This window comes from Comamonas antarctica (assembly GCF_013363755.1).
Lineage (GTDB): Bacteria > Pseudomonadota > Gammaproteobacteria > Burkholderiales > Burkholderiaceae_C > Comamonas > Comamonas antarctica.
In genome coordinates this window covers 929998-986574 of record NZ_CP054840.1, presented here as the reverse complement: position 1 = coordinate 986574, position 56577 = coordinate 929998, and the positions used below count along the sequence as shown (strand labels likewise).

Annotated in this window: 52 protein-coding genes and 1 riboswitch (2 of these 53 cut by a window edge); of the genes, 27 read left to right on the top strand and 25 right to left on the bottom strand. The window is 67.4% G+C overall.

The features are described 5' to 3' along the window. The 4 genes in view from istB to HUK68_RS04575 are tightly spaced (at most 31 nt apart) and all read right to left on the bottom strand, a layout consistent with a single transcriptional unit that may run on beyond the window. Positions 1-396 carry the 5' portion of an IS21-like element helper ATPase IstB gene (istB, locus tag HUK68_RS04590; protein WP_175503139.1) on the bottom strand. Its footprint begins 387 nt before the window's first position, so 396 of the gene's 783 nt are visible here — the first part of the coding sequence; it begins with the start codon at positions 394-396; the stop codon falls past the left edge of the window. After that, positions 396-1406, bottom strand: coding sequence for an IS21 family transposase (gene istA / locus HUK68_RS04585; protein ID WP_175505734.1), 1011 nt, complete (start codon positions 1404-1406; stop codon positions 396-398). The genes istB and istA overlap by 1 nt, the downstream gene beginning before the upstream one ends. Before the next feature lie 26 nt (positions 1407-1432). Further along, positions 1433-3973, bottom strand: a complete 2541-nt coding sequence (locus HUK68_RS04580; protein ID WP_175503138.1) for a UvrD-helicase domain-containing protein — start codon at positions 3971-3973, stop codon at positions 1433-1435. A 31-nt stretch (positions 3974-4004) separates the two neighbouring features. After that, a complete protein-coding gene (locus HUK68_RS04575) occupies positions 4005-4889 on the bottom strand; it encodes a restriction endonuclease (protein ID WP_244146251.1) in 885 nt (294 codons plus the stop codon). A 220-nt stretch (positions 4890-5109) separates the two neighbouring features. Here HUK68_RS04575 and hisD point away from each other — a divergent pair, with 220 nt between their 5' ends. From hisD to HUK68_RS04510, 13 genes are all read left to right on the top strand, one after another. Beyond that, the gene (hisD, locus tag HUK68_RS04570; RefSeq protein ID WP_175503136.1) at positions 5110-6444 is read left to right on the top strand and encodes a histidinol dehydrogenase; all 1335 of its coding nucleotides are present in this window, start codon (positions 5110-5112) and stop codon (positions 6442-6444) included. A 2-nt stretch (positions 6445-6446) separates the two neighbouring features. Then, the gene (locus tag HUK68_RS04565; RefSeq protein ID WP_175503135.1) at positions 6447-7208 is read left to right on the top strand and encodes an SDR family NAD(P)-dependent oxidoreductase; all 762 of its coding nucleotides are present in this window, start codon (positions 6447-6449) and stop codon (positions 7206-7208) included. Then, entirely contained in the window at positions 7205-8218 is a 1014-nt protein-coding gene (locus HUK68_RS04560; protein WP_175503134.1) for a LacI family DNA-binding transcriptional regulator, read from the top strand. Before HUK68_RS04565 ends, HUK68_RS04560 begins: the two co-directional genes overlap by 4 nt. Before the next feature lie 42 nt (positions 8219-8260). Beyond that, positions 8261-9265 (top strand): Bug family tripartite tricarboxylate transporter substrate binding protein, encoded by a 1005-nt coding sequence (locus tag HUK68_RS04555; RefSeq protein WP_175503133.1) that lies wholly within the window; start codon positions 8261-8263, stop codon positions 9263-9265. Positions 9266-9275: 10 nt separating this feature from the next. Beyond that, on the top strand, positions 9276-10064 hold the full coding sequence (locus HUK68_RS04550) for an HpcH/HpaI aldolase family protein (protein WP_175503132.1): 789 nt from the start codon (positions 9276-9278) through the stop codon (positions 10062-10064). Between the two features lie 211 nt (positions 10065-10275). Then, complete coding sequence (locus tag HUK68_RS04545) at positions 10276-11166, top strand: NAD(P)-dependent oxidoreductase (protein ID WP_175503131.1); 891 nt, start codon at positions 10276-10278, stop codon at positions 11164-11166. A gap of 37 nt (positions 11167-11203) precedes the next feature. Further along, a complete protein-coding gene (locus HUK68_RS04540) occupies positions 11204-12169 on the top strand; it encodes a Bug family tripartite tricarboxylate transporter substrate binding protein (protein ID WP_175503130.1) in 966 nt (321 codons plus the stop codon). A 17-nt stretch (positions 12170-12186) separates the two neighbouring features. Then, complete coding sequence (locus HUK68_RS04535) at positions 12187-13620, top strand: NAD-dependent succinate-semialdehyde dehydrogenase (RefSeq protein ID WP_175503129.1); 1434 nt, start codon at positions 12187-12189, stop codon at positions 13618-13620. Continuing rightward, complete coding sequence (locus HUK68_RS04530) at positions 13617-14507, top strand: NAD(P)-dependent oxidoreductase (protein WP_175503128.1); 891 nt, start codon at positions 13617-13619, stop codon at positions 14505-14507. The genes HUK68_RS04535 and HUK68_RS04530 overlap by 4 nt, the downstream gene beginning before the upstream one ends. Beyond that, positions 14504-14857, top strand: a complete 354-nt coding sequence (locus HUK68_RS04525; RefSeq protein WP_175503127.1) for a hypothetical protein — start codon at positions 14504-14506, stop codon at positions 14855-14857. Before HUK68_RS04530 ends, HUK68_RS04525 begins: the two co-directional genes overlap by 4 nt. Further along, on the top strand, positions 14854-15702 hold the full coding sequence (locus HUK68_RS04520; protein WP_175503126.1) for an alpha/beta fold hydrolase: 849 nt from the start codon (positions 14854-14856) through the stop codon (positions 15700-15702). The genes HUK68_RS04525 and HUK68_RS04520 overlap by 4 nt, the downstream gene beginning before the upstream one ends. A gap of 23 nt (positions 15703-15725) precedes the next feature. Continuing rightward, on the top strand, positions 15726-16949 hold the full coding sequence (locus HUK68_RS04515; RefSeq protein ID WP_175503125.1) for an ABC transporter substrate-binding protein: 1224 nt from the start codon (positions 15726-15728) through the stop codon (positions 16947-16949). A 9-nt stretch (positions 16950-16958) separates the two neighbouring features. Beyond that, entirely contained in the window at positions 16959-17762 is an 804-nt protein-coding gene (locus HUK68_RS04510) for an N-acyl homoserine lactonase family protein (protein WP_175503124.1), read from the top strand. A gap of 3 nt (positions 17763-17765) precedes the next feature. Here the strand turns inward: HUK68_RS04510 and HUK68_RS04505 are convergent, their stop codons facing one another. Genes HUK68_RS04505 through HUK68_RS04485 form a run of 5 tightly spaced genes read right to left on the bottom strand, consistent with a single transcriptional unit; the run spans position 17766 to position 23662 of the window. Continuing rightward, on the bottom strand, positions 17766-18680 hold the full coding sequence (locus tag HUK68_RS04505) for a LysR substrate-binding domain-containing protein (RefSeq protein ID WP_175503123.1): 915 nt from the start codon (positions 18678-18680) through the stop codon (positions 17766-17768). 54 nt (positions 18681-18734) lie between these two features. Continuing rightward, positions 18735-19412: an alpha/beta fold hydrolase gene (locus HUK68_RS04500; RefSeq protein WP_175503122.1), complete on the bottom strand. Its 678-nt coding sequence runs from the start codon at positions 19410-19412 to the stop codon at positions 18735-18737. Next, positions 19409-21496, bottom strand: coding sequence for an acetate--CoA ligase family protein (locus HUK68_RS04495; RefSeq protein WP_175503121.1), 2088 nt, complete (start codon positions 21494-21496; stop codon positions 19409-19411). The genes HUK68_RS04500 and HUK68_RS04495 overlap by 4 nt, the downstream gene beginning before the upstream one ends. A 3-nt stretch (positions 21497-21499) precedes the next feature. Further along, entirely contained in the window at positions 21500-22471 is a 972-nt protein-coding gene (locus HUK68_RS04490; protein WP_175503120.1) for a Bug family tripartite tricarboxylate transporter substrate binding protein, read from the bottom strand. 39 nt (positions 22472-22510) lie between these two features. Next, positions 22511-23662, bottom strand: a complete 1152-nt coding sequence (locus HUK68_RS04485; RefSeq protein WP_175503119.1) for an acyl-CoA dehydrogenase family protein — start codon at positions 23660-23662, stop codon at positions 22511-22513. A gap of 196 nt (positions 23663-23858) precedes the next feature. Here HUK68_RS04485 and HUK68_RS04480 point away from each other — a divergent pair, with 196 nt between their 5' ends. The 6 genes from HUK68_RS04480 (at position 23859) to HUK68_RS04455 (ending at position 31285) form a co-directional block, all read left to right on the top strand. Next, the gene (locus tag HUK68_RS04480) at positions 23859-25190 is read left to right on the top strand and encodes an MmgE/PrpD family protein (protein ID WP_175503118.1); all 1332 of its coding nucleotides are present in this window, start codon (positions 23859-23861) and stop codon (positions 25188-25190) included. Between the two features lie 4 nt (positions 25191-25194). Beyond that, positions 25195-26136: an acyl-CoA thioesterase domain-containing protein gene (locus tag HUK68_RS04475; protein WP_175503117.1), complete on the top strand. Its 942-nt coding sequence runs from the start codon at positions 25195-25197 to the stop codon at positions 26134-26136. Positions 26137-26257: 121 nt separating this feature from the next. Then, positions 26258-26758 (top strand): sigma-70 family RNA polymerase sigma factor, encoded by a 501-nt coding sequence (locus HUK68_RS04470; protein WP_175503116.1) that lies wholly within the window; start codon positions 26258-26260, stop codon positions 26756-26758. After that, the gene (locus tag HUK68_RS04465; RefSeq protein WP_175503115.1) at positions 26755-27720 is read left to right on the top strand and encodes a FecR domain-containing protein; all 966 of its coding nucleotides are present in this window, start codon (positions 26755-26757) and stop codon (positions 27718-27720) included. Before HUK68_RS04470 ends, HUK68_RS04465 begins: the two co-directional genes overlap by 4 nt. A gap of 169 nt (positions 27721-27889) precedes the next feature. Continuing rightward, a complete protein-coding gene (locus HUK68_RS04460; protein ID WP_175503114.1) occupies positions 27890-30370 on the top strand; it encodes a TonB-dependent siderophore receptor in 2481 nt (826 codons plus the stop codon). 6 nt (positions 30371-30376) lie between these two features. Next, positions 30377-31285 (top strand): alpha/beta hydrolase, encoded by a 909-nt coding sequence (locus HUK68_RS04455; RefSeq protein ID WP_175503113.1) that lies wholly within the window; start codon positions 30377-30379, stop codon positions 31283-31285. A 53-nt stretch (positions 31286-31338) separates the two neighbouring features. Here the strand turns inward: HUK68_RS04455 and HUK68_RS04450 are convergent, their stop codons facing one another. Then, positions 31339-33756 (bottom strand): hybrid sensor histidine kinase/response regulator, encoded by a 2418-nt coding sequence (locus tag HUK68_RS04450; RefSeq protein ID WP_175503112.1) that lies wholly within the window; start codon positions 33754-33756, stop codon positions 31339-31341. A gap of 124 nt (positions 33757-33880) precedes the next feature. Between HUK68_RS04450 and HUK68_RS04445 the strand changes: the two genes are divergently transcribed. Beyond that, the gene (locus HUK68_RS04445; RefSeq protein ID WP_175503111.1) at positions 33881-34171 is read left to right on the top strand and encodes a hypothetical protein; all 291 of its coding nucleotides are present in this window, start codon (positions 33881-33883) and stop codon (positions 34169-34171) included. A gap of 27 nt (positions 34172-34198) precedes the next feature. On the opposite strand, the gene cobF is transcribed toward HUK68_RS04445, so the two are convergent. Genes cobF through cbiE form a run of 4 tightly spaced genes read right to left on the bottom strand, consistent with a single transcriptional unit; the run spans position 34199 to position 37396 of the window. Beyond that, positions 34199-34960 carry a precorrin-6A synthase (deacetylating) gene (gene cobF / locus HUK68_RS04440; RefSeq protein WP_175503110.1) on the bottom strand — a complete coding sequence of 254 codons (762 nt, stop codon included), beginning with the start codon at positions 34958-34960 and terminating at the stop codon, positions 34199-34201. Beyond that, entirely contained in the window at positions 34960-35754 is a 795-nt protein-coding gene (gene cobM, locus HUK68_RS04435) for a precorrin-4 C(11)-methyltransferase (protein WP_175503109.1), read from the bottom strand. Before cobM ends, cobF begins: the two co-directional genes overlap by 1 nt. Further along, entirely contained in the window at positions 35751-36206 is a 456-nt protein-coding gene (locus HUK68_RS04430) for a cobalamin biosynthesis protein (protein WP_175503108.1), read from the bottom strand. Before HUK68_RS04430 ends, cobM begins: the two co-directional genes overlap by 4 nt. Continuing rightward, entirely contained in the window at positions 36203-37396 is a 1194-nt protein-coding gene (cbiE, locus tag HUK68_RS04425) for a precorrin-6y C5,15-methyltransferase (decarboxylating) subunit CbiE (RefSeq protein WP_175503107.1), read from the bottom strand. Before cbiE ends, HUK68_RS04430 begins: the two co-directional genes overlap by 4 nt. Here cbiE and HUK68_RS04420 point away from each other — a divergent pair. Beyond that, on the top strand, positions 37395-38141 hold the full coding sequence (locus tag HUK68_RS04420; protein ID WP_175503106.1) for a cobalt-precorrin-6A reductase: 747 nt from the start codon (positions 37395-37397) through the stop codon (positions 38139-38141). The two genes, cbiE and HUK68_RS04420, sit on opposite strands and share 2 nt — an antisense overlap. 4 nt (positions 38142-38145) lie before the next feature. Here the strand turns inward: HUK68_RS04420 and cobJ are convergent, their stop codons facing one another. The 10 genes from cobJ to HUK68_RS04370 form a co-directional block, all read right to left on the bottom strand. Further along, complete coding sequence (gene cobJ, locus HUK68_RS04415; protein WP_244146250.1) at positions 38146-38919, bottom strand: precorrin-3B C(17)-methyltransferase; 774 nt, start codon at positions 38917-38919, stop codon at positions 38146-38148. A 10-nt stretch (positions 38920-38929) separates the two neighbouring features. After that, on the bottom strand, positions 38930-39670 hold the full coding sequence (gene cobI / locus HUK68_RS04410) for a precorrin-2 C(20)-methyltransferase (protein ID WP_175503105.1): 741 nt from the start codon (positions 39668-39670) through the stop codon (positions 38930-38932). Between the two features lie 10 nt (positions 39671-39680). Further along, a complete protein-coding gene (locus HUK68_RS04405) occupies positions 39681-40310 on the bottom strand; it encodes a precorrin-8X methylmutase (RefSeq protein ID WP_175503104.1) in 630 nt (209 codons plus the stop codon). Beyond that, positions 40294-41514 carry a ferredoxin-like domain-containing protein gene (locus tag HUK68_RS04400; protein WP_175503103.1) on the bottom strand — a complete coding sequence of 407 codons (1221 nt, stop codon included), beginning with the start codon at positions 41512-41514 and terminating at the stop codon, positions 40294-40296. Before HUK68_RS04400 ends, HUK68_RS04405 begins: the two co-directional genes overlap by 17 nt. A 216-nt stretch (positions 41515-41730) precedes the next feature. Then, positions 41731-41971: riboswitch (cobalamin riboswitch) on the bottom strand. A gap of 48 nt (positions 41972-42019) precedes the next feature. After that, positions 42020-43219: a PepSY-associated TM helix domain-containing protein gene (locus HUK68_RS04395; protein ID WP_175503102.1), complete on the bottom strand. Its 1200-nt coding sequence runs from the start codon at positions 43217-43219 to the stop codon at positions 42020-42022. A gap of 11 nt (positions 43220-43230) precedes the next feature. Then, positions 43231-45756: a TonB-dependent siderophore receptor gene (locus tag HUK68_RS04390; RefSeq protein ID WP_175503101.1), complete on the bottom strand. Its 2526-nt coding sequence runs from the start codon at positions 45754-45756 to the stop codon at positions 43231-43233. Positions 45757-45851: 95 nt separating this feature from the next. Beyond that, on the bottom strand, positions 45852-46877 hold the full coding sequence (locus tag HUK68_RS04385) for a FecR domain-containing protein (protein WP_175503100.1): 1026 nt from the start codon (positions 46875-46877) through the stop codon (positions 45852-45854). Between the two features lie 4 nt (positions 46878-46881). Continuing rightward, entirely contained in the window at positions 46882-47394 is a 513-nt protein-coding gene (locus tag HUK68_RS04380; RefSeq protein ID WP_175503099.1) for a sigma-70 family RNA polymerase sigma factor, read from the bottom strand. A gap of 186 nt (positions 47395-47580) precedes the next feature. Then, positions 47581-48780, bottom strand: coding sequence for a M20 aminoacylase family protein (locus tag HUK68_RS04375; RefSeq protein WP_175503098.1), 1200 nt, complete (start codon positions 48778-48780; stop codon positions 47581-47583). Further along, positions 48777-49760: a Bug family tripartite tricarboxylate transporter substrate binding protein gene (locus HUK68_RS04370; RefSeq protein WP_175503097.1), complete on the bottom strand. Its 984-nt coding sequence runs from the start codon at positions 49758-49760 to the stop codon at positions 48777-48779. The genes HUK68_RS04375 and HUK68_RS04370 overlap by 4 nt, the downstream gene beginning before the upstream one ends. A 98-nt stretch (positions 49761-49858) precedes the next feature. Here HUK68_RS04370 and HUK68_RS04365 point away from each other — a divergent pair, with 98 nt between their 5' ends. Then, on the top strand, positions 49859-50755 hold the full coding sequence (locus HUK68_RS04365) for a LysR substrate-binding domain-containing protein (RefSeq protein ID WP_175503096.1): 897 nt from the start codon (positions 49859-49861) through the stop codon (positions 50753-50755). 38 nt (positions 50756-50793) lie between these two features. Here the strand turns inward: HUK68_RS04365 and HUK68_RS04360 are convergent, their stop codons facing one another. Further along, complete coding sequence (locus tag HUK68_RS04360; RefSeq protein ID WP_175503095.1) at positions 50794-51477, bottom strand: GntR family transcriptional regulator; 684 nt, start codon at positions 51475-51477, stop codon at positions 50794-50796. 232 nt (positions 51478-51709) lie between these two features. On the opposite strand from HUK68_RS04360, the gene HUK68_RS04355 reads away from it, so the two are divergent. The 5 genes in view from HUK68_RS04355 to HUK68_RS04335 are tightly spaced (at most 50 nt apart) and all read left to right on the top strand, a layout consistent with a single transcriptional unit that may run on beyond the window. Beyond that, complete coding sequence (locus HUK68_RS04355) at positions 51710-52753, top strand: TRAP transporter substrate-binding protein (RefSeq protein WP_175503094.1); 1044 nt, start codon at positions 51710-51712, stop codon at positions 52751-52753. A gap of 50 nt (positions 52754-52803) precedes the next feature. Further along, the gene (locus HUK68_RS04350; protein ID WP_175503093.1) at positions 52804-53430 is read left to right on the top strand and encodes a TRAP transporter small permease subunit; all 627 of its coding nucleotides are present in this window, start codon (positions 52804-52806) and stop codon (positions 53428-53430) included. Next, positions 53427-54710 carry a TRAP transporter large permease gene (locus HUK68_RS04345; RefSeq protein WP_175503092.1) on the top strand — a complete coding sequence of 428 codons (1284 nt, stop codon included), beginning with the start codon at positions 53427-53429 and terminating at the stop codon, positions 54708-54710. The genes HUK68_RS04350 and HUK68_RS04345 overlap by 4 nt, the downstream gene beginning before the upstream one ends. A 28-nt stretch (positions 54711-54738) precedes the next feature. Beyond that, positions 54739-55431 (top strand): DUF2848 domain-containing protein, encoded by a 693-nt coding sequence (locus HUK68_RS04340; protein WP_175503091.1) that lies wholly within the window; start codon positions 54739-54741, stop codon positions 55429-55431. 14 nt (positions 55432-55445) lie between these two features. After that, on the top strand, positions 55446-56577 hold the 5' portion of the coding sequence (locus HUK68_RS04335; protein ID WP_175503090.1) for an amidase. Its footprint extends 179 nt past the window's final position; 1132 of the gene's 1311 nt are visible here — the first part of the coding sequence; its start codon is at positions 55446-55448; its stop codon lies beyond the right edge, outside the window.

Below are 56577 nucleotides of genomic sequence, written 5' to 3'. Positions count from 1 at the left end.
CGCCTTGTGGCCCGCCATCACGGCGCGCTGGCATAGCGCCAAGGCAATGTGGGTCTTGCCCACGCCGGAAGGGCCCAGCATGACCACGTTCTCCGCGCGCTCGACGAAGGCGAGATGCCCGAGTTCGACGATCTGCGCTTTGGGTGTGCCGCCCGCCTGGCTCCAGTCGAATCCCTCCAGCGTCTTGATGGCCGGCATTGTGGCCAACCGCATCAGCACCGTGCGCTTGCGTTCCTCGCGCCACTGCTGCTCGCTGGCAAGTACCTTCTCCAGGAAGTCGGCGAAGCTGGCGCCATCGCGCGCCGCATCCTGTGCCAGAGCAGGCCAGTCACTGCCCAGTCGCACGAACTTCAGCTGTTCGCACAGCTCGGCAATACGGTCATGCTGCAAGCTCATCACACGACCTCCAGAAGCGCGTCATAGACGGCCAGCGGATGCTGCAGGCTCTGCAGTGGCAAGACCACGCGTTGATGCACAGGCACCGGTGCCTTCAGGGCCGGCGCCGCCAGCATGACGGCGCGCTCCTCGGCCAGCCGTACCGCTGGAACTGCCTTGGTCGTGGCATGAATGCGCACGTTCGCCACCTCATCGAGCCAACGGCGCACGTACAGGTTGGCCAGATGAGCATCCAATCGCAAGCCGTTGGCCCCGAGGGTTGCGGCCAGTGGCACCAGGAAGCTGCCTTTCAGATAGCCATTGAAGCGTTCGACCTTGCCCTTGGTCTTAGCGCGATAGGGCCGGCAAAGCCTGGGCGTGAAGCCGCAGCTTTGTGCGCACTCACGCAGTTCGCTATTCCAGCGATGCAGCCCTTCGCCGTAGGCATCGCGCTCGATGACGACCGCCTTGGTGTTATCGAACAGAACATGTTCTGGTACGCCGCCGAAGTAGTCGAACGCTTCGCGCAGACCGGCGCACAGGGTGGCCACATCCTCACCCGAGCAAGCAACGAACTTCACGTAAGTGGCGCGGCTGTAGCCCATCGTCGCCACCAGTGCGATCAACGGGTCACGTCCTCTACGAACATAGGTGAAGTCGGCTTGCATCTGCTTGCCTGGCGGCGTCTCGAACCGCACCAGCGGCTCCGGCTCATGCTTCTTTAGGGGCACCAGCCACGCCTTGAGCTGGCTAATACCACCCATGTAGCCGCGCTCCCGGATCTCGCGCAGCAGCACCGTCGCCGGGATCCAGCGCGGCCGGGCCTGATCGACGCGCTCTTGTAGATACTGCTTGTAGTTGTCGAGCTTGCTCGTGCGCGGCTCGCGCGGACCATACCGCTGCGCGGTCTGGTCGCGCAAGTACCTGCGAACCGTATTACGAGAACAATCCAGTTGCCTGGCAATCTCCCTGACGCTGTCGCCCCTTCGGGCCATTACTCTTATCTCCACTGCTTGCTCCTGAGTCAACATCAGCAGCCTCACAAAGGCTGCCATGATCACCCAGGTGGGTCAGATTTACCTCGGCGCAGTGGGTTAGTTTTACATCGGCGCTGACACAATGGAAAGCTGTCGCCATCCGGCATTGCCAAGGCGAGAACGGGATCGTCGGCACGGGTGTTGGGGAAGCTGCGTCCCTTCAGGACGCTGAGCATTTCCGGCAAGATGACGTAGTCAGCCTCGCTGCCTTTCGACCGATGGATGGTGAGAAACGACACTTCGATCCATTGGTTAAAACGGCGCGGGTTTGATGGAACGTATTGCTTATCGGCGTTGTAGCGCCCAAGGATATAGACAGACACTTTGCCGTCCCTGCCCGGCGAAATCGAGCCTTCGCGCATGCCCTCAGCGAGCCCCAGCACGAATTGATCGATCGCGTCAGCCAGCTTTTCCTTGTGGTCTACCTGGAATGCTTGGAGTACAGGGCCTTGCGCTGGCGTCATTGAACGTACGTTCTTGGGAATCTGGCCCGGATTTTGGGAAACGAAGGCGCTGGAAACATCACACAAGGCTTGTGGGCAGCGGAAGGTCTGTTCTAGCTTGAATACTTGGCCATGACCAAACCACTCCCGAAAGCCCGTCATAACTGACACGTCTGCCCCAGCAAAACGGTTGATCGATTGCCAGTCGTCACCCACGGCAAACAAGAAACGGCCCGGCCGATCAACCAGAGCACGACACAAGCGGGCACGGGCGCGCGATGCGTCTTGGAATTCGTCGGCCATCACCAAATCGTAGGTGGACTCAACACGGCCGCTCTCCAAGTACTCCGCAGCCTGGTTGAGCATGTCCTCGAAGTCAATCCCGTTCTCAGCAGCCAGCGCCGAGTCCCAGGCAGCCATGATGGGCGCAGCAATATCCAGGAACATTTGATGCCGATGCTTGAAGCTATCCCTTGGCATTGCGTCCAATCGACTCCGCAAGGCATCAATCCTCAAACTATTGCTCTTCGCGTGGCTCATGAAGGTGCGCACTAACCCAATGAGCTCGATCGACTCCATGGGCTTTTGTCCGTTCTTGGGTATTTCGCGATCGGGATTGAGATCAGGCACCAGACCACGACCAATCAGCTCGTTCTCTAAACGGGTGAAGTCTTTGCCGCTTCGCAGGCCGTAGGAGGTGGTCTCAAACAGTTCAGTACCTTTCTCCGCATGCAACTTCCGCTTCCAGTGCACTCCCTGCAAATAATCCTTGAAGTGCGTTGGAGGAACACCTTCAGCATCAAGAGCGAAGTGCTCATGGTAGAGGTCGAGATCAGGATAATAGAAATCTGGCCGGTACTGACGATGGTCCTCGTCAGCTGTCCGATGTGCATAGGGAGTCTCGTATTTGTAATCTATCCCATTCAAGAAGAGATAATTCGCAACCATCACTTCTTCCAGGCTCTTAACTTTCTCCCCACGGCTCGTAATCAGCGCGCCTTTACCTCGGGAATCCCAGACATCTGCTGGTTCAGCGCCGCCAAAGGACGGCAGATCTCTTCCAAAGACAAAGCGAAACAAATCCCACTGCCGGCGAAACGCTGGGGAGCTATCCTTCAACTGATCGACGATTTCGGCAAGCTTTCTAACTCCGCCGGCTGCGTCGGTAGCCCAATTCGGAATATCGGGCTTTTCTTTGGTTGCCTTGCCGATGATGCGCAGGCCCAGCGCATGAAAAGTTGAAGCCTCGACAGCTACATTCGCCATACCCAAACGTTCAAATGCTCTGTCAGCACGTTCTTTGAGTTCCTCGGCTGCTTGCCTGTTGAACGCCAGCATCACAATGCGCTCGGGCTTCACAAACCCCCGGTGGATCGCATAGGCGGCTTTGGCCACCATCGTGGATGTCTTTCCTGAACCGGCAGATGCGATGACCTGCACACGATTGTCAAAACATACCACCGACCTTGCCTGTTCTTCGGTCAAAGGCTTGCTTTCCACCCGATCAAGCAACTCTTTGCAGACAATCAGCTCGCGCTTCATATGGACTGCGTTAAGCAAAGTCCAGGCAGCGCCATGGTCCAACTGAAAAGCATCGAGTGACGCCTTCACCAAATTCGTGATAGTCCCCAGATGGGCCGCGACATCAGAGTTGCTGAGTCGTTTTCGAAGATCGGCAACGTTCACATTGGGCCGTGCAGCCAACACCTCTTGCTGTTGTTCATGAGTGAACCACCGTCGGTCTTTTGCACATTTACGCTCCTGACCAGCCTTGTGATCCAACCAATGCTGAATTTTCTGATGTTCCCGCTGAAGAAATTTCGCCTCATCACGCAGACGCTTCTCTTTCAAGCCCGCGTTCAATGCTTGGATGAGAGTGGCACCTTGATCATTAGGGAGCCCATCAGCTTTCACCTCATTCTCTTGTCCTGGGTGGAACGTGATGTCTGTCCAGAACGTGCCAGCGTTTATCCAGTAACTGTTTTCCTCTTCCACGTTGACATGATGTGCACTGCCTGCCAACGTCATCGCGAGCTTCAAACCATCCATCCGCAGGCACCAATTAGACGATTTCGTCAGCCTTCGCCCCCACCACGAAGGACTCCACTCTTTTTTCATATTTAGTTGAATTCAGTGCACCACTGCCAGATCACATATCTTCGAAATAATCCGAGTCAATTCTCTTGACCACATAGGCTGCCGATGCCGCAACACCGACATCAAAGTCCATCATCAAGGCGGCCAACTGCTTGCCATCAATGAGTACCACTTTGGTGTCGATCCGCGACGCATAGTCAGTCGCATCCACCGTGTAAAAAGAGGTGGTGATGAAGACGCCTTTCCTGGCTCTCTGGCCTTGAAGCGCTCCGACAAACTTCTGGATTTCAGGCCTACCTACCGAACCCTGCCAACGCTTGGCCTGAATGAAAATCGCATCCAGTCCAAGGCGATCTTCTTTGATGATTCCATCGATACCGCCATCGCCCGTCTGACCGATTCGCTCTCCAGCATCTTTGCGTGAGCCGCCGTACCCCATCTTGACCAGCAACTCCACAACGAGCTGCTCAAAAAAAATCGGCGAACACGACAGGATCTTGGCCAGCAGCTCCTGAGCAAGCTGCTCTCTCAAGCCTTGGTATGCCTGCTCAATTGCTTCCTCAGGCGTGCTGAAAGTTTGCGCTGGCTGTGGCAACTTTGATGACGCCGCACCATCTTTTGAGAAGTCACGAAACTCTATGAATTCGGGCCACTGCTCCAAATACTTCGAATCGATACGCGTGGGCTTGGAAGACAGCACATCCTGGCCACGAGCTGTAATTTTGAAAATAGCTCGCTTCGGAGCTTCAATCAGCCCAGCCTTCTTCAGGTATGTTCTGGCCCAGCCAATCCGATTTTTGAATATACCTTGCTGTCCACTTGGCAGTAGCTCTGCCCTTTCAGCCGGTGTGAGGCCAAATTTCTCAGCAAGCGCCTCTTCTGTTTCTCGCAACGAGTGTTCGTTTCCGTCCGTCAAATGCGACAGGAACGGAAGCATGCAGGTTTGATAGTCTGGGATTGCCATGCTCCGAGCATACATGCAACAAAAACTTACAAGCCTCATCATCCTGGGAGTTTTTCTCGTATCAAGGCAAGGCAGGAGCAAAAAACTCTCCTCACTAGGGATAACCCTGTTTGCATACGTATGCAATTCATCAAAAGTGGTCTTGCATACCTATGCAAATAGGCAAATCCATTTTTCTTGAACGGCACCCACCATGATCAAATATCTCAAGCGCGGCAAGGACATCGAGGTCCGGGCCGAGGACGACAGCAAGGTGCGCAGCACCGTCGAAGGCATCATCCAGGCCGTGGAAAGCCGGGGCGATGCCGCGGTGCGCGAGTACAGCCGCCAGTTCGACCAATGGGATCCGGCCGACTTCCGCCTCTCGGCAGCCGAGATCGAGAAGGCGCGCAAGAGCCTGTCGGCGCGCGAGATCGAAGACATTGCGTTTGCGCAGACCCAGGTGCGCAACTTCGCGCAGATCCAGCGCGACTCGATGCGCGATGTGGAAGTGGAAACCTATCCCGGCGTGGTGCTGGGCCACAGGCACATCCCGGTCAATGCCGTGGGCTGCTACATCCCCGGCGGCAAGTACCCGCTGCTGGCTTCGGCCCACATGAGCGTGCTGACGGCCAAGGTGGCGGGCGTGAAGCGCATCGTTGCCACCGCCCCGCCCTACCAGGGCGCGCCGCACCCGGCCATCGTGACGGCGATGGCCATGGCCGGCGCCGACGAGATCCTGGTGCTCGGCGGCGTGCAGGCCGTGGTGGCGATGGCGGTGGGCACGCCCAGCATCGCGCCGGTCGACATGCTGGTGGGCCCGGGCAACATGTATGTCGCCGAAGCCAAGCGCCAGCTGTTCGGCCGCGTGGGCATCGACCTGTTCGCGGGTCCGACCGAGACCCTGGTGATTGCCGACGACAGCGCCGATGCCGAGATGTGCGCGGTCGACCTGCTGGGCCAGGCCGAGCACGGCCCCACCTCGCCCGCCATCCTGCTCACCACCAGCGAGCAGCTGGCGCACGACACGCTGGCCGAGATCCAGCGCCAGCTGACCATCCTTCCCACGGCGGCCATCGCGTCGGTGAGCTGGGCCGAATATGGCGAGGTGATCGTCTGCGATACGCGCGAGGAGATGCTGCGCAAAGCCGACGAGCTGGCCTTCGAGCACGTGCAGGTGCTGACCCGCGACCCGGACTGGTTCCTCGAGCACCTGAGCAACTACGGCGGCCTGTTCCTGGGCGCGCGCACCAACGTGGCCTTTGGCGACAAGGTGATCGGCACCAACCACACCCTGCCGACCAACCGCGCGGCGCGCTACACCGGCGGCCTGTGGGTCGGCAAGTTCCTCAAGACCTGCACCTACCAGCGCGTGCTGACCGACGAGGCCAGCGCCCTCATGGGCGAGTACTGCTCGCGCCTGTGCCACATGGAGAATTTCGCCGGCCATGGCGAGCAGGCCAACCTGCGCGTGCGCCGCTATGGCGATCGCGCCGAGGTGCCGTGGTACGCGCCGGTGCCGGCGGCCAAAACGGTGCTGGAGCGGTGAACGTGCTGCCTTCCACTCCCAGCTTCCGTGTCGACGGCCGCCGGGCCCTGGTGACGGGCGCGGGCCGCGGCATCGGCCTGGCCGCGGCCTGCGCGCTGGCCCAGGCAGGGGCCTCGGTGACGCTCACTGCGCGCTCGGAAGGCGAACTGCAGCAGGCCTGCGAGCGCATACGCGCCGAAGGCGGCCAAGCCGACTATCTGGTGCTCGATGTCACGGACTCGCAGGCCGTGACCGGGCAGCTGACGGCGGCCGGCCCGTTCCAGATCCTGGTCAACAACGCCGGGCTCAACCGGCCGCGGCCGCTGGTCGAGGTGCAGGACGAGGACATCGACGCGGTGTTCGATCTCAATGTCAAGGCCACGCTCTATGTGACACGCACCGTCAGCCGCGGCCTGCTGGATGCGGGCCTGCCCGGCTCCATCGTGACAATCTCCTCGCAGATGGGCGTGGTGGGCAGCCCGCGCCGCACCCTGTACTGCGCCAGCAAGCATGCGGTCGAAGGCATGACCAAGGCGCTGGCCTGGGAGCTGGGCGGCGCGGGCATCCGCGTCAACACGATCTGCCCCACGTTCGTCGAGACCTCCATGACCGCGGGCATGTTTGCCGACCCGGCGTTTCGCGCGTGGGTCACCGAGCGCATCGCGCTGGGCCGGCTGGGCCAGTTGGAGGAGATCATGGGCGCAGTCGTGTTCCTGGCCAGCGATGCCTCCAGCCTGATGACCGGCAGCGCGCTGATGCTAGACGGCGGATGGAGCGCCGCATGAAGTCCAATGCCACGGCGCAGGCCGTCGCCGAACTGGCCAAGGTATCGCAGTCGGCCGTGAGCCGCAGCTTCACGCCCGGCGCCAGCGTGTCGGAGGACACGCGCGCGCGGGTGCTGAGCGCGGCCAAGGCGCTGGGCTACCGCCCCAACGCGCTGGCACGCAGCCTGATCACGCGGCGCAGCCACATCATTGCGCTGGTGATGGGCTATCTGGAGAACCAGTTCTATCCGCTGGTGATCCAGGAGCTGTCGCAGAAGCTGCAGCGCCAGGGCTACCACGTGCTGATGTTCATCACCGAGGCCGGCGAGCCGACCGACGGCGTGCTGGCCGAGATCCTGCAGTACCAGGTCGATGCGGTGGTAATGGCGTCGGCCATGCTGTCGCCAGGCCTCGCGCGCCAGTGCGCCGACACCGGCGTGCCGGTGGTGATGTTCAACCGCGTGCCGCAGATGTCGTCGTTTGCCGGCAGCAGCACCAGTTCGGTGACCTCGGACAACCGCCGCGGCGGGCGCATGGTGGCCGAGCTGCTGCTGGCGCGTGGCTATCGGCGCATTGCCTTTCTGGGCGGGCTGGAGAACTCCTCGACGCACCGCGAGCGTGAGCGCGGCTTCAACGAGGCGCTGGCCGAAGCCGGCACGGCCGCGGTGGGCCGCGCGCTGGGCCACTACGACTTCGAGCGCGCGCGCGAAGCCACGCGCGAGCTGTTCTCCGGCGCGGACAAGCCCGACGCGTTGTTCGTTGCCAACGACCACATGGCCATTGCCGCCATGGATGTGCTGCGCCAGGAACTCCAGCTGCGCGTGCCGCAGGACGTGGGCGTGGTCGGCTTCGACGACGTGCCGCAGGCCGCCTGGGGCGCGTACCAGCTGACCACCGTCGTGCAGAGCGTCGAGCAGATGGTGGATGCCACCGTCGACGTGCTGCACGAGCAGATGCGCGACGGCAGCCAGCCGCGCAACGTGGTGATTCCCTGCCGCATCGTCGAGCGGGCCACCGTGCGCAGCGCCTGAAGCGCCTTGAAGAAGACAACACACCACAGAGGAGACATCGCCATGCAGAACCCATTCCTTTCCCGTCGCGGTTTCACGGCCCTGGCCTGTGCCGTGGCCGTCAGCGCGCCCGCGCTCTCTTTCGCACAGGCCAAGGCGCCGGCAGGCTATCCGGCCGGCGGCCGGGTGACCATCGTCGTGCCCTTCGCGCCCGGCGGCGCCACCGACATCGTGGCGCGCATGGTGGCCGATGAACTCGGCAAGCGCTGGGGCACGCCGGTCATCGTCGAGAACCGTGCGGGTGCGGGCGGCGGCATCGGCACCGAATACGTGGCGCGCGCCAAGCCGGATGGCACGACGCTGCTGCTGGGCACGCAAACGGCGCTCGCGGTCAATCCCACGCTGCTGAAAAAGATCGGCTACAACGTCGACAAGGACTTCGCGCCCATCACCGAACTCGCCGACACGCCGCTGGTGCTGCTGGCCAGCAACAAGTCCGGCGCGAAATCGGTGCCGGAGCTGATCGCCGCACTCAAGGCCAAGCCCGACGCGCTGAGCTACGGCACCAGCGGCAACGGCACCTCCCAGCACCTCACCACGCTGATGCTGCTCAACCGCATCGGCGCGCGTGCGGTGCATGTGCCCTACAAGGGCAGCAGCCAGTCGCTGGTCGACCTCGCCGGCAACCAGATCGACCTGCAGTTCGACAATATGACCACCGCGCTGGCCTTTGCCAAGAACGGCCAGGCCCATGCCCTCGCCGTCACCAGCCAGAGCCGCACGCCGCTGCAGCCCGACTTGCCGACACTGGCGGAATCCGGCGTGCCGGGCTTCGAAGCCGTCACCTGGCTGGGCCTGCTGGCGCCGGCCGGCACGCCCGCCGCCGTGATTTCCTGGCTCAACACCGAGGTGGTGGCGGTACTGGGCACGCCGTCGGTCACTTCCCGGCTCGCGGCCCAGGGCTTCACGCCCCGGCCAATGGCGCCGCATGCCTTCCGCAAGTTCATCCAGGACGAGACCGGCAAGTTCGCCGAGCTGATCAAGTCCAACAACATCAGCATCGACTGAAAGTCATTCCATGGATATCCGCCACCCCCTGGACGACCGCCTTCCCGCCATGCTGCGCAGCGGGCGCACCCTGCGCGCCATCTTCAATTCGCTGCCCAGTCCGGCCATCGTGGAGATGTGCGCCTATGCCGGTTTCGACTTCATCCTGATCGACAACGAACACGGCAGCGCAGGCCTCGACACCACGGAACACATGCTGCGCGCCGCGCGCGCCAGCGGCATCCCGCCCGTGGTCCGTTGCCTGCGGCCCGACATCGCGCGCGTGCTGGACATGGGCGCCAGCGGCGTGCAGATTCCCATGGTGCAAAACGCCGAAGAAGCACGGGATCTGGTGCAGCAGGTGCGCTATCCGGGCATCGGCCGCAGGGGCAGCGCCTTCAGCCCGCGCGCGGCCGGCTACGGCGCGTTTCCCGGCGCCGAGCATACGCGGCGCAGCAACGAAGGCATTGCGCTGATCGTCATGATCGAGACCGAGGAGGCCGCGGCCCAGGCCGCCGAAATCGCCTCTGTCGAGGGGGTGGATGCGGTGTTCATCGGTCCCAACGATCTCTCGCATTCGATGGGCTTCGGCAGCGACTGGAAAGCCCCCGAGGTCGACCGCGTGATCGCCCGGGCCCTGCGCGACATCGCTGCGGCGGGCACTTGCGCCGGCATCGTCGGCCTGACGGCAGAAGACGAGGCGCGCTACGGCGCGCATGGCGCACGCTTTTTCGCCACGGTGGCGTCGAGCGTCATCACGCGCGCTCTGCGCGAGGCCGCGCAACCCGGCACACCCACGGGCGGCCGACCGGTCTATTGAGCGCGTGTCGGGCCGCGGAAACAGGCCCGACCACCCGCCCCGGGCCCACGCCTCCACACTCTTCGGTGTTTTCCCGTAGCCCGGCAAATGGCGGCACTGCGATGCGCCTGACCGGCGCATCTGGAAATACAAAAGCTCATGACTGGCGGACCAAATATCCCGCTGCCCGCCATGCGCGGCAGATAAATTCATTCCATCCATAGGGGGGTGTATGAATATTGGGTTTATCGGCCTGGGCCGCATGGGCTTCTCGCTCGTGCGTTCGCTTCTCAAGCATCAGCAGCGCGTGACGGTCTTCGACCTCGATGGCGAGGCCATGCGCAAGCTGGCCGCCGAGGGCGCGACCGCGGCCGAGGACGTGGCCGGCGCCTGCCGCGATGCGGATCTGGTCTTCACCATGCTGCCCGGCCCGCGGCAGGTCGCGCAGGTGGCGCTGGGCGATGGCGGCGTGCTGCGCAGCCTCAAGCCCGGCGCCATCTACATCGACATGAGCACGGTCGACGTCGAGACCGTCGACCGGCTCAACGCAGAGTTCTCCAAGGCCGGCTTTGCATTCGGCGACGCGCCCGTCGGCCGGCTCGCCATGCACGCCGACCGCGGCGAGTCGCTGTTCATGCTGGGCATCGACGCCGCGCATCTGCCGGTCGTCGAACCCGTGCTCTACCGCATGGGCACCACCATCCACCACTGCGGCAATGCCGGCAGCGGCACGCGCACCAAGATCATCAACAACATGATGGTGCTGTGCTACTGCCAGATCAACTCCGAGGCGCTGGTGCTGGCCAAGTCCCTGGGCCTGGACGTGGCCAAGACCTTCGACGTGCTGGTCAACACCACCGCCAGCAACGGCCAGCTCAAGGAGAAGTGGCCGAAGAAGGTGCTGGCTGGCGACCTGACGCCGGGCTTCGACATCGTACTGGGCTACAAGGACATCTCGCTGGCCGCGAGCGCCGGCGCCGCGACGCAGGTCGCGCTGCCGGTCTGCGACACGGCGAAGAACGTGTTCCGCCTGGCGCTGGCCGCGGGCAAGGCCGGCCAGGACACCTCGTGCCTCACCGACTACTGGGCCGAGGCCAACGGCGTCGAGAAGATCCGGCTCTGAACCGGACCCGGCGATGACAACACGCAAGGAGACAAAAATGCATATCACGCGACGCACGCTGCTGGCCGCCGGGCTGGCCTGCTCCACACTGGCCTCGGCTGCGGGCTATCCCGAAAAGCCGGTGAACATCACCGTCGGCTTCTCCGCGGGCGGACCTACCGACATCGTGGCCCGGCTGCTCGCCGAGAGGCTCACGCAGAAGTTCGGGCAGAGCTTCATCATCGAAAACAAAGCCGGCGCGAGCGGCGCGGTGGCGGCGAATCTGGTGAAGAAAGCCGCGCCCGACGGCTACACGCTGATGATCGGCAGCAGCAGCACGCTGTCGATCATTCCCTATGTGCAAAAAGGCGTGCAGTTCGACCCGATCAAGGACTTCACCCCGATTGCGCTGGTGGCGAGCTATCCCTACTACCTCACGGTGCCGCCCGACTCGCGCTTCAAGAGCTATGACGAGCTGGTGAACTTCGCCAGACAAAAGGGCAACCAGTTGAGCTATGCGTCGGCCGGCAATGGCGCGATCAACCACCTCGCGGGCGAATGGTTCAAGAGCGACGCCGGCATCAACGCGCTGCACGTGCCCTACAAGGGCGACTCGGCGGCCGTGATCGACCTGTCCGCGGGCCGCGTCGACTTCGCCTTTCTCGCGGGCGTGGTGGCGATCCCGCAGGCCCAGGCCGGCAAGCTGCGCATCCTGGCCTCGGCCAGTTCCGCGCCGGACAAGGGGCTCAAGGACACGCTGGTGATCGGCCAGCAGAAGCTGCCGGGCTTTGCCGCCGAGCCCTGGAACGGCCTGATGGGCCCGGCCGGGCTGCCCGCGGAGGTGGTGGTCAGGCTCAATGCCGCGGTCAACGAGATCATGTCCACGCCCGAAGTGAAGGCCAGGCTGCTGGCGCTCGACCAGTATCCGTTCACCAGCTCGCCCGCCCAGTTCAAGAACTACATCCAGAAGCAGTCGACGCACTGGGCCGGCGTGATCAAGAAGTCCAACATCGTGCTCGATTGATGCGCCGCGGAGACCAGATGCAATATTCCCAATTCATTGGCGGCGAGTTCTGCGCCGGTTCGTCGCAGGAGCGCTTCGAGGTGATCTCGCCCTCGACGGCCCAGGCGCTGGGCAGCTACGCCATGGCCGCGCCGGCCGACGTGGCGCGCGCGATCGACAGCGCGAAGAACGCGCAGGCGCGCTGGAAGCACAGCGGCGCCACCGAGCGCAGCGAACTGCTGCGCCGCATCGCGGGCGAGATGCGCGGCGAGCGCGAGCGCCTTGCCGCGCAGATTGCCAGCGAACTCGGCAAGCCCTTTGGCGAGGCGCAAAAGGAAGTCGATGTCGCGGCCGAGATGTTCGAATGGTCGGCGGAAGAGGCGCGCCGCCTCTACGGCCGCGTGATTCCCGCGCGCGCGCCCGGCATCCGGCAGATCGCCCAGTTCGAGCCGGTGGGCGTGGTGGCCGCGTTCTCGGGCTGGAATGCGCCCGCGATCACGCCGTCGCGCAAGATCAGCGCGGCATTGGCCGCGGGCTGCGCCATCGTCATCAAGCCGTCCGAGGAGGCCGCGGGCGTCGCGCTGCTGATCGCCCAGGCCTGCGAGCGCGCGGGCACACCCGCGGGCCTGGTCAACATGGTGTTCGGCGACCCGGCCGCGATTGCCGACCAGCTGTGCACCGCGCCGGAAGTGGCGATGATCACCTTCACCGGCGGCACCGAAGTCGGCCGGCAGCTCGGCGCCAAGGCCGCGGCCCACATGAAGAAGGCCACGCTGGAGCTGGGCGGCCACGCGCCGGTGATCGTCTGGCGCGATGTCGACATCGACAAGGTGGCGGCCGCGACCGTGGCCACCAAATACCGCAATGCGGGCCAGGTCTGCACCTCGCCCACGCGCTTTCTGATCCATGAAAGCATCTACGCCGCGTTCTGCGAGAAGTTCGTGCAGCACGCGCGCCAGTTGCGCGTGCGCGATCCCTTCGACGCCCAGGCGCAGATGGGGCCGCTGAAGAACCGGCGCCGGCTGCAGGCCGTGGACCAGCTGGTGCGCAACGCGCGCGAGTCTGGCGCCGAAGTGCTCACCGGCGGCCATCCCATGGACGGGCAGCCCGGCTATTTCTACGAGCCCACGGTGATCGCGCTGCGCGACAAGGCGGCCGACGCGGCGCTGATCGAGCCGTTCGGCCCGGTGGCGCTGATGCTTGCCGTCAAGGATGCCGACGAGGCCCTGCGCGAAGCCAACAGCCTGCCCTTCGGGCTGGCGGCCTATGCCTTCACCAACGACATGCAGCTCGCGCACCGCTTCGCCAACGAGATCGAGAGCGGCGTGGTCTGCATCAACGAACTGCAGGCCTCGCTGCCCGAGACGCCGTTTGGCGGCTACAAGGACAGCGGCCTGGGATCGGAAGGCGGCATCGAGGGCCTGCGCGAGTTCCTCAAGGTGAAATGCGTCCGGCAAGGAGGCCTGGCATGAGCAAACCCATCCTGGGATTCATTGGCGTCGGCGTGATGGGCACGGGCATGTGCCGCAACCTGGCGCGCAAATCGGGCTGCACCGTGCTGGCCGCCGATCTGGACATGGACCATGTGCGCAGCCTGGCGCCGGACGGCGTGGTGGCCGCGAGCATCGCGCAGATCGCCGAGCGCGCCAGCATCGTCTTCCTGTCGCTGCCCTCGATCCAGCAGGTCGAGGCGGTCTGCACCGGCGCCGGCGGGCTGCTGGCCCATGCCAGTGCGCTCGAGACCATCGTCGATATGAGCACCAGCGATGTGGAGCGCACGCGCCAGCTTGCCGCCACGCTGCAGGAAAAGGGCCTGGCGCTGATCGACGCGCCCGTGGCGCGCAGCCGCGAGGCCGCCCACAACGGCACGCTGCTGATCACCGTGGGCGCGGACGCCGAGCAGTTCGCCGCCGTCAAGCCCCATCTCGACTGCATGGGCAGCGACGTGCTGCATTGCGGGCCCACGGGCGCGGGCCAGGTGGTGAAGATCATGAACAACATGGTGCTGCTCAACACCGTGCACACGCTGGCGCAGGCGTTCGCGCTGGCCGAGCAGTCCGGCGTCTCCAAGGACCTGCTGGCGCAGGCGCTGGGCCTGGGCTCGGCGGCCTCGTTCGCGCTCCAGTTGACCGGCGCCAACTACCTCGCCAAGGATGTGTTCCCGCAAAAGATGTTCTCGGCCGCCTATGCGCTCAAGGACCTGAAGCTGGCGCTGGCGCTGTCCAGCGCCGTGGGGCTCGACAACCCGATCACCGCGCTCACCGCGCAGCAGCTGCAGAAGTCCATCGACGCGGGATTTGCCGACAGCTACTACCCGGTGATGTACCGCGTCATCGCCAAGGCCGAGGAACCCGCATGAGCCGCGCCAGCGTCCCCCTCGACGACTGGCTCGTGCACCGCGGCCGCTTCGTCAATGTCAGCTTCCTGCTGCAAAGCGGCGACAAGGAATGGCTGATCCGCATCCATGACGGCGCGATTGAAAGCATTCAGCCCGGCCCATTCGTGATGCCGCGCTGGACCTTCCGCCTGGCCGCAGGCAGCGACGCCTGGAGCCGCTACTACGCCAGCACGCCCACGCCGGGCTTCCACGATCTGATGGCCATGATCAAGTTCAAGCACCTGCGCCTCGAAGGCGACCAGCATCCCTTCATGGCCAACCTGCTGTATTTCAAGGACCTGGTCAAGTCGCTGGGAGGAGTCGTGCAATGAACCGGCAAGGCATCGAACCCATCCGCGGCGGCTATGTCAACGTCGACATCCAGGGCCGCCGCAACCGCATCTACTTCGAGACCGCGGGCCAGGGCCAGCCGCTGCTGTGCCTGCACACCGCGGGCAGCGACTCGCGCCAGTACCGCGGCATCATGAACTGCGCGCAGATCACCGAGCGCTTCGAGGTGATCTGCTTCGATCTGCCCTACCACGGCAAATCATCGCCGCCCGAAGGCTGGGAAAAGCACGAATACCAGCTGAGCTCGCAGCTGTATCTGGACTCGATCCTGGGCGTCATGGACGCGCTCGAGATCCGCAATCCCGTGGCCATGGGCTGCTCGATCGGCGGGCGCGTGGTGCTGCACCTGGCGCTGCGCGCGCCCGAGCGCTTCAAGGCGCTGATCGGGCTGCAGTCCGGCGCGCATGTCGCGCCCTACTACAACCTCGAGTGGCTGCACCGGCCCGATGTGCATGGCGGCGAAGTCTGCGCCGGCATCGTGTCGGGCCTGATCGGCCCGCACGCGAAGGACGCGGACCGCTGGGAAACGCTGTGGCATTACATGCAGAGCGGCCCGGGCGTGTTCAAGGGCGACCTGCATTTCTACAAGGCCGAGGGCGACCTGCGCGAACTGGCCAGCCGCATCGACACCGCGCGCTGCCCGCTCCATCTGCTGACCGGCGAATACGACTACTCGTGCACGCCCGACGACTCGCGCGCGCTGGCGCGCGACATCGCCGGCGCGCAACTGGCCATCATGCCCGGCCTGGGCCACTTCCCGATGAGCGAGGCACCGGCCGATTTCATTGCCCACCTGCTGCCGGTGCTGGCACAGATTCAGGCCTAGACCGATAAAACCAGGAGACAGACATGAAGTTTGCCCTTTCCCCCGCGGCCTTGCTTTGCGCCATTGCCCTGTCCGCCGCTGCCCACGCGCAGACGCCCGCGCCGGCGATTTCCGACGGCATCGTCAAGATCGGCGTGCTCACCGACATTGCCGGGCCGTTCATGGACAACGTCGGCAAGGGCTCGATTGCCGCCACCGAGATTGCCGTGGAGGAATTCGGCGGCAAGGTGCTGGGCAAGCCCATCGAGATCGTCACCGCCGACCACCAGAACAAGGCCGACATTGCCTCGACCAAGACGCGCGAATGGCTCGACCGCGACAAGGTCGATGCGGTGACCGAGCTGGGCAACAGCGCCGTGGCACTGGCCGCCATGCGCATCGCCCAGGAAAAGGGCCGCATGTCCATCGTCACCGGCGCGGGCGCGCAGCGCATCAGCAACGAGGACTGCTCGCCCAACAACGTGCACTGGGTCTATGACTCGTACGCGCTGGCCAACGTGGGCACGAAGTCGCTGGTGAAGAACGGCTTCAAGACCTGGTACTACGTCACGGCCGACTACGCGTTCGGCCATTCGCTGGAAAACGACGGCCGGAAATTCATCGAGGAGGCCGGCGGCAAGGTCGTGGGCACCTCGCGCTACCCCTTCCCGGGCAACGACTTCGCCTCCTACATCCTCAAGGCCAACGGCAGCAAGGCCAACGCGGTGGCCATTGCCACGGCCGGCCTGGACCTGCAGAACGCGATCAAGCAGGGCCGCGAATTCGGCCTGGGCAGCGGCGGGCAAGCCAGCGTGGCGATGCTCATGAGCCTGATGGACGTGCATGGCCTGGGCCTGAAGACCGCCGGCGGCATGATGTTCGCCGAGTCGTTCTACTGGGACCACGACGCCGAATCGCGCAAGTTCGCCGAGAAGTTCATGCAGAAGATGAAGCGCATGCCCACCGCGCTGCAGGCCGGCCAGTACTCGGCCATCCGCACCTATCTGAAAGCCGTCGAGCAAGCCAAGACCGACGAGGTCGGCGCGGTCATCAAGGCCATGAAAGCCATGCCCATCAACGACGCATTCGCCAAGAACGGCAAGCTGCGCGACGACGGCAAGATGGTGCATGACATGTTCCTGGTGAAGGTGAAGACGCCCGCCGAATCGAAGAAGCCCTGGGACTACTACCAGATCGTCGAGACGGTGCCGGGCAGCGAAGCCTTTGAAAGCCTGGCGCAAAGCAAGTGCGCGCTGGTGAAGAAATAAGGCCACGGCATGATCGCCACGCCCCAGACCCACGTTCCCGCGCACGAGGTGTACGCCATCAAGTACGCGAGCGTCGGGCGCGCGCGCCAGAGCAACTTCCTGGAGCCGGTCGATGGCGACCCGCAGGCGGTGATGCCGCTGGATTTCTTTGTCTGGCTGGTGCGCGGCGCCGGCCAGCTGCTGCTGGTCGACACCGGCTTCAGCCAGGTCTCGGCGATTGCGCGCCAGCGCGCGTTCCTGCAGGAGCCGCTGGCCGCGCTCGCGGCGCTGGGCATTGGCGCGCACGACGTGCGCGATGTCGCCATCACCCACCTGCACTACGACCATGCGGGCAACGTGCACCAGTTCCCGGGCGCCAGGATCTGGCTGCAGGAGCGCGAGCTGGCCTATGCCACCGGACGCTGCATGTGCGATCCGGCGCAAAACCATTTCTTTGCGCTCGACGACATCGGCGTGGTGCTCAGGCGCCTGTACCAGGGCCAGGTCCGGCTGGTCGATGGCATGCAGGCGTTCGCGCCGGGCATCGAGTTCCACCGCGTCGGCGGCCATACCGCCGGCCTGCAGGTGGTGCGCGTGATGACGGCCCGCGGCTGGGTGGTGCTGGCCTCGGACGCGGCGCATTACTACGAGAACCTGGAGAAGGAAAATCCGTTTCCGGCGATCCACGACAAGGCCGAGATGCTGGCCGGCTATGCGCTGATCCGCGCGCTCGCGGACAGCGCGCAGCACATCATTCCCGGGCACGACCCCGAGGTCTGTGCGCGCTTCGCGGCGCTGGACCTTCCCGGCGCGCACATCCACCGCATCGCGTGAGGCTCAGGACGGCGTCGGCTCCTGCAACAGTTCCAGCTGGCCCGCGATCCAGCTTCTGAAGATCTCCACCTTGCGCGAATGCCGCTGCAGCTGGGGCCGCACCAGGTAGTACGACAGGCCGGTCTTGACGGGCAGATTGAAGGGCGCGACCAGCTTGTGCTTTTTCAGGTCATCGCCCAGCAGCGCGGTCTGGCCGATGGCGATGCCCAGGTTGTCCGCGGCCGCCTGCCAGGTGAGGATCGAACTGCTGAAGCGCATCTGCTCGGTCTGCGCGATCTCGTCGCCGTAGCGGCACAGCCGCGCCCAGGTGCTCCAGTCATGGCGGCGGAAATGCGACACCAGCAGCCGCACCCGCAGCAAGGCCTGCGGATAGCGCGCATCGGGCGCGTGCTGGCGCAGGAATTCGGGGCCGCAGACCGGCTCGATGATGTCCTCGAACAAAAAGTCGCTGTCTTGCCGCGCCCAGGCGCCATTGCCCATCTGTATGGCCAGGTCGACGTCATCGCGGTCGAAGTCGACATTGGCGACCGAATTGGTGATCTTGACGGTGATCTCGGGGTGCCGGCTGTTGAAGTCGGACAGCCGCGGAATGAGCCACTTGGCGGCAAAGGTGGTGTAGGTCTGGATGCGCAGCGTGTTGTCGGAGCCCGCACGCATCAAATCCTCGGTGGCCTGCGACAGCCGCTCGAAGGCCGGCGTCACCGCCTCGGCATAGCGCTGGCCCGCATGCGTGAGGCTGATGCCGTGGCGCTCGCGGCGAAACAGCTCCACGCCCAGATAGGTCTGCAGGACGTTGAGCTGCTTGCTGACCGCCGACTGGCTGATGCGCAGCTCCTGCGCCGCCTTGGTCAGGTTCTGGGTGCGCACCACGGCGTCGAAGACCTTCAGCGGATTCAGCGGCGGCAGCTTTTTGCTCATGCCCGAATTCTAGAGAGCTTGCGCGCCGCGCGGCGCGTTGCCGCAACGCCAGCGTCAGCCATGGGACAGCAGCCAGTGGGCCAGCACCGCGTTGAGGGCTGCTTCGTGGCCGTGCTGCGGGCAATCGCCGGCCGCGGGCAGCACCATCCATTCGCGTTCTTCATGCGCCGCGGCCAGCGCCAGCGCGGTCTGGACGGGAAACGGCTTGTCGCCCGTCTCGCTCCAGACCATGAGCATCGGCAGGTTCACTTGCGGCCAGTGCGGCAGCAATTGCGCGGCGGGATCGGCGTATTCCGCGGCGCGTGGGCCTGCGGTCCAAAGCAGCACCAGTGCGCACGGCTGCGGCATGGCCGGCGCCAGCAGGCCGGCCACGCTGCTGCCCCAGCCCTGGCCCACCAGGCGCCAGCGTTGACCGGGACCCAGCAGCAGCAGGTCCTGGCGCAGGGCGTCGGCCCAGGCCTGGGAGTGTTGCGCCTGCGCCGCCAGCGCGTGCGCGGACAGCGGCAGGTCCGCCACATGCACCTCGAAGCGCGCTGCCAGGTGCGCGATAGTGCCCCGCCAGTCATTCCACGAACCGTGCCGGTCATGCAGCAGCAAGACCGGCGCGCCCTGCCCCCAGCTGCGCCAGACGATGCCGCTGCCCGTCGGCAGCACGCGCGGGCCGGCCAGTGGCGGCGCCAGGCTTGCCGCGGGCGCGGCCGCGTCCACCGGTGACAGCACAACGGTGGTCACAAGGGCTTGAGCACCAGGGCATCGACGGCCAGCACGCCCTCGCCTTCGGGCAGCACCATCAGCGGATTGACCTCGGCCTCGGCCACGCCCAGATCCGGGCGCAGCGCCAGTTGCGACAGGTTGACGATGGCCTGCGCCAGCGCCTCCAGATCGCCCCGGGCCTTGCCGCGCAGGCCGGCGACGGTCTGCAGCATCTTGACCTCGGCCACCATGTCGCGCGCGGTCTCGAGGCCCACCGGCGCCAGGCGGATGCTGCGGTCGCGCAGCACCTCGGCCCAGATGCCGCCCGCGGCCAGCATGATGATCGGGCCGGCATCGGGGTCGATGCGGTAACCCACCAGCACCTCGGTCAGGCCCTTGCGCATCGGCTGCACCAGCACCTGGCTGCAGGGCACGCCCGGCGCGCGCTGCGCGAGGTTGCTGCGCAGCGTTGAAAACGCCGTGGCCAGTTCCTGCGCGTTCTGGATTCCCAGCACCACGCCGCCGACTTCGGTCTTGTGCGGGATGTGCTCGGAACAGACCTTGGCCACGACCGGGAAAGCAAACGGCAAGGCGCCGGGCTGTTGTGTCTGCAGCTCGAACACCGCCGCGGGCGCATGCGGCACCTGCAAGGCGTCGAGCAGTTCATAGGCCTGGGCTTCGCTCAACGCACGCGTCGCACCCGCGGCGGGCATGTGGGCCGTGGCCGGCACACCGGGCTCGCGCCGCGCAAACACCGCGGCAATCGCGTCGGCGCAGCTTTCGGGCGTGCGGAAGCAGGGAATGCCGGCTTGCGTGAGCTGCGCCAGCGCCTGGGGCGCATCGGGCACCAGCATCGTGACCAGCGGCTTGGCGTGGCCGGCGCTGTCGAGGATGGGCTTGACGGCCAAGTCCGGGTTGAAGCGCGCGGACGAGCCCACGACGGCAATCACCATGTCGAACTCGGCCGCGTCCAGCAGGATCTCCAGCGCCTTCATCATGACTTCGTATTTGGTGCCCGCCAGCGTCAGGTCCAGCACGCGGCCGGCGCTGCCGGGAATCTGCGCGGCCTGCAGCCTGGCGATGGTGGCTTCGGACGGCACCTGCACCGTGATGCCGCGCACGCCCAGCTGGTCGACCACCATCGCCGCGCCGCCGCCCGTGGTCGTGACCACGGCCACGCGCCGGGCTTTCGACTGCCGCGCGGGGATCTTCTGCGCCAGCGGAAACACCTCGAACAGCGTCTCCAGCATCTCGACCCGGGCCACGCCCAGGTCCTTGAGGAAGGCATCGGCGATGTCGTCTTCGCCGGCCAGCGCGCCGGTGTGGGTCGCGGCCATTTCCGCGGCCGCGCTGGAGCGGCCGAGCTTGTAGGCGATGACCGGCTTGCCGCGGCGCGCGGCCTCGCGCGCGAAAGCCTGCAGCTGGTCGCCATGGCGCAGGCTTTCAAGGAACAGGATGTAGCCTTGGATCGCCGGGTCGTCGAGCGTCGCGGCGCAGATCTCGCCCACGCTCAGGTCGACCTCGCTGCCCACGGACACCAGGCCTGCGAAGCCCACGCCGCGCGCCTTGCCGCGCGAGACCAGCGCGCCGATCATGCTGCCGCTGTGCGAAGCCACGAACACCTTGCCCTGGGGCATGTCCGGCTCGGCAAACGCCGCGTTGGCGGTCAGCACCAGGCCGTTGCGCGGATTGACCACGCCCAGGCTGCTGGGGCCCAGGATGCGGATACCGCTGTCGCGCGCAATGGCCTGCAGTTGGCGTTCGCGTTCGACGCCTTCGGCGCCCGACTCGGAGAAGCCGCTGGCCAGGATGGTGACCAGCTTCACGCCCAGCCGCGCGCACTCGCGCACGGTGTCGACGACGGTGTCGGTGGGCGACAGCACGAACACATGCTCGGGCACTTCGGGCAGCGCCGCCAGGCTGGGCCAGGCCGGCTCGCCCTGCACTTCGGCGCGGCGCGGGTTGATCGGATAGACCTTGCCCGCGTAGCCCGAGCGGCGCAGGAACAGCTGCGGGCGGCCGCCGGTCTTCTTCGCATCGTCCGATGCGCCCACCAGCGCGATGCTGCGCGGATACAGCAGGGCCTGGCACACCTCGGGCAGGGATGTCTTCGTCAACGGCATGTCTTACTTCTCGATGTTGAATTTCTTGAATTGTTCGGTCCAGTGCGCGACTTCGGCATGCAGTTCGGACTTGAACTCGACCGGGGAGTTGCCGATCAGCACCGCGCCCTGCGGAATCAGCGTCTTCTTGAAGTCCTCGCTGCGCGCGGCCTTGGCCACGGCCGCGGCCAGCCGCTCGACGATATCGCGCGGCGTGCCGGCCGGCGCGAGCAACGCATTCCACGAATCCGACACCATGCCCGGCAGGCCCAGTTCGGCGAATGTCGGCACATTGGGCAGGCCCGGCAGGCGCTGCGGGCCGGCCACGGCCAGCGGACGCACCTTGCCGGCCTCGAGATTGGGCATCGCGCCGGTCGAGGTCATGAAGGCCGAGTCGGTCACGCCCGCGATCAGGTCGTTCAACGCGCCCGAGCCGCCCGAATAGGGCACGTGCAGCATCTGGATGTCGGCCAGTTGCTCCAGGCGCAGCGTCGCCATGTGCTGGGTGCCGCCCGCGCCCGTGGTCGCATAGGTGAGCTTGCCCGGGTTTTGCTTGGCATAGGCCTGGAACTCCTTGAAGCTCTTGGCCGGCACCTTGAGGCTTACCGCGAAGACGCCGGGCGCCGAGGATATCTTGGAGATCGGCTCGAAGCTGGTGAGCGGATCGAACTTCTGCTTGGGGAACACGAACTTGTTCATGGCCAGCGGCGCGGCCGCCAGCAGCAGCGTGTAGCCATCGGGCTTGGCCGCCGCGACCATTTCCGAGGCGATGTTGCTGGTCGCGCCGGGGCGGTTCTCGACGATGAACGCGCCCTTGAGTTCATCTTGCAGCGCCTTGGCCACCAGCCGCGCCACCACGTCGGTCGGGCCGCCGGCCTGGAAGCCGACGATGATCTTCACGGGCTTGTTGCCGGGATAGGTTTCCGCCCATGCGCCCGTGCAGGCAGCGGCCAGGGCCGCGGCGGCCAAAAGGTTCAAACCGGTACGTCGTTGCATTCTTGTCTCCTTGGAAGGCTTCTCGGGCCCGTATCGTTGTTATTTGCCGGCGCGCTGCGAAAAGCTGCGCTCGAACACGCCTTCGGCAATGCGGTTCTTGAGGATCTCTATCGAGCCGCCCGCGATCATCCAGCCGCGCGTGCGGCGCACGCAGTATTCGACCAGCGCCTCCTGGCTGAAGCCCATGCCGCCCATGACCTGCATGGCCTCGTTGGAAACCTCCCAGCCCGCGAGATTGCAGGCCAGCTTGGCCATGGCCGTGCTCTGCGCGCTGGGCAGGCCGTGCTCGCCTTCGAGCGCCGCCTTGTAGAGCAGCAGCTGGGCCTGTTCGAGTTTCATCCACATGTCGGCAAACTTCCACTGCAGGCCCTGGAACTCGCACAGTTCGCGGCCGAACTGCTTGCGCACCAGCGCATGCTCGCGCGCCTGCTGGAAGGCGTAGCGGCCCAGCGCCAGCGCACGCGAGGCATTGCCCAGGCGCTCGACGTTGAAGCCCGAGATCTGCTTCTTGAACCCGCCCTCGCCGAGCAGCAGATTGGCCTTGGGAATGCGGCAATTCTCGAAGTACAGCTGCGACCACTGCTCGCCGTTCATGAAAGCCGAGGGCTGGCCCACGCTGAAGCCCGGCGCGCCGCGCTCCACCAGCACCGAGCCGATGCCGCCCACGCCCGGGCCGAAGCGCACATAGACCAGGAACAGCTCGGCCTCAGGGCTGTGCGTCGAGAACACCTTGCTGCCGTTGATGACGATCTCGTCGCCCTCGATCACGGCGCTGGTCTTGAGCTCGGTCACGGCCGAGCCCGCATCCGGTTCGCTCATTCCCAAAGAAATGAGTTTTTTTCCCGCCAGCAGATCGGGCAGGAAGCGTTGCTTCTGTTCGGCGCTGGCGTACTCCACAAACGTTCGGATGGGGCCGAAGTTGCCCGCCTGCACCAGGTCGGCGCTCTTCGGGCAGGCCAGCGCGACCTGCTGGATGGCCAGCACCGCGTGCATCAGCGAGCCGCCCTGCCCGCCGTCCTCTTCGGCAAACGCGATGCCCATCAGGCCCTGCTCCGAAATCATGCGCGCCGCATCCCAGGGGCAGGTCGGCTGGTGGGCGCGTTCGAGCGCTCCGGGCGCGAGCTTGTCCTGGGCAAAGCGCGCCACGCTGTCGGCAAATGCCTGGTGTTCTTCGGAGAGTTGGAAGTCCATGGGTGTCCTGTGCAAGAAAACGTCTAGTGGCCAGATCATGGCGTTTTCCAGCCCGCGACAGATGTTCCTGTTTTGCGTCCAGATATGAATTTTTATCCCGCAATTTGAACTCTTGCTCTTTTCCACGCGGCGCGCGCGCAGGCATCATTGCCGCCATGGCATGACGCCTCCCTTCTCCTTTTCTCCTCTCCGACCTATGTACATCAGCGAGCAACTCGGCCAGTTCGGCTCCCAATTCCACCGCGCGGAGGTAGCCCCCGAGGTGCTTCACCACGCCAAGCGGGCCATCGTCGACTGGTATGCGGCGCTGGTGCCGGGCTCCGTGATGGAGCCCACGCCGCTGCTGGAGCAGGCCTATGCCGACGACCTGGGCCGCGGCAAGGCGCGGCTGGCGCTGGGCCGCATGGCGACCACGCGCACCGCCGCGCTGATCAACGGCACGGCCGCGCACACGGCCGAAGTCGACGACATCTTCAAGGAAGCGATCTACCACCCGGGCGCGCCGACGATTTCCGCCGCGCTGGCCGTCGCGCAGCAGCAAGGCGCCTCGGGCCTGGAGTTGATCAAGGCGGTCATCGTCGGCTATGAGGTCAGCACCCGCATCGGCAAGGTGCTGGGCCGCGCGCACTACCAGTACTGGCACAACACCGGCACCGTGGGCGCGTTTGGCGCGGCCGCCGCCGCGGCTTATCTGCTGCAACTCGATGCGCTGCGCTTCACGCATGCGCTGTGCACCGTGGCCACCTTTGCCGCGGGCCTGCAGCAGGCGTTCAAGATGGATTCGATGTCCAAGCCGCTGCATTCGGGGCGCGCCGCCGAGGCCGGCGTGGCGGCCGCGGAAATGGCACGCCAGGGCGTGACCGGATCGCTCGATGTGTTCGAAGGCGGCAGCGGCCTGGGCGTGGCCATGAGCAACGGGCCCGAGTGGCAGGCGGTGATGGATGATCTGGGCCAGCGCTTCAACATCTGCGCGATGACGTTCAAGAACCACGCCTGCTGCGGCCACACCTTTGCCCCCATCGATGGCGCGCTGGTGCTGCAGCAGCGCCATGGCATCGACTGGCAGGACATCGAACGCGTCTGCGTCGAAACCTATGCGCCGGCGCTGGCGGTGGCCGGCAACCCGGCGCCGCTCACGGCGGCGCAGGCGCGCTTCAGCATTCCCTTCGTCGTGGCCACCGCGCTGCGCCACGGCAGCGTGCGCCTCGCGGCCTTCGCGCCCGAGCGCCTGCAGGATGCCGAACTGCGCGCGCTCATGGGCCGCGTCGAACTCAAGGTGCATCCCGAACTCGATGCGCAGTTTCCCGGCCAGCGCGCCGCGCGGGTCACGCTGCACACGCGCGGCGGCCAGGCGCATGCGTACCTGCAGCCCACGCGCAAGGGCGACCCCGACATGGCCCTGACCGATGCCGAACTGCAGGGCAAGTACGATGAACTCGTGGTGCCGGTGCTGGGCGCGCAGAAATCCGCGGACATCGCGCGCGTGCTGTGGGCGCTGGAGCAGCAAGCCGCTGTGGACATGCTCTGACACCATGCAGGACCCCATCGACGCCTGCACCCGCCGCGTGCTGGAAGCCCTGCACGCCGCGAGGACCCCGGGATGGATGTTTCCCGCGCATTTCCTGGACATCTTCTTCGAGCCAGCCGGGGCCGAGCGCGGCGCGTGCGCGCTGATGCAGGCGGGCCCCCATTGCCTCGACGCCACGGGCCGCGTGAGCCACGCCGCGCTGGCGGTGCTGGCCGACGTCTGCATGGCGGCGGCGGTGCGCGCGCACGCGGGGCGCGAAGTCCGCATCGCGACCCTCACGCTGCGGCTGTCGTTCGGCGCCCTGCCCGCAGCCGGACGGCTGCGCGCCGCGGCGCACGTGCGGATGATGCCCGCGCAGCTGGCGATGAACAGCGCCATTGTCGGCGTGGAAATCCGCGACGCGGGTGGCGCCATGGTCTGCAGCGGCGAAGCCACGTTCGCGGCTTTGGAAAACCGCCAGCAGACCGCCAGCCACCCGCTGCCCACCGCGAGCACGCTCACCGGCGGCCTGCGGCCCGCGGCGCTGGCACCCGATGAACAGCCGGTGTGGGAATGGGCGCGCACCGCGGCCAACGAGGCCGATGGCGCGGCCAGCTTTCTCGACCGGTTCTGGTCTTTGCATTCACCGATGCCGCCCCGCAGCGAGGGCGGCGTGGCGTGGAGCGTGGGGCTGGGCCGGCACAACAGCAATCGCGTGGGCCACCTGCAGGGCGGCGTGCTGCTGGGCCTGCTGGCCAGTGCCTGCCGGCAGGCCGCCGCGCCGCAGTTCGCCCTGGTCGACATTGCCGTGCAGTATCTCGAAGCCGCAAGCGAACAACAGCTGGCCGTGCACGCCCATCTGGTGCGCAGCGGCGGCAGCGCCGCCGCAAGCCATGCCAGCCTGCGCGGCGCCGATGGCAAGCTGCTCGCCTGTGCCCAGGCCCATCTGGCGCGGCTGCGTTCCTAGCCGCACCGGTCTTGTCCCCATTCGCGGCCGGGACTCCAGCTTCATGCTTCTTTACAATTGAATATAATTGAGACTGATTCTCAATTATTAAGCCTTCACCGGATGAGGGTGCGACATCAGCATGGCCTTCCCCGGCGCCGCTTCCCCGATCGAAGCGCTGTACACCGATCACCACCCCTGGCTCTTGTCCTGGCTGCGGCGCCGCCTTGGCGATGCCGGCGATGCGGCCGATCTCGCGCATGACACCTTCGTGCGCCTCATGGCGTCTGCGCGCGGCGCCGCCGTGGGCGACGAACCGCGCGCGTTCCTGACGCATGTGGCCAAGGGCCTGGTGATCGATCTCTGGCGCCGGCGCGATCTCGAGCGCGCCTATCTGGAGGCGCTGGCCCATCTGCCCGAAGCGCATGCGCCCTCGCCCGAAGCGCAATGGCAGGTGATCGAGGCGCTGCTGCAGATCGACCGCCTGCTCGCGGGCCTGGCGCCAGCCACGCGCCAGGTGTTCCTGCTGGCGCAGCTCGACGGGCTGACGCTGGCACAGATCTCCGCGCAGATGGCGATGCCGGTGATCACCGTGCGCCGCCATATCCACAAGGCGCTGGTCGCCTGCATGGGCGTGCTGTGAAGGCCGGCGCTGCGTCCGACCAGATCCTGCTGGATGAGGCAGCGGACTGGCTGATCACCCTGCACTACGACGACCGCAAGCCTTCGGCCGAGGACCGGGCCGCGTTCGACCGCTGGCGCGCGCAAAGCGCAGCACACTGCGCGGCCTGGGGCCGCGCCGAGTCCATGCTGGGCACGTTTGCGCAGGTGCCGCCTGAAATCTGCAAACAGACGCTGGCGGCGGCGCCGCGCCTGCACCGGCGCCGCAGCCTGGGCGCCCTGGCCGCGTTGCTGGTGGCCGCACCCACCAGCTGGCTTGCCTGGCGCGAGCTGTCGTGGCGCGAATGGATGGCCGACGAAGCCACGGCCCTGGGCGAGCAGCGCAGCATCGCGCTGCCGGACGGGTCGCGGCTGACGCTGAACACGGCCAGCGCGGTGGCCATCCGTTTCACCGCCGAGGAGCGGCGCGTGCGGCTGCTGGCGGGCGAGATCCTGGTCACGACGCATGCCGACCCGTCGCCCCGCTACCGGCCGTTCCTGGTGCAGACCCGCGAGGGCACGGCGCAGGCGCTGGGCACGCGCTTCAGTGTGCGCCGTGTCGACGCGGCCACCACGCGGGTTGCGGTGTTCGAACATGCGGTCGGCCTGCAGACCGTCCAGGGCGCGATGCTGCGGCTCGAGCAAGGCGGTTTCGTCGATTTCAGCGCGCAGGCCATCGGCGTGCCGTCGGCCGTGGAGCGCAGCGCCGCACTGTGGGAGCGCGGCATGCTGCTGGCCCGGGACATGCGCCTGGCCGATGTGCTGGCCGAGATGGCACGCTTTCGCAGCGGTGCGCTGCGCTGCGATCCCGCGGTGGCCGAACTGCGGGTCTCGGGTGCGCTGTCGCTGAAGGACACGCAGGCCAGCCTGCAGCTGCTGGCCCAGTCGCTGCCGGTGCGCATCGCGCCGCAGGCCGGCGGCGCCATCAGCGTGGGGCCGCCTTAGGTGGGGCCGCCTTAGGTGGGGCCGCGCTAGCTTGAGGCCGCGCTGGCAACGACGGATCCGGAAAATATTTTGCGGCGCAGGTGATCACTTTTCGGGTTTCGTCCGGTGTACAGGTCAATGGCACTTTGAGAGGCAAAGGCCGGCACCTGGAACACAAGGACGAGATTCAATGCAACCCCGACAACGACAACGCAGCCGCTGGCCCAACGAAAACTTTGCGCTGGCCCTCATGACCGGCGCCATCCGCGCCGCCCTGGGCGGTGCCGCCATCGGCATGGCGGTGGCCACGCCGCTGGCCATGGCTGCCGAACCCGCCGCCGGCGCCACGGCGCATCAGATTCCCGCCGGCCCGCTGTCCGACGTGCTGGCACAATACGCCGCCGCCAGCGGCGTGCAGCTGGTCTATGAGCAGGCCACGCTGGCCGGCATGCGCAGTGCCGGGCTGCAGGGCCGCTACACCGAGAGCGAAGGCTTTGCGCAGCTGCTGCGCGGCAGCGGCTACGAGGTGGCCAAGCAAGGCCAGGCCACCTACGTGCTGCGCAAGTCCCCCGCCGCCGCGCCGGTGCCCGGCGCCGCCGGCACCACGCTGGCCACGGTCACCGTCAGCGCCGCCGCCATGCCGGGCGGCACCACCGAGGGCAGCGGCAGCTACGCGGCGCGCAGCTCCAGCGCCAGCACCAAGCTCAACCTGTCGCCGCGCGAAACGCCGCAGACGCTCACCGTGATCACGCGCGAGCAGATGGACGACGCCGGCGTGACCTCGGTGGACGATGCGCTGCGCGCCGTGAGCGGCGTGACGGCGCTGGCCGGCGGCAGCATCGGCAGCAACTTCTACAGCCGCGGCTTCAGCATGCAGGCCCAGGTCGACGGCATGACCACGCCCGCCGGCATCGACAGCGGCAACCGCTCGCCGCTGTATGACAGCGCCTTCATCGACCGCGTGGAAGTGCTGCAGGGTGCTTCGGGGCTGCTGGCCGGCGCGGGCACGCCCGGCGGCACCGTGAACATGGTGCTCAAGCGCCCGACGCGCGACTTCCAGGCGCACGCCGAGGCACAGGTCGGCTCGTGGAACGAGCGCCGCGTGGTCGGCGACGTGTCGGGTTCGCTGGTCGATTCGGGCAGCGTGCGCGGCCGCGTGGTGGCACTGGCTGACACCGGCGATTCATTCACCGACTATGTCTACCGCGACCACCAGGCCGTCTATGGCATCGTCGAGGCGGACCTCACGCCGTCCACCACCGTCAGCGCCAGCGTGCTGACGCAAAAGGACAAGAGCCGCGGCCATTTCGGCGTGCCTTTCGCGGCCAACGGCAGCGATGCGGGCCTGCCGCGCTCGTCGTTCTGGGGCGATGTCGACAACCGCACCATCCGCGACTACACCATCTACACCCTGGGCCTGACGCAGCAGCTGGCAAACGACTGGAGCCTCAAGGCCAGCTACGCCTGGCAAAAGACCGACAACGACATCCGCAACTTCGCCAGCCTGTCGGGCAGCCTGGACCCCGTGACCGGCAACGGCCTGTCGATCGGCAGCCGCCAGGTCAACTACGTCTCCGCCCTGCACAGCAACGTGGTGGATATCTATGCCTCCGGGCCGTTCGAACTGCTGGGACGCACGCATGAACTGGCGCTGGGCATCAACGGCACCAACACCCGCGACGAAAACGCCGGCACCGGCTACTCCGGCAACACCCCGATCAATGTCTACACCTTCGATCCCGCAGCGTTGGGCCCGGTGCCCGCGGGCCGCCCGGGCACCTCGGCCCACACCAAGACCAGCAACTTCGGCGCGTATGGCGTGGCACGCTGGAGCGTCACCGATGCACTCAAGTTGATCACCGGCGTGCGCGTGAGCGACTACGAACGCCGCAATCTCGTCACCGGCGCCGTGGCCCCGCGCGAAACCGGCGTGGTCACGCCGTATGCGGGCCTGGTCTACGACATCGACACGCAATACTCCGCCTATGCCAGCTATTCGGACATCTTCAGCCCGCAGACCAGCCGCAGCCAGGATGGCAATGTGCTCGACCCCATCGTCGGCAAGAACTACGAGCTGGGCGTCAAGGGCGAACTGCTGAACAAGCGCCTGAACGTCTCGGCGGCCGTTTTCCATCTGGCGCAGACCAATATGGCGGCGGTGGACAGTTCGGTGCCGGTCAACCCCAGCAATGCCTGCGGCGGAACCTGCTATACGGCCACCGGCAAGGTGGTGAGCCGCGGCCTCGACCTGGGCGCCAACGGGCAGATCACCCGGGGTCTCAATATCGCGGCCGGCTACACCTATACCGACGTGCAATTCGTCGAAGGTCCGCAAAAGGGCCAGCGCTTTCGTACCGAACAGCCGCGGCACAGCCTGCGCGTGGCGGCCAATTACCAGTTCCCGGGCTCGCAGTGGTCGCTGGGCGGCGACGTTGCGGCCACCAGCCAGACCTACAAGTCCGGCGGCACGGGCGCCGCGGCCTGGACCATCGGACAGGGCGCGCTGGTGCTGGTCGGATTGCACGCGAAATACCGCATCACGCCGCAGACCCAGGTCAACCTGGCCGTGAGCAACCTGACGGACCGCAGCTATCGCCATGTCTACGGCCGCGAGTACGCCCTGTATGGCGACCCGCGCAAGTACACGCTCAACCTGCGCCACGACTTCTGAGGCCGCATGAAGACGACACCGCAGGCCGCGCTGGCGGCACTTCTGGCCGGTATTCTTGCCTGCGGCGCCTGGGCACAGCCGGCGCCGGTGCCGGCTGCGCCCACGCCTGCCGCCGGCTACGTGCTGCCCTCGACCCAGGTCTGGGACATGGCGTCGGAGACTGGCGAGAGCTACCGCATCTTCGTGTCCGCGCCGCAAGGCGGAAGTCCGCCGCGCGGCGGACCACCGCCCGGCGGCTATCCCGTGCTGTACGTGCTCGACGGCAACGCCTACTTCGGCTCGTTCGCGCAGGCGCGCTGGGTGCAGGAATACCTGCCCGTGGGCAAATCCATCGTGGTCGGTGTCGGCTACCCCGGCGACAAGGCCTGGGACGTGCGCCGCATGAACGACTACACCGCCGCGCTGCGCGACCCGCCGCCGCCCGAAACCCGCGCGTATGCGAAGTACAAAAGCGGCGCGCGCAAGGAATTCCTGGATTTCATGACCGGCAGGCTGCGCGCCGAGATCGCGCAGCGCTTTCCCGTCAACCTGGAGCGGCAGTCGCTGTTCGGCCACTCGTTTGGCGGGCTGTTCGCGCTGTATGCGTTCTACGAACGCCCGCAGGCCTTCCAGGCCATTGTCGCGGCCAGTCCGTCCATGGAATGGAATGCGCAGAGCATTCTCGACGACGAGCGCGCGTTCGGCGCGAGGGTCGCCGCGGGACAGCAGCGCGCGTCAAGCCGCCTGCTGCTGATCGCCGGCGACCGCGACACCGATGGCGATCCGGAATCGGTGCGCCTGCTCGCCGACCGGCTCGAGCGCCTGTCGGCCTGGGGCCTGCGCGTGCGCCTGCAGCGCTATCCCGACGAAGTGCATGCCAGCGTGCCGGCGCAGTCGGTGAACGACGTGCTGCGGTTCGCGTTCCAGTTGCGCTGAGGCGCAGCCCTGGCACGCCCGGGGCCGATGCAGCGCGCCCGCGCGTGCGCGGCTCACCCGCCCTGCACGTTCCTGAGCACTTCCTGCAACTGCTCCAGGCCCACGGGCTTGACCAGATGCGCATCGATGCCCGCCTCCAGCGAGCGCTGGCGGTCGTCGGGCTGGCCCCAGCCGCTCACCACCACCAGCGTCGGGCATTGCGCGCCATGCGCGGCGCGCAGGCGGCGCGCCAGTTCGTAGCCGTCCATGTCGGGCATGCCGATGTCCAGCAGCACCAGCTCGGGCGCGAATTCGGCTGCCGCGGCCAGGCCCGAGGCGCCGTCATGCGCCGTGCGCACCTCCATGCCCAGCAGGCCCAGCAACAGGCGCAGGCCTTCGGCCGCATCGAGGTTGTCGTCCACCACCAGCACGCGCATGCCGACCATGCCCGCAGGCAGCGCGGGCTCGGGGGCCTCCCGCGTGGCCTGGCGCGCCTGCAGCAGCGGCAGCCGCACCGTGAACACGGCACCCTGCCCCGGGCCTGCGCTGTGCGCCTCGACCCGGCCGCCCTGCATCTCCACCAGGCTGCGCACCAGCGTCAAGCCGATGCCGATGCCGCCCTGGGCCATGCCCGAGGTCTGCGGCGACTGGGCGAACAGATCGAAGATGCGCGGCAGCATGTCGGCCGCAATGCCGCGGCCGTTGTCCTGCACCACGATCAGGGCATCGTTGCCGTCGCGTTCGGCGCGCAGTTCGATGCGCCCGCCCTCGTCGGTATATTTCGCGGAGTTGTTGAGCAGGTTGGCGATGATCTGCGACAGCCGCACCGGATCGGCATTCACCGTGAGCGTCTCGCCCGGCAGGCTCAGCAGCAGGCGGTGGTGTCCGGCGTCGATCAGCGGCCGGCTGGTCTCGACCGCACTGCGCAAGGCCGTCGAGACATCGACCGGCTCGAGCCGCAGTTCGACCTTGCCGCCGGAGACGCGCGAGACTTCGAGCAGGTCATCGACAAGGCGGACCATATGGTCCACCTGGCGCTGCAGCAGCGGCAGCATCTTCGCCGTGGTGGCGGGGTCGCCCTTGGCCAGCTGCAGCACGCTCAGCCCGGTGCGCACCGGCGCCAGCGGGTTGCGCAACTCGTGCGCCAGCACGGCCAGGAACTCGTCCTTGCGCTGGCTGGCCTCGCGCATCGACTGCTCGAAGCGCTTGCGCTCGGTGATGTCGCTGAACAGCACCGCCACCTGCGCGTCCTCGGGCGGGCCGATGCGAAACGCATAGACGTCGTAATGGCGTCCCATGGCGTCGGCGGGCATGTCGAAGCGGCGCGACTCGCCGGTCTTGGCGATCTCGCCGTAGATCTGGAACCAGTGCTCGTCATGGCCGGGCACCATCGCGCGCACGGAACGGCCCAGGGGATCGCTGAGGCCGGTGTGGCGTTCGAAAGCCTGGTTGACTTCCAGGAAAAAATAGTCGCGGCCGTTGCCCTGCGCGTCGAACACCATGCGGATCACGCAGTAGCCTTCATCGATGGAATCGAACAGCGTGTGGTAGCGCTGCTGGCTGAGCCGCAGCGCATGTTCGGCGGTTTTGCGCGAGGTGATATCGCTGGCCACGCCAAACCATTCGAGCAGCTTGCCGTTGTCGTCCAATACCGGGATGGCGCGCGTATGCGTCCAGCCTATGCTGCCATCGATGCGGATCACCCGGTGTTCGAGTTCCAGCACGTCCTTTTGCGCCACGGCCCGCTCCACCGCCGCCAGAACCCGTGGCTGGTCTTCCTTCGGAACATAGGACGCGAGCCAGCGGTCCGTCGGCGCATGCGTGTCGGCGACGAAATTGCGGCCCTGCAGGTAGCGCATCTCGGTCCAGTCCGCATTCATGCGATAAACCAGATCCGAGGTCGCATCCATGAAGCGCCGGAAACGCTCCTCGCTGGCGTCGACCGCGTGCTGGATCGCATAGCGCTCCAGATAGTCGCCCGTCTGGCGCGCCAGCAGGCCGAGAATGTGGAACTCCGGCACCGACGGCTGGTGGTCGCGCTGGTAGAACACCGCCAGCAGGCCCAGCAGCGTGCCATTGCTGTCGCGCAAGGGCAGTGCGACTACCGCCTGCATGTGCGCGTCGCGCAGCGCATCGAACCAGGGCAGCTGCGCGGGCGTGTCGTCCGGCACGCCGTCGGCGTTGCGGATGAACAGGTGGGAATCGCGCAAGGACTGCGCCACGAGCGCGGCGGCTGCGGCCGCCGGCGGTGCCGACAGCAGCGCGGCGCCGGCCGCATCCAACTGGCCAGCCATGAAAGCCGGGTCGCCGGGCGTCGCATCGAACACATACAGCGCGCTGGCATCCGCATGCACCAGCGCGCTCGCGGTTTCCAGCAGCCGCTCGAGGCACTGCGCGCGGTGGCTGGAATGGCGTGCACAGAAGGTCGCGACCTCATAGAAACGGGTGATCACTTCAAGATCGCGTTCGGTGGCGCGCAAGCGGTCGGGCATGCAGTTTCCTGAAAGGCGGGTAACGGACGGGAGTGGCAACGCAGCGAATTATCCACGGATGGTAGCGGCTGCCGCAACGCTTTCGCGTAGGTCGGGACCTGTCCGTCCCCCTAGAATCGAGCCCATGCTGATCTACTGGATACTTTGGGCGGGTGCGCTGGCCGTGGTCATGGCCACCGCCACCTGGATGGAATACAACGCCATCGAACGCCGTATCAACGGGGCCAATGGCTTCGTCCTGTTGATGGCCGGCATTGCCTGCGCCGCGAGCCTGCCGCTGGGCGGGGCCATTGCGTGGTACGCCCTGGGTTTCGCGCCCGCACTGAAGGTGACGCTCGTGACCGCGGCAGGACTCGGCACGGTTTTCTGCCTGGCGCTTTATGGGCTCAGCGCGTACGCCGGGCGCCGGGGTTGAAGCAAGGCTGCGTGGAGGCGCAAGCGTTCAGGCCGACATGCCAGGCCGGCGCAGCAGATAGATATCCATGATCCAGCCATGCGCCTGGCGCGCCTCGGCGCGGCGCGCGCTGATCTCGGCGGCGACATCGGCCAGCCGGCCATGCAGCAATAGCTGCTGCGGCATGCCCAGGTAGGCGCCCCAGAAGATCTCCGCATCCGGCTCGCTGACCTGTTCATAGCTGCGCTGGCCATCGAGCATCACCACCAGCGTATCGACGCCCGCGGGCCAGCCCTGCTCGCGCAGCTGGCGGCCGGTGGTCACCAGGAACGGCGCGCCGATGTCGTTGAGCGCAATGCCATGTGCGCTGCACAGCACCTGGAGCGAGGTGATGCCGGGCACCACGCGCACCTGCTGCGGCGCCAGGCCCAGGCGCGCGGCAATGCGCAGCGTGCTGTCGTAGAGCGCCGGATCGCCCCAGACCAGCAGCGCCACGCGGCCGCTGCCGGACGGCAGATGCGTGGCCAGGCTGGCCTGCCAGCGCTGCGCAATCGCGTCGTGCCACTCATCGACCTGCCGGCCGTAATCGTCGCCCTGCTGGCGCCGCTGCGGCATGTCGAAATGCGCAATGCGCTCGTCGCCCACCGCCAGCTGCTCCAGCAGCGCCAGCCGCACCTGCGCCAGCTCGGCCTTGTCGCCCTCCTTGTGCGGCAGCAGCACCAGATCGGCGCCGCGGATCGCGTGCTCGGCTTCGCGCGTGAGGTGGTCGGGGTTGCCGGTGCCTATGCCAACCAGAAACAGTTCCAGCATCAGCCGCCTTCCTGCCCAGCGGGAAAGCGCGGCTCGTCGCCGCGCGGACGGTAGCGCCGGTCGTAGTCGTTGGCATAGAGCCGGCTCAGCCCGAAGTCCTGCTGGCTCAGCGTGCGCCCGACCAGGATCAAGGCGCTGCGCTGCAGCGCATTGGCCTGCGCGGCCGCGGCAATGCCGCCCACGCGCGTGCGCACCACCAGTTCATCGGGCCAGGAGGCGCGCCACACGATGGCCGCGGGGCAGTCGGCGCCGTAATGCGCGAGCAGCTCGGCTTGCACCTGCTCGGCCACATGCACGGACAGATGGATGGCCAGCACCGCGCCCGTGGCCGCGAACGCGGCCAGGGTCTCGCCGCTGGGCATGCTTGACGCCCGGCCCGAGGTGCGCGTGAGCACCACCGACTGGCACGAGCCGGGCAGCGTGAGTTCGGCTTCGAGCGCCGCCGCGGCCGCGCTGAACGCGGGCACGCCAGGCGTCACGCTGTAGGGAATGCCCAGTTCGCGCAGGCAGCGCAGCTGCTCGCCCATTGCCGACCAGATGCTCAGGTCGCCCGAATGCAGCCGCGCCACATCCTGGCCCTGCGCGTGCGCGGCGCGCATCTCGGCGACGATGTCTTCGAGCGACAGCGGCGCGGTGTTGACCAGATGCACGCCCGGCGGACAATGCGCGAGCAGCTCGGTGGGTACCAGCGAACCCGCATAGAGGCAGACCGGGCTCGCAGCCAGCAGATCGCGGCCGCGCACGGTGATGAGGTCGGCAGCGCCCGGGCCGGCGCCAATGAAGTGAACTGTCACGGAAGATCTCCTGTTTCCAAAGATTGCGCCCGCGTGGCGGCGACCGCCGCCGCGACGGCCAGCGTCGCCTGCCGGTCGGCGGAGACGATGCGCTGCAGCAGCAGGCTGGCTCGCGCGCCGCCTTGCGCGCGTGCCGCATGCAGGGCCAGCGCCTCGCAGACGCTGCCGGTGGCAAAGCGCGCCACCAGCCGGGGCGACGACGACGCCGTATCGATGCGTGCAATGGCGCTTTCGGGCCAGGCCTGGCATGGGGCCTGCGGCATCGCCGCGCGCGACCAGGCCTGGAAGGCTTCCCAGGCCGGGGTCTGCAGTCGCGACGCCAGCACGGCAAAGCGCCACTCGCCGGGCGCGAGCTGTGCACAGGCCTGTTCCCAGCAACTGGCAAACGATTGCGGCTGCGCAGCAGCGCGAAAGCCCCAGCCGGCAAAGAACGGCCCTGTGCCCACGGTCATGCCTGCCACACCCACTGCACCACGGGCCGCGCCGCGTGCCATGACTGCATGCGGCCCAGCGGCTGGGCTTCGCTCCACTGCAGCTGCAGCAGTTGCCCGCCCCGTTCACGGTGCAATTCCATCAGCAGTGCCTGCGTCTCGAGCGCCACGGCATTGACCACCAGGCGCCAGGGTGCCCGCAGGCGCATGCGCAGCGCATCGAACAGGCGGCGATCGAAGCCGCCGCCGACGAAAACCGCCTGCGGCGCGGGCGCCAGCGTCTCGAGCAGCGCCAGCGAATCGCCTTGCAGCACCTGCAGGTCGAGCGCATGGCGCGCGGCATTCTCGGCAATGTGGGCGGCGCGCGCCGCATGCTGCTCCACGCAGACCGCCGTGCCGCCTGCAAGACACCATTCGACGGCCACCGAACCCGAGCCTGCGCCCAGGTCCCACAAGCGTTCGCCGGTGCGCGGTGCGAGCGCGGCCAGCGTCATCGCACGCACCGGGCCCTTGGTGATCTGGCCGTCATGCACGAAGCTGTCGATGCCGCGGCCCGGCACCTGCACGAAGCCCGTGCCGCCACGCGCCTCGAAGGCGGCAGCCACGGGTGCCGGGGCGGGCGCGTCGATCAGGCCCGCGGCGAGTGCCTCGGCCGTACCCGCGCGCATCGCCTGGTCCTCGCTGCCGGCGTGCGACACCAGCCACATCGGGCTCACGCCCCAGCCCTGCTGCTGCAGCCAGGCGGCAATGTGCTGCGCCGCGGCGCCATCGCGCAGCAGGCAGATGAAGCGCTGGCCGTCGGCCAGCAGCGGCGTCAGCGTGTGGAAGCTGCGCGCATGCAGCCCGAGGCAATGGATTTGCTCCTGCGGCCAGCCCAGCGTGCCCGCAATCCACGAGAATGTCGACGGCTGCGGATGGTTGCGCCATTCGCCGGCCTGCAGATGCCGCGCCAGCGAGGAGCCCGCGCCAAAATGAAACGGATCGCCCGACACCAGCACCGCGACACGCGCCTGATGGCGCAGCGCCAGCACCGGCGCGACGCTGAACGGCACGGGCCACAATTGGCCGCGCGCGCCGACCTGCGCGAGTTCGAGGTGGCGCGGGCTGCCGAACACCACGCCGGCCTCCTGCAGATCGCGCCTGGCCGCCGCGCTCAGCGCGTCCAGGCCCGACGGATGGATGCCAATGATTGAAAGCCACGGATTGGCCATGACCCAGGTTCTCCTTTTAGGCGGCACGCTCGATGCCCATGTTCTCGCCAGCGCGCTGCACGCCGCAGCCGTGCCAGCGACCTACTCGTACGCGGGCGTGACGCAGACGCGGCGCGTCTCGCCGCTGCCCACGCGCGTCGGCGGCTTTGGCGGCGTCGCGGGCCTGATGCAATACCTGCGCGAGCAGCGCGTCACCCAGGTGATCGACGCCACCCATCCCTTTGCCGCGCAGATGAGCCGCAACGCGATCAGTGCCTGCGCCGCGCTGGACATCCCCCTGCTGGCCATGGAGCGCCCGGCCTGGCAGGCCCGGCCCGGCGACCAATGGCGGCATGTGGCCGACATGGCCGCAGCCGCCGAGGCGCTGACCCCAAACTGGCAGCGTGTGTTCCTGGCCATCGGCCGCAAGCAGCTCGCGGCATTTGCGCCGCAGGCTGCCCGGCACCACTTCGTGCTGCGCGTCATCGATCAGACCGGTGAGCCCCTGCCGCTGCCGGCGACGCGCTGCGAGCTGCTGATTGCGCGCGGCCCGTTTGCGCTGGCCGATGAACGCACGCTGCTGCAGCGCCACGCCATCGACTGCATCGTGAGCAAGAACGCCGGCGGTGCGGACACCTACGCCAAGATCGAGGCCGCGCGCGAACTGGGCATTCCGGTGCTCATGGTGGACCGTCCGCAGCTGCCCCCGCGCCGGCGCTGCGAAACGCCGCAGCAGGCCGTGGAGTGGCTCGCCAGCCAGCATTGAGGGCTCATGCATGGGGATAGCTGCGCGGCGTGTAGACATGCCGGCCCACCTGGCGCGTGAGCCGGTTGCCGACAATGACCAGGGTGCGCATGTCGGCCATGTCCGCCGTGGCCTCGGCCAGCGCCACGACCCGCAGCGTCTCGTCGGGGCGGCTCACATTGCGCGCCAGGCAGATCAATCGCGCGGGCTCGCATTCCTCCCTCAAGACCCGCAGCGCGCGCGCGAAGCCTTCGGGCCGCGATGTCGAACACGGGTTGTAGAACGCCATGGCGAAATCCGCCTGCGCCGCCAGCCGGATGCGGCGCTCGATCACGGCCGCGGGCTTGAGATTGTCGGACAGGTTGATGCAGCAGAAGTCATGGCCCAGCGGCGCGCCCAGGCGCGCGGCCGCGGCGAGCATGGCGGTGATGCCGGGCTGCACCTCGACGTCCACCGCGGCCCAGCGCTGCGCCTGCTCGGGCGTGGCCCCGTCGAGCGCCTCGAACACCGCGCTGGCCATCGCGAACACGCCCGGGTCGCCCGACGACAGCATCAGCACCTGGCGCCCCTGCGCGGCCAGCTCCAGCGCCTGGCGCGCGCGCGCCAGTTCCTCGCGGTTGTCGCTGGCATGCAGCTGCAGATGGCCCAGGCCCTGCAGCCGCTCGATGTACGGGAAATAGCCAAACGCATCGCTGGCCGCGGCAATCGTGGCGCGCACCTGGTCGGTCACGAGCGCATCGCTGCCCGGGCCCAGGCCGACCACCGACAGGCGGCCCGGCAGTGGAGTGGAGGCGTTCATGCGCTGCCCCTCACATGTCATTGGCCGGGCGGCGGCCCTGGCCGTGCACGATCACGATGGAAAAATACGGGCAGCGCTCGGGCGCGTCGCGCAAGGGCATGACCTGCTGGTCGGCCATGGTGCCGTTGATCACCAGCCAGCCCTGGTCGAGCTTGCCCTGCTGCGCCAGCAGCGCGCGGATGCGGCCCAGGTGCCGGCCCACCTTCATGATGACCAGCGCATCGGAGCGCGCCATGTGCTCGCGCAGCGGCGCATCGGGCAGCGTCGCGGGCAGCACGCTCAGCACATCGTCGCCCCAGGTGATGGGAATGCCCGTCGCATGCCAGCAGCCGACCATGCCGGGAATGCCGGCCAGCACCTCGACCGGCACCTGGCCCGCCTGGCGCAGGCGCACGTAGAGGTGCATGAACGAGCCGTAGAGAAACGGATCGCCCTCGCACAGCACGATCACGTCCTCGCTGCGCGTGAGCTCGGTCAGGCGCGCCTGCCAGTCGAGATAGAAATCCGACAGCTGCGCGATGTAGCGCGGGTCGTCGTGCGCAATCTCGGTCGTGAGCGGGTACTCCATCGGGTACTCGGTCACCTCGGCATGCAGCATGCCATTGACCAGCGAGCGCGCCTTGCCCGGGTGGCCGCGCTTGCGGAAATACGCCACATGGCGCGCGCTGCGCAGCAGGCGGTCGGCCTTCACGCTCATCAGTTCCGGATCGCCCGGGCCCAGCCCGACGCAGATGATCTTCCCGCGGTTCATTGGCGGCCCTTCATTCGACCGGCGTGGCCAGCGCGTTGACCGCGGCCACGGTGATGGCCGAGCCGCCCAGCCGGCCCTGCACGATGGCAAACGGAATCCTCCCCCAGGCACGCAGCGCGTCCTTGGACTCGGCCGCGCCGACGAAACCTACCGGGCAGCCGATGATGGCCGCGGGGCGCGGGCAGGCCGGATCCTCGAGCATGTTCAGCAGATGGAACAAGGCCGTGGGCGCGTTGCCGATGGCCACTACCGCGCCATCGAGATGCGCGCGCCACAGCTCCAGCGCCGCGGCGCTGCGCGTGTTGCCCATTTCCGCTGCGAGTGCCGGTACCCGCGCGTCGTTCAGGGTGCAGACGATGGCGTTGTCGGCCGGCAGGCGCTTGCGCGTGATGCCTTCGCTGACCATGCGCGCATCGCACAGGATGGGCGCGCCGCGCTGCAGCGCGGCTTCGGCGGCCTGGGCGAAGTCGGGCGAGAAATGGATGTGCGCGGCGAGCTCCACCATGCCCGCGGCATGGATCATGCGGCAGGCAACGCGCTCCTCGAGCGGCGTGAAACGCGCCAGATCGGCCTCGCGGCGGATGATGCTGAAGGATTGCCGGTAGATCTCGTCCCCGTGCTTTTCATAGGTATAGGTCATGTAGCCGTCTTGTTATCTGTGCTGGCGCCTCGGTTGCAGCCAGGGAGTGAATCGGGGTGCCGGGGGCATCGGCGCGGCAGATATGCAGCAGCGGCTGGCCCGTGGCGCCGCGGCTTGCCACCACCACCGCGGCGGCATCGGCCGACAGCGCACAGCACTTGGCGCAGCCGCTCACATGCAGATGCCGGTGCGGCGGCACTGCGCCGGCCAGCGCCAGCGCCAGCGTCTGCGCCGGCACATGGCCCTGGGCGCAGCGCGGCGCGCCGGTGCAGGCGGACACCCGCAGGCGCGCGTCGGCGGGTTCGATGATCCAGTGCACGGCGTCGAGCGCGGGCGGCGCTTCGCCTTCAAGCAGCAGCGAGCGCCAGGGCGTGACGCGGATCTCGGCAGCCGGCGACAACTGCGTTGCCAGTGCCAGCAAAGCCGCGGCATCGATGCGGCCCAGCGGCGCGCCGATCAGCGTGCCATGGCCTGGCAGCGGGCCGGGGCCAAGCGGCTCGGCCGGGCGGATGGACCATGGCTGCGCGGGCGGCAATGGCGGCGCGCGATGCGCGGGCAGGCCGCGCAGGCGCGTGGGCGCGGGCGCCAAGCCCGCCCGTTCACGCGCAAACCAGAGCGCGATCCCCATCGCGGCGTCCACGGCCGCATCGGCAGACGCAAAACCATGCCAATGCGCCGCATCGGCCAGCGCCAGTCCATAGCCACCGTCGGCCACCCACAGCTGCAGGTCCGCACCGATGGCGCGCATGCGCCGCGCCGGGTCATCGACCAGCAGGCCGAACTTGCTGGGCAGCGCCGCCAGGCGCTGGCGCGCCAGCGCCTGCGGGTTCAGGCAGGCGAGGACCGCTGCGGACAACTGCCGCGCCAAGGCGTGGGTCGCATCGCCCGCCTGGTACAGCGGCGTGCAATGCACCGCAGGCGCGAGATCCGCATCGGCATCGGCCGGCACCAGTGCGGCCTCGATCAGATGCCGGCGCAAGGCATGCACCTGCGCCTCGTCCACGCCGCGCAGCTGCACATTGCCCAGCCGCGTCAGTTCGATTGCGGGATGGGCATGCGCCAGCGCCAGCTGCGCCAGCACGCGCCACTGCGCCGCGCTGATCGCCGCGCAATGCGGGCGCACGCGCAATATCCAGCCGTCCTGCGCGCGCATCGGCTGCCATGCGGTCGGGCACCAGCCCTGCACCTGGATCGGATCAGCCATGGGAGCGTGCCCGCGATGGCTGCGCCAAGCCATGCGGCAGCCCGCCGCGGGTGCGGCTTTCCCCTGCCCTCGCGGACAGATAGCGCGTTGCTTGCTGCATGCCAATCCATGGTCAGTCCGGCCGATTCCCGGGCCGGATGAATGCGTCGTGCAGAGGGGTGGGACAGGCCGGGCGGCTGCGGGCGCAGCCATCCACCAGGCCGCTGCACTCCCGCTGCGCCTTGTTCACACCAGGCCGGTCTCCGGACTCGCAGAGCTCGCCATTCCAGGGGCGAAGCCCGGATACGCCTTCCCGCTTGCGCAGTGGCCGCCGCTTCCGTGTGGAAGGGCTTGCATCCGGACTCTCTGATTACCGTTGCGGGTGCAGTGCAGGACTGGTGGCGGAGCCACGCACCTGCTTCCCGTTTCATTCCAGGCGCGAAGCGCCAGGGAACACCTGTGATCGGGGCGGATTTTACGCCATGGCGCCAGCGCGCCATGCCTGCGGCGCGAGGCGCCCTGCAGGCTACGCCTGCAAGCGCAACTGGCGCACCCTGCGGGCGCGGCGCTTGCGCACCCAGATCACCAGCCCGGTCACACTCAAAGCGGCGACGAAGACGCCCATGAACGACATCAGTACCCGCCCCGGCGTGCCCAGTATCCGGCCCGAGTGCAGCGGCAGCTGGAGCTGCATGAAGACATCGCCCATGGAGCCCTGGCCCGGCACCTTGTCGCCGACCACGGCACCGGTGTCGCCGTCGAGGTAAAGGACCTCGTTGCCGATGCCGTCGTCATCCCGGTCGTTTTGCGGCGTGAAGAACGCCACGCCGTAGATGCCGAAGCGCTGTGCATAGAAAATGGACCCAGCCGGAGCGCTCCAGCCGCGGCGCCGGCCCTCGGCCTCGGCCAGCGCAATGGCCTGGCTTCGGTCCAGCCGCGGATCGGCCAGCTCCCGCGCGCGGCTGCCCTCGCGCAACTGGAATGGCGAGGGAGCAAGCGGCGAAAGCGCCGACACCAGGGGCCGCATCACCTGGGTTGCCAGGTTCAGCGACACCGAGGTCACGGCCAGCATCAGCAGCAGGCCCCATACCCACGCGCCGCCCGAACGGTGGATGTCGAAATTGAGCTTGGCGCCGCCCTGGCGCAGCCTGAAGCTCAGCGACTTGCGCCAGCTGCGCGCGCTGGGAAACGCAATCCACAGCGCCACAAAGCAGTCGACGATCCACACCGCCGAGACCACGCCCATCAGCCACACGCCGAAGTCGATGCCCCAGCCCTTGGGAATGTGCATGGTGTAGTGCAGCTTGTAGAGAAAGGGCAGCAGGTTTTCGCGCGAAAGGGAGATATCTCCCCACTGCCGGCGCCCCTGCACCTCGCCGGTGGCCGGGTCGATTGCCAGCTGGTTGAAGCCGAGCGCGTAGGGCGCGCCGGTGGCCGGGTCGATGCGCGCGGCAACGCCCAGCATCGCCGTATGGCCTGTCTCCAGCGCCAGCGGCACGAAACTGACCCGCAGCCGCGGATCGGCCGCCTCGGCGCGGCGCGCCAGTTCCAAGGGCGCCAGCGCGCCCTGCGCCGCACCGGAGTCGGCCTTGAAGAGCCGGGGATTGGCCCATTCGTCAAGCTCGTGGTTCCAGGCGATCACCGCGCCGGTCAAGCCGGCAACGATCAGGAATCCAGCGATGAACAGGCCGCACCAGCGGTGCAGCACGACCAGTGCGCCACGCATGCCGCCGCGCCTCAGAACCGGTAGCGCGCCGACAGCATCACATTGCGCGGCTCGCCATAGACGTTGCTGGGAAAGCCCACGGTGCCGGACAAGGCGTTGTAGTACTTCCTGTCGAACAGGTTGTTGACGTTGAGGCGCACGTCGAGCTGCGGCGTGGCCTGCCAGCCCAGCACCAGGTCGGCCAGGGCGTAGGCGCCCTGCGTGATGTCGAAGGGAACGCCGCTGCCGGTGCCCTGGTTGTAGATGAAGTCCTGGCGGTACACCGAGCCGCCGATGCGCCAGCGCTGCCAGTCGCCGGACAGGCGGTACATGGTCGACAGCTTGAACAGGTGGCGCGGCGTGTCGGTGTCGAACAGCGCGCCCACATTGCTGGCGGTCGCATCCTGGCGGAAGCGCGCGATGGCCACCGTGTAGCCCGCGCCCACCTGCCAGTTCGGTGTGATGGCGCCCTGCAGCTCGAACTCCACGCCTTGGCTGCGCACCTCGCCGGCGGCGGTATAGCAGGTCACGGTGGGATAGTTCGCGCACTGGGTCTGGTCGGTGCTGCGGAAGGCACGGTTCTTCTGGTCCATGCGGAACACGGCGGCCGAGGCATTGAGCGTGCCGTCGAAGTACTCGCCCTTGAGACCGACTTCCCAGTTGTGCCCCTCCACCGGATCGAGCAGCCGGTCGTTCGCATCGCGGTAGTTCTGCGGCTTGAAGATATCGGTATAGCTGGCGTAGACGGCGTGCTGGTCGTTCAGGTCGTAGACCAGTCCGGCGTACTTCGTCAGGTGGTTGTTGACGCTGTAGCGGTTGTGCGCGCTCACGGACGGCGTGTTGGCGTTGAAGTTCGGGTAGGTGTTGACGGTGTCGTTGTAGTCGTACCAGTCCAGCCGCCCGCCGAGGATCAGCTTGAGCCGGTCGGCCACATTCAGCCGCGTCGTGGCGTACAGGCTTTGCTGGGTGATCTTCGCGTCCACCCAGTCGCGCAGCGGGATGCTGGGGTCCGCCACGGCGGCGGGATTGAAGTCGTACAGGTTGAGCTTGCTGCTCAGCACCAGGCCCTGGCGGCTGTTGCCGTCGAAATCGACGTTGCGGTAGCTCGCGCCCAGCACCAGCTCGTGCTTGCGGCCCAGCAGCTCGAACGGGCCATTGGCATACAGGTTGACGCTGCTTTGCTTTTCCTGGTGGGCATTGCGCGCGCCCAGCTGGCTGTAGTTGCCGGTGGCGTAGCCGTAGTTGAGGTAGTGGCCCTCCATGTCGACGTCGGCCTGCGCGTAATAGGCCGAGAGGTGCATGCGCCAGCCGTTGTCCAGCCGGTGGTCCAGCCCGACGAAGGCGGAGTCGGTGGTCTTGTTCCAATACTCCCAGTCATAGGCGTAGGACGTGGACCGGGGCAGTCCCAGGTCGCTGCCGTCGCGGGCCACGGGCAGCCCGGTGAAGCCGTTGCCGTGCAGCCGGCTCTCCTGGTGCAGCGCACTCAGCGTGAGCGTGGTGGCAGGCGCCAGATCCTTCTCCACGATCCCGTAGAACGTCTGGCCGCTGCTGCTTTCGCCGCGCTTGTAGCTGCCGTAGTCCTGGGTGGCAAGCACCGCACGGCCGCGCAGGCTGCCGTCTTCCGACAGCGGACTGGAGACATCGAGTTCCGCGCGGTAACGGTCCCAGCTGCCGGCGCTCATGCCCGCGGACACCTGCCGCTCCTTGGTCGGGCGCTTGCGCACCAGGTTGATGGCGGCCGACGGATTGCCCGCGCCCTGCGCCAGGCCGGTGGCGCCGCGCACGATCTCCACGCGGTCGTAGATGGCCATGTCGGTGGCCAGCAGGTCCTGCGACAGGTTGGAGCTGTCCAGGCTCACGGGCAGGCCGTCATACATGATGTTGTCCACGTACATCCCGCGCGCGAAGAAGGAGGCGCGCTCCGGGCCGAAACGCCGGAAGGTGAGGCCGGGCGCGGTCTGCACCACGTCGTTCACGCTGGCCAGGCCCTGGTCCTCGATGCGCTCGCGGGTGATGACGGTGACGGCCTGGGGCGTATCGCGCAGGGACAGGTCGAGCCGCGTCGCCGTGCTCATGCTGCCGGTGGTGTACGAATGCGTGCCTTCGGTGGTCGCGCTGGCAGCCGTCGCGCCGGTCACCGTGACCAGGGGCAGCGTGGCTGCCGGGGTTGTGGCGGCCGGGGCCGCGGGGCGGCTGTCGGCGCGCAGCACGAAGGCGCCGTTGTCCAATTGCACCGCCCTAAGGCCGGTTCCGGTGAGCAACACGCCGAAGGCGCCAGCCACCGGGTGACGGCCGTCCACGCCGGCCGTGCGCTTGTCGTCGATCTGCTCTGCCGTGAAGGTCAGCATGATGTTGGCCGTGCTGGCCAGCTGGCGCAATGCCGGGGCCAGGGGCCCGGCGGGAATGTGGAACTCGGCGACGGCGGTGCCGGGTGCCTGCGCAGCGCCCTGCGCCCTTGCGGAAGTCGGCGCACCGGCGGTGAAGCCCAGGGCCAGTGCCAGGACGGCGAGCGCGACGGGAGATGGATGCGCACGGCGCACGCATTGCAAATTCGACATGTTGTTCCTCTGGATGGGGGCTGCGGAAACTGCGCTCCCTCATGAGGTAGGTGCCGCGAGAATGCGCATCGGGCAGCCGATGCGCAAAAAATACTTCAGCGGCCTTTGTCCGCAGGCAACACCGTCGCCCAGTAACGGGTGCGCCACTGCACGCGCACCGGCAGCACGCTGGGCAGCGTGGCCAGGATGCGGTCGGTGTCCGCCAGGGGAAACACGCCCGACAGGCGCAGGCCTGCGATCTGCGGATCGGCGCGCAGCAGGCCCGGCCGGTAGCGCGCAAGCTCGGCCAGGAAGTCGCCGAGGCGCTGCTCATCCGCCAGCAACTGGCCCCGGGTCCAGGCGTGCGCCTGCTCATCGGCTGGCCCTGGAGGCTCGACCGCCTCGCGCGTGAACCGCGTCTGCTCGCCGGCCTGCAGCACGCGCGGGCTGCCGAAGGCGCCCCTGGCGGAGATCTCCACCGCGCTTTCCAGCACCGCGACATCGGTGTGTCCGGAGTGCTGGCGCACGGTGAAGCGCGTGCCCAGCGGGCGTATGCTGCCTTCGGCGGTTTCGACCCACAGCGGTCTGGGATCAGCGGCCTGGCCGGGCCCATGGCGCGTCGCCACCATGATCTCGCCCGCCACCAGCAGGATGCGGCGCTCGGCGGCGTTGAATCGCAGATTCACGGCACTGCCGGTATTGAGCATCAGCTGGGTGCCGTCCGCCAATGCAAAGCTGCGCTGCTCACCGGTGGCGCTGCGGCAATCTGCCATGCTGGCTTGCCAGGGCGCGGTGCGTGAAGCCACAAGCCCGGTGCCGGCTGCCAGTCCGCCCCACAGCAGCGCCCGTTTGGCGCGCCGGCGCGCCGCAGACGGGGGCCCGCCGCTGGCGCCATGGGACGACAGCGCCGTGTAGGCCGGCCCGGGAGCCAGCGCCTTCATGCGGCCCGTGACGGACTCGATGTGCTGCCAGGCCGCTTCGTGGTCGGCATGCGCCTGGCGCCACTGGCGCCACTGACTGTGCTGCGCCTCGCCGGCCTCGCCGGACATCAGCAGCGTGAGCCAGTCCGCGGCCGCATCGGCCGTGCCCCGGCTGATCACCCGCCCGCCGGGCAGGATCAATGTGTCGCTGCGCATCGCCATGGCGTCAGAAAGCCAGGGCGAACAGGCATTCGCGGTGGGCCCGGGCCAGGTATTGCTTGACCGAACTGGCCGAGACGCCCAGCCGCGTGGCGATCTGGGCATAGCTCAGCTCCGCCAGGTGCGCCAACAGGAAGGCTTCGCGCACCTTGCCAGGCAGCCCATCGAGCACGCGGTCGATCTCCTGCAGGCTCTGGACCGCGATGAGCCGCGTCTCGGGCGATGGGACAAGCTCCTCGGGCAGGCAGGCCAGTGCTTGCAGATAGGCCGTTTCCAGCAGTTGCCGGCGGTGGCGGTGCGCGAGCAGCCGGTTGGCGACCGTCGCCAGGAAAGGCCGCGGCTCGCGGATCTGCGCGGCCGCGGTCTTGCCATCCAGCAGGCTGAGAAACGTGTCCTGCGCCAGATCGGCGGCCGCAAACGTGTCGCCGATGCGCCGGCGCAGCCAGCCCTGAAGCCATGTGTTGTGCGCGACATAGAGCCCGGACAGGTCATCGGCAAGAGGGAGATCCGGGGCAGGCATCGGTACGAAATCGCAGCATCAAATGAGAATGAATCGCATTCTAATGGATTCAGGCACAAATCCGCAACCCACGCCCTCACCCCGCCCCGCTCACCCCTAGGCGGGCCCCCTGAGCCTGTCGAAGGGTGTCCCCTCATCAAAGGCTGTCGCCCCTGCGCCTGTCGACATGCAAATGCCCGCCATGCCTTAGTTCAGGAAGCGCTCCGCCAGCTGGCTCCAGAACGCCGCACCGTAAGGCAGATTGGCGTCGTTGAAGTCGTACTTCGGGTTGTGCAGGCCACGCCCGCCTTCGGCCGGGCCGTTGCCGATGCGCACCAGCGCGCCGGGACAACGCTGCAGCATGTAGGCAAAGTCCTCGCTGCCCATCAGCGGCGGGAAATCGTGGTCGACCGCATCGGCGCCCACCAGGTCGGTGGCCACCTCGGCCGCCAGCTGCACGGCTTCGGCGTCGTTCACGACCACCGGGTAGCCCTCGACATAGTCGATTTCCGCGCGGCAGCCATGGCCTTGGGCCACGCCCTCGATCAGCGCGCAGATGCGCTGCTTGAGCAGCGCGCGCATCGCAGGCGAGAAGGAACGCACGCTGATGCCGATCTCGGCATGGTCTGGAATCACATTCAGCGCATCGCCGGCACGCAGCCGGCCCACGGTCACCACCGCCGGTTCGGACGGATCGGCATTGCGCGCAACCACGGTCTGCAGCGCCGTGACGATGGCCGCGGCAGCGACCAGCGGGTCCACGGCCAGGTGCGGCCGCGCCGCATGGCCGCCCACGCCGATGATCTGCACGAACACCCGGTCGCCCGCGGCCATGAACGCGCCGCTGCGCAGCATGAAGCGGCCTTGCGGCACGCCCGGGTGGTTGTGCATCGCATAGACCGCGTCGCAGGGAAAGCGCTCGAACAGGCCGTCCTCGACCATGGCCTTGCCGCCGCTGTCGAAGCCGCGCTCCTCGGCCGGCTGGAAGATCAGGTGCAGCGTGCCTTTGATGCGCCGGTGCCGCGCCAGGTACCGGGCCGCGCCCAGCAGCATGGTCATGTGGCCGTCATGGCCGCAGGCATGCATGCGCCCGGGCACGCAGCTCGCGTGTTCGGCGCCGGTGGCCTCCTGGATGGGCAGCGCATCCATGTCGGCGCGGATGCCCAGGCGCCGAACGCCCTCGCCCACGCGCAGCGTGCCGACCAGGCCCGTGCCGCCGATGCCGCGCGTGACTTCATAGCCCCACTCCTGCAGCTTGCCGGCAATGAAGTCCGAGGTGCCGTGCTCGGCAAATGCCAGTTCGGGGTGCTGGTGCAGGTGGCGGCGGATGGCGACGAGCTCCTGCTCGTACGGCAGCAGCTGGTCGATGCGCGTATAGGCGGCCGGGCGTGCAAGGGTGTCTGTCATTCGAGGACGATGTGGTTGGCCTTGGCGATGCGTTGGTAGAACCTGATGCGCTCGGCGATTTCCGCGCGGTAGGCCTGCGGCGTCACCTCCTCCGGCACCATCATGCCCTTCTCCACCCAGGTGGCGCGCGTGGCCGGATCCTGCAGCACCTTGCGCGTGGCCTGGTACAGGCGCTCGATGATGGGCGTGGGCGTGCCCGCGGGCGCGGCCAGGCCGGTCCACGAAGTCAGGTTCAGGTCGGGCAGGTTCAGTTCGGCGAAGGTCGGCACGTCAGGCAGCTGCGAGACGCGCTGCGGCGCGGCCACGGCCAGCGCGCGCAGCTTGCCGTTGCGGATGTTGCCCAGGTTCGACGACAGGTTGTTCCAGGTCAGCTGCACCTGGCCCGCGATCAGGTCGGTCACCGCCACGCCCGCGCCGCGGTATGGAATGTGCGTCATCGGCAGCTTGGCCTGGGTCTTCATCAGCTCCATGCTCAGATGCGAGACCGAGCCGGTGCCGGCGCTCGCATAGTTCAGCTTGCCCGGGTTGGCCTGGGCATATTTGACGAGTTCGGCGAACGAGCGCACCGGCAGATCGGCGTTGACCAGCAGCACGTTGGCCAGGCGGTCGATCAGCGTGATCGGCGCGAAGTCCTTGACGGCGTCGTACGGCAGGTTGGGGTTCACGGCGGGATTCACCACATGCGTGCTTTGCGAGGTGACGATCAGCGTGTAGCCATCGGGCCGCGCCTTGGCGACGTAGACCGAGCCCATCGCCCCGCCGGCGCCGCCCTTGTTGTCGACCACGACCGGCACACCGAGCTCGCGGCTCAGGCGGTCGGCCATCAGCCGGCCCGAATTGTCGACCGAGCCGCCGGGCGTGAACGGCACGACCAGCGTGATCGGCTTGGCGGGGTATGCGGCCTGGGCATTCGCCGCCGCCAGCGGCGCCAGGGTCCCGGCCGCGGCCAGGCTTACGAATTCGCGTCTGTTGAAGTGCATGTTGGCCTCGATGAAATTGACGCGATATTACGAACGCGCCCAGGCGCCGGCAAACGACACTTTCGTCGCGGGTGATGACATGATGTAATCGCCCCACCATGAAGATCCACTCTCCGTCGCTGGTTGAATTGCATGCGTTTCTCGCCGTCTGCCGCCATGGGGGCTTTCGCCGCGCGGCCGAGGAACTGTGCGTGACCCAGGCCGCCGTGAGCCGCGCCGTGCAGCGCCTCGAGGAGCATCTCGCGGGCGGGCGGCTGTTCGAGCGTCTGCCCTCGGGCGTCGCGCTCACGCCGCGCGGCGTGCAGCTGCGCAAGCTGACCGAGCGCCATGTGCTCGCGCTCGAGGCCGCGGCCGAAACCCTGGGCCGCGAGGCGCAGCCGCAGCGCGTGCGGCTGAGCGTGATTCCCACGCTGGGCATCCAGTGGCTGATGCCACGCCTGCCGGCCTTCAACGAGCGCCATCCCGAGATCAATGTCGAACTGCGCCAGTTCAAGCACGACGAGGATTTCACGCGCGACGATGTCGATCTGTGGATCGAGGTCAAGAGGCCGCGCCGGCGCTGGCCCGACCATATCCAGACGCGCTACCTGCTGGGCGAGGAACTGGTGCCGGTATGCACGCCGCGCCTGAGCCGCGGCTTTCGCCGGCCCGCCGACCTGCAGGCCGCGACGCTGCTGCACCACACCAATTTCCCCGACAACTGGCAGCGCTGGTTCGCCAAGGCCGGCGCGCCCTGCACGCCGCGCCTGGCCGCAGGGTTCGATCTGACGATGCACCTGATCGTCGCCGCCAAGGCCGGCATGGGCGTGGCCGTGGTGCCCGGCTGCCTGGTCGAGCGCGAACTGCTGCTGGGCGAACTGGTGATGCCCTTCGATATCGACGTGTCGTGCGGCCGCGGCTACTTCATCTGCAGCAAGCGCGACACGCCGGACTTTGCGGCCAGGGACCGGTTTGCGCAGTGGCTCGCCAACCAGGCCGGCGGCGACCGCGGCTAACCACCCGCGGCTGGCCGCCCGCAGCTGGCCGCCCGCAGCTAGCCGCGGTCGCGGCTCAGCAGCGAGGCGCGGAACGACAGCACATGTGCCTTGACGCATTGCTCGGCCGCGTCGGCGTTGCCGGCGGCCAGCGCGTCGAGGATCTGCACATGCTCGTCCTGCACTTCGAATACATGGCCATGCGACGACAGCGAGATCGCCCAGAAACGCTGCGACTTGCCATGCAGCACGCGCAGAACGTCCATCAGCACCGGATTGCGCGAGGCACTCGCAATCAGCTCGTGGAAGGTGCGGTCGAGCCGCATCATCTCAGCTACCTTGCGCTGCGCCACGGCCGCGTCGAACGCCGCCGCCACGCCGCGCAGCTGCGCCAACTCCTCGGCCGTGATGTGCTGGGCGGCAAGCCGCGCGCACAGGGTTTCATTGGCCAGGCGCACATCGATCATGTGCAGCGCGTCATCGATGGACAGCGGCGAAACCACCACGCCCTTGCGTGGAATGATCTGCACCAGGCCCTCGTTGCTCAGCCGGTGCAGCGCATGGTTGATGGGGGTGCGGCCCATCGCCAGGTCTTCCATCAGGCTGGCGATGTTGAGGTACTCGCCCGGCTTGTAGGCCAGCGTCGTCAGCAAGCCATGCAGCAGCACATAGGCCTGCTCGTTCTGCGAGATTCCCGCCTGCTCCTGGCTCGCGGCATGGCGCGGCTTCACAACAGTCTCCACAACTTTTTTCTTTCTATTTCATCGGCAACGGCAGCTGCCTTGGCACGGTTTTCGCATCATGGTAGCCACAAGCTTGTGAAATTTCACTTTATTTTCAATAAGCAAGGGAAATCCCTGGGGTATCGCCCTCGCTTGGCGCATTAAAGTTTCACTGAAATTTCACTATTTCTCCAGATTGGTGCAACAACGCACCAAATCGGGTTCTCACCGCCTGACCTGCAAGGATTTCATCATGCATCGTGCACTTTCCCTCGTGGCCCTGTCTGCTGCAGCTTTCGTCTCCAGCGCCCAAGCCCAGCAATTGCCCGCAACCCAGCTCAAGGTGGTCGGTGGCCTCAGCAACCTGAGCCTGTACAACGAGTTCGAGAAGCCGTTCTGGACCAAGACCATTCCCGCGGCCTCGGGCGGCAAGGTCACGGCCGATATCAAGGGCTTCAACGACATGGGCCTCAAGGGCCCGGAACTGATCCGCCTGATGAGCTCGGGGGTGATTGAATTCGGCACCTCGACGCTGGCCTACTTCGCCGCCGACAACCCGATCAACGAGGCCATCGACCTGGCCGGCCTGGCGCCCGACGTCAAGACCGCGCGCGCCGTGACCGAGGCTTTCCAGCCGGCCTACGAGAAGTTCTACGCCGGCTCCAACATCAAGGTGCTGGGCATGTCCACCTATCCGGCCCAGGTGCTGTTCTGCAACGCCGAGATCAAGGACCTTACCTCGATCAAGGGCAAGAAGGTGCGCACATCCAGCCGCACCCAGGCCGAGCTGATCGAGGCGCTGGGCGGCGCGAGCGTGACCATGGCATTCGGCGAAGTGGTGCCGGCGCTGCAGAACAAGGTGGTCGACTGCGCCATCACCGGCTCGCTGTCGGGCTACTCGGCCAAGTGGTACGAAGTCTCCACCCACCTGTATGCGCTGCCGATCAACTGGAACCAGCAGATCCACGCCGTCAACAAGAAGGCCTGGGACAAGCTCAACCCCGGCGTGCAGCAGCTGATCACCACCGAGTTCAAGACCCTGGTCAATGACATCTGGGTCGCGGCCGGCAAGCAGACCCAGGAAGGCTACGACTGCAACACCGGCGCCGCCGCCTGCACCCAGCCGGTCAAGGGCAAGATGGTGCTGGTCAAGCCCACCGAGGCCGACCACGCGCTGCTCAAGAAGCTGCTGAACGAATCGGTGCTGCCCAAATGGGCCGCGCGCTGCAACGCGCAATGCGTCAACGACTTCAACGCCACCGTGGGCAAGGTCGTCGGCCTGACGGCAAAGAAGTAAAAGCGGCCACCGGCGGCCGCGCGGCCGCCCGCCATTGAAAAGGAAGAGTCATGCACTCCGTCCCCCCCAAGACCTGGGCGCCGCTGCGCTACGCCAACGTGCTGTCGCAGTACGCGGTGTGGGCCGCCGGCGCGCTGGTCATCGCGAGCGTCCTGCTCATCAGTTTCGACGTCATTGCGCGCAAGTTCTGGGGCTTTACCTCCGGCGGCGCCGACGAGTTGTCGAGCTTTGCGTTTGCCATCAGCACCAGCTGGGCGCTGGCCTTCGCCACGCTGCAGCGCGCCAACGTGCGCGTCGACGTGCTCTACCAGCTGCTGCCGGTCAAGGTCGCGGCACTGCTCGACTGGCTGTCGGTCGTGGCCCTGGGGGTGTTCATGGTCGTCCTGACCTGGTATGCCAAGGACGTGGTGTCCGCCTCGTGGCTGCAGAACTCCACCGCCAACTCGACCATGGCCACGCCGCTGTGGATTCCGCAGGGCCTGTGGTTCCTAGGCCTGCTGTGGATGTGCGTGGTGATGACGCTGATGCTCGCGCGCTCCTCCTACCTGCTGGTCACCGGCGACCTCGCAGCGCTGCAGGAACTGTGCGGCGTGCGCTCGGCGCAGGAAGAAGCCGAAGAGGAAGCCGCCAATGGCGAGCGCTTGATCCAATCCGAAAGACAGAAGGCCGCCGCATGATTGCCACCGCATTGACCCTTCTGATGGTGCTGATCGGGCTGAGCATTCCCGTCGGCGCCGCGCTCGGCGTGCTGGGACTGACGCTGGACCCGATGTTCTCCATGCTGCCGCTGTCGCGCGCGCTCGGCGAGATCTCCTGGAGCGCGAACAACGAATTCCTGCTGGTCGCGATCCCGCTGTTCATCCTGCTCGGCGAGATCCTGCTGCGCGCCGGCCTGGCCGAGCGCATGTACCAGTCGATGAGCCTGTGGCTGTCCTGGCTGCCCGGCGGCCTGATGCACGCCAACATCGGTGCCTCGACGCTTTTCTCCGCCACCTCTGGCTCGAGCGTGGCGACGTCCGCGACGGTGGGCACGGTGGCCATTCCGCAGATCAAGAAGCATGGCTACAACGAGCCGCTGTTCCTCGGCAGCCTGGCCGCCGGCGGCACGCTGGGCATCCTGATCCCGCCCTCGATCAACCTGGTGCTGTACGGCGTGCTGACCAATTCGTCGGTGCCCAAGCTGTACCTCGCCGGCATCATCCCGGGCTTCCTGCTGGCGCTGCTGTTCATTCTGACCATCGTCATCGCCTGCGTGATCAAACCGCAATGGGGCGGCAAGAATATCCATGCGTCCTGGAACGAGCGCCTGCGCAGCCTAGTCAACCTGCTGCCGCCGCTGGGCATCTTCTTCCTGGTCGTGGGCTCGATCTATGCCGGCCTGGCCACGCCCACCGAGGCCGCGGCCCTGGGCGTGTCCGGCGCGCTGGTGCTGGCCGCGTGCTACCGCCGCCTGACCTGGGGCATGCTGCGCGAGGCCGTCGAGGGCACCATGCGCTCCACCGCGATGATCATGCTGATCGTGATTGCGGCCAGCTTCCTGAACTTCGTGATGTCGGCCACCGGCCTGACGAACGCCATCACCGACTTCATCGGCGGGCTGGGCCTGTCGCCCGCGATGATGCTGCTGGTGCTGGTGGCCTTCTACCTGGTGCTGGGCTGCTTCATGGAGACGCTGTCCATGATGATCACCACGATTCCCATCGTCGCGCCGGTGATGATCGGCCTGGGCTTCGACCCGATCTGGCTGGGCATCATGATCATCATCCTGGTGGAAGCCGCGCTGATCACCCCGCCCGTGGGCATGAACCTGTTCGTGGTGCAGAGCCTGCGCAAGTCCGGCTCGATGAACGCCGTGATCATCGGCGCCCTGCCCTTTGTCGCCGCCATGGCGCTGATGCTGCTGCTGCTGGCGCTGTTCCCGGGCATCGCCCTGTGGATGCCCAACACCTTCGGCTGACCGAAACCTCACACGCATTGGAAACCACATGAAAGCCATCTTCAATATCGAATCCCAGGGCCAGACGCGCAGCGTGGAAGTCCCGCTGCAGCAGCTGATCGTCGCCGGCTGGGCCGGCCGCGACCTGGCCGCGATCGAGCACCACATCGAGGAACTCGCCGAGCTGGGCGTGCCGCGGCCGTCGAGCGTGCCGCTCTACTACCGCATCGGCCAGAACCAGTTCACGCAGGAAGCCGTGGTGCAGGTCGTCGGCCCGCACTCGTCGGGCGAGATCGAGGCCCTGGTGTTCCAGGCCGAGGGCCAGCTGTGCATCAGCATCGCCTCGGACCATACCGACCGCAAGCTCGAGGCGCACAGCGTGGCGCTGTCCAAGCAGGTCTGCGCCAAGCCCGCGGCGCGCGATGCCTGGCTGTATGCCGATGTGGCAAACCACATCGACGAACTGGTGCTGCGCTCGTGGATCGTCGAGGACGGGGAGCGCAAGCCCTACCAGGACGGCCCCATGGCCACGCTGCGCACCCCCGAGGACCTGATCGCCGGCTACCTGGCCTCGACCGGCGCCGCCACGTTTGCCGAGGGCAGCGTCATGACCTGCGGCACCGTGGGCGCCATCGGCGGCATCCGCCCGTCGAACGTATTCGAGATGGAGCTGCACGACCCGGTGCTGCAGCGTTCGCTGCGCCACCGCTACGAAGTGCAAGTGCTGCCCGAAGTGGCCTGATGGAGCCGCCGTCCATGAACCTGCACATCTCCTGCACAGACCGTACCCGCGAGGCGCTGCGCCGCATTGCCGATGCAGGCGCGGAAGGCGCGCGCATCTTCACCCGCGTCTACGCCGATTCGGCACTGACCGCGGCCGCGGCCGCCGATGCGCGCACGGCGGCCGGCATCACGCTGGGCCCGCTCGACGGGCGCATCGTCTCCATCAAGGACCTGCTCGACGTGGCCGGCGAGACCACCACCGCCGGCTCCAAGGTACTGCGCGACGCGCCCCCGGCCGCGCAGGACGCGGTGGTCGTGCAGCGCCTGCGCGCCGCGGGCGCGGTCATCATCGGCAAGACCAACATGACCGAGTTCGCGTTCTCGGGCATCGGCATCAATCCGCACTACGGCACGCCCGGCAACGCGCGCGATGCCTCGCGCATTCCCGGCGGCTCGTCGTCGGGCGCGGGCGTGGCGCTGGCGCGCGGCATGTGCGAGCTCGCCATCGGCTCGGACACCGGCGGCTCGATCCGCATTCCCTCGGCTTTCAACGGGCTGACCGGCTTCAAGCCGACCCAGGCGCGCGTGAGCCGCGAAGGCGCTTTCCCGCTGTCGTTCTCGCTCGATACGCTGGGCCCGCTGGCCGACGACGTGGCCGACTGCGCGCGTGCCGATGCGGTGCTGTCGGGCCAGCCCTGGCAGCCGCTCGGGCAGCGCCGCGTGGCCGGGCTGCGCGTGGGCGTGCCGCGCGGGCTGCTGTTCACGCAAGCCGACGCGCAGGTGCTCGCGGCATTCGAGGCCGCGCTGTCGGACCTCAAGGCAGCGCAGGCGCGCGTCGACGACCTGGCGCTCGACGAGCTGCTGGGCGCGCCGTTCCGGCTGCAGGAAAAGGGCACGCTGATCGCCGCCGAGGCCGCGCATGTGCACGCCGCGCTGCTCGCCGCGGGCAAGGACGATGAACTCGACGCGCTGGTGCTGTCGCGCCTGCGCCGCGGTGAGACGATTGCCGCGCCGCATTACGTGGGCGTGCAGCAGGCGCGTGCGGCGCTGCTGCCGCGGCTCGATGCGGCACTGGCCGACTACGACATCCTGGCCCTGCCCACGGTGCCGGTGATCGCGCCGACGATCGCCAGCCTGGACGACGAGGAGTTGTTCCACCGCACCA

Coding starts and splice junctions, on each gene's coding strand:
- HUK68_RS04485 (WP_175503119.1), bottom strand. CDS start 23,662: ATGGACTTCCAACTCTCCGAAGAACACCAGGCATTTGCCGACAGCGTG.
- HUK68_RS04400 (WP_175503103.1), bottom strand. CDS start 41,514: ATGGCTGATCCGATCCAGGTGCAGGGCTGGTGCCCGACCGCATGGCAG.
- HUK68_RS04520 (WP_175503126.1), top strand. CDS start 14,854: ATGAACCGGCAAGGCATCGAACCCATCCGCGGCGGCTATGTCAACGTC.
- HUK68_RS04390 (WP_175503101.1), bottom strand. CDS start 45,756: ATGTCGAATTTGCAATGCGTGCGCCGTGCGCATCCATCTCCCGTCGCG.
- HUK68_RS04345 (WP_175503092.1), top strand. CDS start 53,427: ATGATTGCCACCGCATTGACCCTTCTGATGGTGCTGATCGGGCTGAGC.
- HUK68_RS04340 (WP_175503091.1), top strand. CDS start 54,739: ATGAAAGCCATCTTCAATATCGAATCCCAGGGCCAGACGCGCAGCGTG.
- HUK68_RS04495 (WP_175503121.1), bottom strand. CDS start 21,496: ATGCCGTTGACGAAGACATCCCTGCCCGAGGTGTGCCAGGCCCTGCTG.
- HUK68_RS04385 (WP_175503100.1), bottom strand. CDS start 46,877: ATGGCGATGCGCAGCGACACATTGATCCTGCCCGGCGGGCGGGTGATC.
- HUK68_RS04365 (WP_175503096.1), top strand. CDS start 49,859: ATGAAGATCCACTCTCCGTCGCTGGTTGAATTGCATGCGTTTCTCGCC.
- HUK68_RS04515 (WP_175503125.1), top strand. CDS start 15,726: ATGAAGTTTGCCCTTTCCCCCGCGGCCTTGCTTTGCGCCATTGCCCTG.
- HUK68_RS04380 (WP_175503099.1), bottom strand. CDS start 47,394: ATGCCTGCCCCGGATCTCCCTCTTGCCGATGACCTGTCCGGGCTCTAT.
- HUK68_RS04350 (WP_175503093.1), top strand. CDS start 52,804: ATGCACTCCGTCCCCCCCAAGACCTGGGCGCCGCTGCGCTACGCCAAC.
- hisD (WP_175503136.1), top strand. CDS start 5,110: ATGATCAAATATCTCAAGCGCGGCAAGGACATCGAGGTCCGGGCCGAG.
- HUK68_RS04545 (WP_175503131.1), top strand. CDS start 10,276: ATGAATATTGGGTTTATCGGCCTGGGCCGCATGGGCTTCTCGCTCGTG.
- HUK68_RS04450 (WP_175503112.1), bottom strand. CDS start 33,756: ATGCCCGACCGCTTGCGCGCCACCGAACGCGATCTTGAAGTGATCACC.
- HUK68_RS04575 (WP_244146251.1), bottom strand. CDS start 4,889: ATGCTTCCGTTCCTGTCGCATTTGACGGACGGAAACGAACACTCGTTG.
- HUK68_RS04525 (WP_175503127.1), top strand. CDS start 14,504: ATGAGCCGCGCCAGCGTCCCCCTCGACGACTGGCTCGTGCACCGCGGC.
- cbiE (WP_175503107.1), bottom strand. CDS start 37,396: ATGGCCAATCCGTGGCTTTCAATCATTGGCATCCATCCGTCGGGCCTG.
- HUK68_RS04580 (WP_175503138.1), bottom strand. CDS start 3,973: ATGAAAAAAGAGTGGAGTCCTTCGTGGTGGGGGCGAAGGCTGACGAAA.
- HUK68_RS04560 (WP_175503134.1), top strand. CDS start 7,205: ATGAAGTCCAATGCCACGGCGCAGGCCGTCGCCGAACTGGCCAAGGTA.
- HUK68_RS04510 (WP_175503124.1), top strand. CDS start 16,959: ATGATCGCCACGCCCCAGACCCACGTTCCCGCGCACGAGGTGTACGCC.
- cobJ (WP_244146250.1), bottom strand. CDS start 38,919: ATGAACGCCTCCACTCCACTGCCGGGCCGCCTGTCGGTGGTCGGCCTG.
- HUK68_RS04405 (WP_175503104.1), bottom strand. CDS start 40,310: ATGACCTATACCTATGAAAAGCACGGGGACGAGATCTACCGGCAATCC.
- HUK68_RS04550 (WP_175503132.1), top strand. CDS start 9,276: ATGGATATCCGCCACCCCCTGGACGACCGCCTTCCCGCCATGCTGCGC.
- HUK68_RS04490 (WP_175503120.1), bottom strand. CDS start 22,471: ATGCAACGACGTACCGGTTTGAACCTTTTGGCCGCCGCGGCCCTGGCC.
- HUK68_RS04395 (WP_175503102.1), bottom strand. CDS start 43,219: ATGCGTGGCGCACTGGTCGTGCTGCACCGCTGGTGCGGCCTGTTCATC.
- HUK68_RS04460 (WP_175503114.1), top strand. CDS start 27,890: ATGCAACCCCGACAACGACAACGCAGCCGCTGGCCCAACGAAAACTTT.
- istA (WP_175505734.1), bottom strand. CDS start 1,406: ATGTTGACTCAGGAGCAAGCAGTGGAGATAAGAGTAATGGCCCGAAGG.
- cobI (WP_175503105.1), bottom strand. CDS start 39,670: ATGAACCGCGGGAAGATCATCTGCGTCGGGCTGGGCCCGGGCGATCCG.
- HUK68_RS04455 (WP_175503113.1), top strand. CDS start 30,377: ATGAAGACGACACCGCAGGCCGCGCTGGCGGCACTTCTGGCCGGTATT.
- HUK68_RS04445 (WP_175503111.1), top strand. CDS start 33,881: ATGCTGATCTACTGGATACTTTGGGCGGGTGCGCTGGCCGTGGTCATG.
- HUK68_RS04355 (WP_175503094.1), top strand. CDS start 51,710: ATGCATCGTGCACTTTCCCTCGTGGCCCTGTCTGCTGCAGCTTTCGTC.
- HUK68_RS04375 (WP_175503098.1), bottom strand. CDS start 48,780: ATGACAGACACCCTTGCACGCCCGGCCGCCTATACGCGCATCGACCAG.
- HUK68_RS04420 (WP_175503106.1), top strand. CDS start 37,395: ATGACCCAGGTTCTCCTTTTAGGCGGCACGCTCGATGCCCATGTTCTC.
- cobF (WP_175503110.1), bottom strand. CDS start 34,960: ATGCTGGAACTGTTTCTGGTTGGCATAGGCACCGGCAACCCCGACCAC.
- HUK68_RS04505 (WP_175503123.1), bottom strand. CDS start 18,680: ATGAGCAAAAAGCTGCCGCCGCTGAATCCGCTGAAGGTCTTCGACGCC.
- HUK68_RS04555 (WP_175503133.1), top strand. CDS start 8,261: ATGCAGAACCCATTCCTTTCCCGTCGCGGTTTCACGGCCCTGGCCTGT.
- HUK68_RS04430 (WP_175503108.1), bottom strand. CDS start 36,206: ATGACCGTGGGCACAGGGCCGTTCTTTGCCGGCTGGGGCTTTCGCGCT.
- HUK68_RS04530 (WP_175503128.1), top strand. CDS start 13,617: ATGAGCAAACCCATCCTGGGATTCATTGGCGTCGGCGTGATGGGCACG.
- HUK68_RS04540 (WP_175503130.1), top strand. CDS start 11,204: ATGCATATCACGCGACGCACGCTGCTGGCCGCCGGGCTGGCCTGCTCC.
- HUK68_RS04535 (WP_175503129.1), top strand. CDS start 12,187: ATGCAATATTCCCAATTCATTGGCGGCGAGTTCTGCGCCGGTTCGTCG.
- HUK68_RS04470 (WP_175503116.1), top strand. CDS start 26,258: ATGGCCTTCCCCGGCGCCGCTTCCCCGATCGAAGCGCTGTACACCGAT.
- HUK68_RS04480 (WP_175503118.1), top strand. CDS start 23,859: ATGTACATCAGCGAGCAACTCGGCCAGTTCGGCTCCCAATTCCACCGC.
- HUK68_RS04475 (WP_175503117.1), top strand. CDS start 25,195: ATGCAGGACCCCATCGACGCCTGCACCCGCCGCGTGCTGGAAGCCCTG.
- HUK68_RS04370 (WP_175503097.1), bottom strand. CDS start 49,760: ATGCACTTCAACAGACGCGAATTCGTAAGCCTGGCCGCGGCCGGGACC.